This window comes from Streptomyces goshikiensis (genome assembly GCF_014650555.1).
Lineage (GTDB): Bacteria > Actinomycetota > Actinomycetes > Streptomycetales > Streptomycetaceae > Streptomyces > Streptomyces goshikiensis.
The window spans coordinates 56,236-110,059 of the sequence record NZ_BMVE01000020.1; the positions used below are offsets into that span (position 1 = coordinate 56,236).

The following is a 53,824-nucleotide window of genomic DNA, read 5'->3' on the forward strand; positions in this document are numbered from 1 at the left end:
TCACTTCGGTCTCGACCCGCTGGGGCTGCGGCCGGAAGCGATGGCGGCCCGAGTGGTCTCCTGGTGGACAGCCGCTGGCAGGGCCGGTGGCCCTGGCCACGTTGAGGAGTTGTCCGACGGGCCCTGAAATCGGGCGGCTCGTGGTCGGCGCCGGATGATCCGATAGCCGTCTACAACGAGAGCGGACCAGTGCACGAGCCGCCTCTGTCGGAGATGGAGAAGTCCTGGCTCAGCCGCCGTGCCGACCGGGTAGGTTGCGCGCTCGGTACCAGTCAGGGCACTTCGGGCGCCTGATCTGCACGGAGGCCGCCCGCGGCGTCGGCCGCCGGGCTGTCGTGCCAGTTCGTGGTGTTCAAGCTTGCGGAGTCCGCCCAGGAAGGTTGGAGGGCGGTCACCGTCAGCACGATCTCCGACCGCCCGGCCCAAGTCCTCGGCACGGTCGGACCCGCGGTGACGGTGGAGACCGTCTGTTCAGTCGGCCGGCCCTTTCCCGGCCTCGTGCCGCGCCGGGCCGCCGACGGGGCGCGTGCGGCGCGCTTCGGCGCGCGGGGCCAGAGGCGTGCTTCGAACGGCGCGTATGTCGCGCATGCGGCATACGGGATCGGTGTACTAGCTTCCACGTACCTGGTTGATGATCGCGTGGGGGTTGTGGTGGCCGTCGACAGCGAATCCGCGACAAGCGCAGCCGGCGGTGGCGGCGGGCCCGGCATGACGAGCACACCCGCATCCGCGCCGCACCGTCCGCCCGCCGTGAGCCTGCCGAAGGGCGGCGGGGCGATCAAGGGCATCGGCGAGAAGTTCGCGGCCAATCCGGTGACCGGCGCCGGCGCCATGACCGTGCCGGTCGCGGCCACCCCCGGCCGGTCGGGCTTCGGCCCGGACCCGGCGCTCGGTTACGACTCGGGCGCGGGCAACGGCCCCTTCGGGCTCGGCTGGAGCCTCGGGCTGCCCGCGATCACCCGCAGGACCGACAAGGGCGTGCCCCGGTACGACGACGCGGCCGATTCCGACGTGTTCATCCTCTCCGGCGCCGAGGACCTCGTACCCGTACTGGTCCCCGAGGGCGACCGCTGGGTGCCGGAAGTGCTGCCGCCGCGCACGATCGGCGGCGCCCGCTACACCGTGCGGGGCTACCGGCCTCGTGTCGAGGGCCTCTTCGCCCGCGTCGAGCGCTGGACGAACACCGGGGACCCCGCGGACGTCTTCTGGCGCTCGATCTCCCGCGACGACATCACCACCTGGTACGGGCACACCCCGGAGTCCCGGATCACCGACCCGGCCGACGCCTCGCGCGTGTTCGGCTGGCTGATCTCCGAGAGCCACGACGACCGGGGCAATCTCGTCGCGTACGGCTACAAGCCCGAGGACGACGAGGGCGTGGACACGACCGCCGGCCACGAACGCCACCGGCAGCGCGCCGCCAACCGCTACCTCAAGCGGATCCGCTACGGCAACCACACACCCTGGATCTCCTCCTTCGACACCGCCACCGGCCGGCGGCCGCTGCCCACCGACGACCAGTGGCACTTCGAACTCGTCCTCGACTACGGAGAGCACGATCCGGCCGCTCCCACCCCGAACGCCGCGGGCGCCTGGAGCGCCCGCGCCGACCCCTTCTCGTCGTTCCGCTCCGGGTTCGAGGTTCGGACCCACCGGCTCTGCCGCCGCGTCCTGATGTTCCACCACTTCCCCGACGAGCCGGAGGTCGGTGCCGACTGTCTCGTCCGCTCGACGGACTTCCGGTACGCCCACGGGGTGCACGCGACCCTGACAGCGGTCACCCACCAGGGCTATCAGCGCGACAGCGGGGGTTTTCGCGCCCGCTCCCTGCCCCCGGTCGAGTTCACCTACTCCGAGGCGGTCGTCGACCACACCCTCCGCGAGCTCGACGAGGAGAGCCTGGACGGACTGCCCGCCGGCCTGGACGGCGGAGCCCGGTACCAGTGGGTCGACCTGGACGGCGAGGGACTGCCGGGCATCCTCACCGAACAGGGCGGCGGATGGTTCTACAAACGCAACCTCAGCCCGCTCACCTCCACACGGGCCCGGTTCGGGCCGGCCGAGACCATCTCGTCCCGCCCCTCGCTAGCCCTGGCCACCGGGGCCCAGTTCCTCGACCTCGCGGGGGACGGGCGCGTAGACCTCGTCCGCTTCACCGGGCTCGACCCCGGATTCCAGGAACACGCCTCCGACGGGACGTGGGAGCCGTACACCCCCTTCCTCTCGCTGCCCGACCGCGACTGGGCGGATCCGAACCTGCGGTTCGTCGACCTCGACGGCGACGGACTCGCCGACGTCCTCGTCACCGAGGACGATGCCCTGGTCTGGCACCCCTCGCTCGGCGAGGCGGGCTTCGGACCCGAGCGGCGCGAGACCCGCGCCCGTGACGAGGAACGCGGGCCGGTGCTCGTCTTCGCCGACACCGACCAGTCGGTGCACCTGGCGGACATGAGCGGGGACGGTCTCACCGATCTCGTCCGCATCCGCAACGGCGAGCTCTGCTACTGGCCGAACCTGGGCCACGGCCGCTTCGGCTCGAAGGTCGTGATGACCGGGGCCCCCTCCGACCACCCCGACCGCTTCGACCAGCGGCGCATCCTTCTCGCCGATGTCGACGGCTCCGGTACCACCGACGTGCTCCACCTGCGCGCCGACGGCACACGGATCCACTTCAACCGGTCCGGCAACGACTTCGCGCCGCCCGTACCGCTGCCGTCACTGCCCCCGGCGGACGACCTCACCCACGTCCACGCCGTCGACCTGCTCGGCAACGGCACGGCCTGTCTGGTGTGGTCCTCACCCCTGCCGGCGGACGCCCGCCGCCCCCTGCGCTACCTCGACCTGATGGGCGCAGTGAAGCCCCATCTGCTCACCCGGGTGCGCAACAACCTCGGCGCGGAGACCGAGATCGCGTACGCGCCGTCCACCGCCTTCTCCCTGAGCGACCGGCGGGCCGGTACGCCCTGGGAGACGAAGCTGGCCTTCCCCGTCCATGTGGTCGAGCGGACGACCGCCCGCGACAAGTGGCGCGGCACGGCCTTCACGAGCCGCTACAGCTACCACCACGGCTGCTTCGACGGGGCCGAGCGCGAGTTCCGCGGCTTCGCGCGCGTGGAGCGGACCGACGTCGAGGACTACGGCACGTTCGCGGCGGCCAACGCGGACAGTCCCTATGTCACCGCCGACCACCGGCTCTACCAGCCGCCCGTACGAACGGTCACCTGGCGGCACACCGGGGTGCCCGTCGAGGGCCGGGACCCGCTGCACCCCTTCCGGCACGAATACTTCCGCGCGTCCGAGGAGTACGCGCCGCCGGGCCAGGACCTCGGTACCCTGCCGCTCGGTCCCGGCGAACGACGCGAAGCCGTAAGGGCGTTCAAAGGCGCCCTCCTGCGCGAGGAGACGTACGAACTCGACCTCACCGCCGCGACGGGCGGCGAACGGCCGCCGGTTGCGGTCCGCATCCTCGCGGCCACCTCGCACGCCCACCGCATCCGCCTCCTCCAGCCCCGCTCCGGCCAACACCACGCCGTCTTCCACACCTTCGAGAGCGAGACCGTCGCCCACCACTACGAGCTCGACCTGCGCACCACGTCCTCCGTACCCGCACCGCAGCCCGCGCCCGATCCGAGGATCCTCCACACGCTCAACATCACCGTGGACACCTACGGAACCGTCCTCCAATCCGTCGCCGTCGCATACCCGCGCACGCGGCCGGCCCCCCTCGCCGACCCGCTCCTGCCGCCCGCCACCGAGACCCTCGTCGCCGCCGTGCAGGGCGAGCTCCACGTCGTCTACACCGAGAGCCGCACCACCGATCCGCTCCCGCCCGACCCCGACCGGCACCGCCTTCCGCTGCCCTGCGAGGTGCGCACGTACGAGCTGACCGGTGTCGGACCCGACGAGGCAGGCGACGGGCGCCGGCTCACTCCGGAGGGGCTGCGCCGGTACCGGCTCGGCGAGCGGCACCAGAGCGGCGGGACACCGGTGGCCGAACTCGACCACCACCAACTGCCCGACCGGGTGACCCCCCAGAAGCGGCTCCTCCAACTGGTCCGCACGCTCTACTACGACGAGGCGCTCGACGGGCCGATGCCCCTGGCCGGCCTGACCGCCCGCGCCCTGCCCTACGGGAGGTACACCCTCGCCTGGACCGACCCGATGCTGACGGCGGTCCTGGGTGACAAGGCGACGCCCGAGGTCAGGGCCGCAGTGGCGGACCGGGCCGTCAGTGGCCACCTCGCGGGCCCGGCCGCCGTGCGGCTCCTCGGCGCGGACGCCGCCGGTCGGTACTGGCGCTGCTCGGGAGGCGCGGAGTACGACCCCGACGCGCCGCACCGGTTCTTCCTGCCCTCCGGGTGGGCCGACGCCTTCGCAAACACCACCCGCCTCGAACACGACCCGTACGGCCTCTGTCTGAAGGCGAGCACTGACCCCCTCGGCAATCGCACCGAGGTGCTCGCCCACGACTACCGCGTGATGGCACCCCGCAGGATCCGCGACATCAACGGCAACCACACCGAGGCGCGCTTCGACGCCCTCGGCCTCCCGGCCGCCACCGCGCTCAGCGCGAAGGACGGCACGGGCGACCACCTCGCCGGGTTCGACGCGGCCGCGCTCAACCCCGGAATCGCCGCCCTCACACGGTTCTTCGCCACCGACGACTACGACCCGGCGCACGCCCGGCCACTGCTCCTCGACGCGAGCCAGCGGTGGCTCTTCCACTTCGGCGAGGAACTGCGCGACGGCGAGGTCGTGTGGGCCCAGCACCCGCCCTCCACGGCCGCGCTCAGTCGTGAACGGCATGCCCACGAGCCGGCCGAAAGCCCCTTGCAGGCCGCCTTCCTCTACGCGGACGGCCTCGGCAACGCCCTGGTCAGCAAGGTCCAGGCCGAACCCGACGAGCCGGGCGGCCCCCTGCGCTGGGTCGCCAGCGGCAAGACCGTGGTCAACAACAAGGGCAATCCGGTCAAACGGTACGAGGCGTACTTCGGGCCGCCCGGCAGCGGCCACCGATTCGAGGAGCCGGGCGAGCACGGCGTCACCCCGCTGTACTTCTACGACGCGATCGGGCGGCTGATCCGCACCGACTTCCCCGACGGCAGCCACCACCGCGTCGACTTCTCGCCCTGGGACGTCACCGACCACGACCGCAACGACACGGTCCTGGAACCCGGCAACGGCTGGTACGCGCGGATGAGCACCTCGGCCCTGCCCGCCGAACGCCGTGCGGCGCGCCAGGCAGCCGCCCACGCCGGCACCCCCGGACGCGCCCTGCTCGACGGCCTCGGGCACACCGCCATGACGATCGGCCACAACAGGCTGGACGGCGTCGACGAGAAGCACGTCAGCTTCACCCGACGGGACGTGGAGGGCAATCCGCTCTGGATCCGGGACCCGCGCGGCAACCGGGTGCTCCAGCACGCCGTCCCGCCCCTGCCGCCCGGCGTCCACCCCCTCGACGACCCGCAGAACCTGTCCCCGCGCGGGTTCAGCCCCGGCTACGACCTGACCGGGCACGCGCTGTTCGAGCACAGCCCGGACTCCGGCGAGCGCTGGACCCTCCGGGACGCGGCGGACGGGCCGCTGTTCACCTGGAACGGCCGGGGATTTCGGACCCGTACGACGTACGACGCCCTGCGTCGTCCGGTCGGAACCTACGTCACCGCGACCGGCGACACGACCCCCTCCGGGGCTCCGCGCGACCCGGCGCGACCGGAGGCCCCCGAGGCGCTGGCCGAGTACCGCGTCTACGGCGAGACGCACCCCGACCCGGACCGGAACCTGCGCGGCCGGGCCTTCCGGGTCTACGACGGCGCCGGTGTGGCGACCAGCGAGCGCTACGACTTCAAGGGCAACCTGACCGAGGCCGCCCGCGGCTTCGCCCGTGACCACACCGGCACACCGGACTGGTCCCCCCTGGCCTCCCTCACCGACCCGGACCGGCTCACCGAGGCCGCCGCACCCCTGCTCGAACCGGGCCCGCCGCTGACCATCAGCACGACGTACGACGCCCTCGGCCGCCCGGTCGAGGTCACCACACCCGACGGCAGCGTCACCCGCAGGTCGTACAACGAGGCGGGCCTGCCCGAGCGCGTGGAGGTGAACCAGCGGGGCGCTGCGGCGGCCACCGCGTTCGTCACCGGTGTGGACTACGACGCCCACGGCCGGCGCACCCGCGTCGCCCACGGCAACGGCGCCCGCACCGCTTACACCTACGATCCGTTCACCTTCCGCCTGACCGGCGTGCGCACGACCCGGCCGGTCGGCCCGGACACCTCCGCCTCACCGCTGTTCGCGAACGCCTCCGTGGTACAGGACCTCCACTACACCTACGACCCGGTCGGCAACATCACCCGCATCGAGGACGCCTCGCTCGCCACGATCGCCGGGGTCGCCGCCGCGCGCGACCACAGCCATGACGCGTCCTACCGGCTCGTCGCCGCGAGCGGCCGCGAGCACGCCGGCCAGACCGGCTTCCTGCCGGACCCGCCCGACGCCGGCCGCCGGGACTACCCCTTCGCCGGTGCCCGCGTCCACCCGAACGACCTCCAAGGACTGCGCGGCTATGTGGAGCGCTACCGCTACGACGCGGTCGGCAACCTCATGCACCTCGCCCATCACGAGGGCACCGACGTCGAGGCACCCGGCCCCACCCTGTGGCGGCGCCACCACCAGTACGCCCTCGACAGCAACCGGATGCTCGCCACCAGTCTGCCCGGCGACACCGGCGGCCTGCCCGACTACGCGACGGAGGGCGGCTACGGCGCCCGGTACGGCCACGACGCGCACGGCAACATCACGCGGATGCCGCACCTGCCGCTGATGCGGTGGGACCACGGCGACCGGCTGGCCGCCACCGCACAGCAGGTGGTGAACGAGGGCACGCCCGAGACGACGTACTACGTGTACGACTCCGCCGGCGAACGGGTCCGCAAGGTGACCTTCACCGCGAGCGGGGCCCTCAAGAACGAGCGCCGCTACCTGGGCGGCTTCGAGCTCTACCGCGAGTACGGCACGGGCGGCGGGGCCCTCGAACGCGAGACCCTGCACATCGGCGACGCCGGCGAGCGCGTGGCCCTCGTCGAGACGGCGACGCTCCCCGCGGGCCGGCCCGCGATCCGCTACCGGTACGCCGACCACCAGGAGTCCGCCTGCGTCGAACTGGACGAGAACGGCGCCCTGGTGGGGTACGAGGAGTACCACCCCTACGGAACGACCGCCTTCCAGAGCGGACGCGGCGCCGCCGAGACCGGCCTCAAGCGGTACCGCTACACCGGCAAGGAGCGTGACGACGAGAGCGGGCTGTCGTACTACGGCGCCCGCTACTACGCCCCCTGGCTGGGCCGTTGGGCGAGCTGTGACCCGGCGGGCCTCGCGGACGGACCGTGCCGCTACGCGTACGCGCGGTGCGGGCCGGTACGGTTCCACGATCCGGACGGGCGACTGGTCGACGAGAGCGGGAAGTTCGCCGCCGCGGCCGCCGCTGCCGCACCCACCCTGGAGGCGGCGGGGGTGGTGGCCAGGGCCGCCCCGGGCTACTTCAAGTTGGCGGCGGTCGCCCTCGTCGTCGCCGCCGTCGCCTACGGCGCGTACGTGTACGCCACACACGAGGCGAAGCCGCAGCCGCCCGCGGTCGTCCCGCCGCCGCGCACCGACCCCGACCCCGACCCCAAGGTCGAGCGGATCGAAGGCCGCTGGGTCGACGGGAAGTTCGTTCCCGCCGTTCCGAAGGACCCTGACCCGGCGCAGCCCAAGACCTCCGCCGGGGGAGCGGGCAAGCCGCCGCAGAAGGGCGGCACGGCGACCAAGGAACACGCAGGAGCGGCGCCGCGCAAGAGCGCGCCGTCCCCGTCCAACAACTGGATCGAGGAACGTGCCCGGGCCGACGCGAAGAAGAGGGAGGCGAACAAGGCGGCCCAGAAGGAGTACTTCGACTCCGGCCGCGAGCCCACGAAGCCCGTGCTGAAACCTCAGGACCATCATCTCCTGACGGACAAGGACCCTGAATTCAAAGCGAAGTTCGAGGAGATCCTCAAGGCGGCGAGCATGCCCGGACGGGAGGACCTGACGCTGCAGAGCGACGAGAACATCGTCTCGGTCCCCGGTCACAGGGGGAAGCACGGCGAGGAGTACCACCAGCCGGTGCTTGACGCGCTGGAGAAGGCCCTGGAAGGCAAGGCTCCCCACTCTCAGGAGTACCGGGACGCCCTGACCGGCGAAATGCACAGGCTCAAGCTGGAGGTGCTGGACGAGGCCTCCGACCTCAACAAGATCGTCACCCGACGCAAATAGCGGGCCGGGGCCGCCCCGAAGCGCGGCCCCGGCCCGCCATCCGTTACGACGCCCGCGTCACCCCGTACTGCCACACCAGCAGCAGGTCCACCACCGCGTCCGGATTCAGCCCGCCGTCCCTCCGCAGCCGGGGGTCGAGGTTTTCCAGCGGCATCGTCACCACCCAGTCCTCGTCGTGCTCGGCGACCCGCCCTTCGGTGTCGAAGACCGCCCGCGGCTGTCCGTTCAGCTGAGGGTCGGCGGTGAGCGGGGCCGGGACGGTGTCCCCCGCGGGGAGTGCCAGCGTCACGGTCAGGTCGCCGGCCCCGTCCGGGTAGCAGTCCACGTACCGCTTGCTCCCGTCGGGGACGAGATCCGTGGAGAGGACGAGGACGATCTGCGGGTCGGCGAGGCTGATGTCGCCGCCGCCGAACAGGCGGGGGAACCAGCGCTTGGACACCGCGAACCGCAGCTGCGGGGTGGTTCCGCTCACGAACCGGTACCACTGGTCGCCGAGCTCGCGCCGGGCGCTGAACGTTCGCATCAGGCCCTTGCCGCCGTGCGCGTGGAGCCAGCCGTTGAGGCCGTCGCGGAGTTCGAGGGTGGCCCGGTCGGCGAAGCCGGACCCGCCGTCCCGGGCCGTGTACCTCAGGTGCATGATCGCGTCGGCGATCGACTCGTAGTCGAACTGCCGGAATTCCTGCGGCAGAGAGAGCCTCCACTCGCTGATGACGCCCGCCCCTTCGAACGGGAGGAAGCGCTCGTCGCGCAGATTCGTCTCGAACAGTCCGCTGTCGTCCTGGCCGGTGCTGGTCACGACCGACTGGACCGGCCCCGAGTAGTCCCGGAACCGGGCGTCGGGCGTCTGCCGCGCATAGCGGTTCCCGGGGAGCCGGGGGTCGGTCCGCACACTGCTGCGCATCAGGGTGGCCGTCAGGTTGACGCTGGTGTACGGGCCGCTGACGCACGGCACGGTGAAGCTCACCGTCCTGATCCGCCGCAGGTAGTGGCCGGGCGTGTCCAGGTCGAACAGAGCCTCCGGAAGCGATACGTAGCAGCTGCCGGTCTCCTTGAGCGTGAGCAGGGCGTTCGGGTCGATCTGGGCGAGAGACACCGACTTCGACAGCTCGAACTCGCGGGCGTTCGCGGCGAGGTACGCGGCGTCGAGCCGGTTCAGGTCGCTCCCTAGCCGCTCGCCCGCGAGGAGGCCCTTGCGCAGCGTGTCCCAGTGCCCGAAGCGCACGAGAGGCGGGCCGTCGGCGCCCAGCTCGTACCGCATGGCCCGCTCGGCCCGCTTGGCCGTCTCGTACGCGAGCTGGTACGCCTGGAAGTACGAGGTGGACAGCTGACCGACCATCCAGTCGTACAGCTCCTGGCCGGTGTACTTGTCGTGGAGGAAGCGGTCCGCCTCCCTGGTGTGGGCGGCCTGGAGGTCGTGGTTGGCGAGCTCCCGCCGGGCGATCTCGTGGCGCAGGACCGCGGCCTCGATCTGGGCGTCGTGGTTCGCGATCTCCGAGTCGGCCTGGCCCTTCTGGAACTCCCATTCCTCCGAGCGCCGCTCGTAGCCGGCGAGCGTGGCGGCCAGCGCGGCCCCGGAGTGGAAGGTGCCGGCGATCTGGGAGAGCGAGCCCGACAGTCCCTTGAGCGCCTCGCCGAGGTTGGTGCCGCCCCAGGTCGCGCCGATCGTCGTCGGCGAGCCGAGCTTCAGCTCGGGAAGCAGGCGCATGACGCTCACCGTCATGTCGATGGCCGCGGCGATGGACTGGGTGCCGATGCCCAGGCCGCTGAGGACCTCATGAGTCTTCTCCCCGGCGTTCATCTTCCGGCGCGTCGCGTAGTAGTCCTGCCTCTTCTTTGCCCCGGTGCGGGCCTGCCGGAGCGCTGCCACGGTGTGGGCCGCCTCCGTGACCTGGACGCTGCGCACTTCCCGTACCGCGTCGAGCAGCGCGGTCTCGTGGCTGGAGCGCAGCCGGGCCAGCGCCTCCGCGTCCCGCTTCTCCAGCGCGGCGAGCAGCAGCGCGCCGAAGGACTTGACCTCGGCGGTGTACTCCCGGGCCTTCGCGACCATGGTGGTGAACCGGTAGTGGGGGAGGGGCCCGCCGAGGTCCTGTGCCACGGATTCCAGGTCGGCCCCCGTTGCCAGGGCGCCGACGAGCAGGCCGGGGTCGATCGGGGCGCCGAACAGCTCGAACGCGCGCTGGACGCCCTCGATGTCCTGGCAGTGCCGGATCTTGTACAGCCGGTCCTCGACCGTGTCCCAGTAGCCGAGCAGCTTCTCGTTGGGCGGGATGCGGAAGTAGGCCAGCCAGCCGAGGCCGAGACCGGGCGAGATCCTCGTCGGCGGCGGCTCGGTCCCGCCGGGAGGGATCAGGTGCTCGGCCGCCGTCACCGGATCGGGCGCCGCCGCACCGCGTGCGCGCAGTTCGGCGTAGCTGAGCGGCGCGGGCTCGTTCGGCGGGGGTACGGTCACGGGCCGCGGCCCGAGGAGTTCGGCGGCGAGCACGTACATCTGTGCCGCGACGTTCGCGGATTCCAGGGTTCCCTCGCGGAAGAGCTGGTCGCCCCAGGAGATCAGATTGTCCAGATACCGCATCACCACCGCCTTCTGGTAGGCGGTCGTGCGGAACTTGGCGACCACGTCCGGCTGGAACGGATGCGCCAGCCACTCCTCGACGCGGCGCCGCTCGCCCTCGTCACCTCGTGCGAGGGCGGTGAGGATCTCTTCGATGCGCTGCCGCTGGTAGTCCTTCTGCAGGTAGAACGGCTTGGTGATCCAGTAACGCGCAGGCGACTCTCCGCCGGACCGCGAGGTCGGGTCGAAGATCTTGTGGAACCACTGCTGCGCCTCGGCGAAGCGCTGGTTGGCGCTCAGCCGCTGCGCCATGAGCAGCGGGATATGGAAGAACAGCTCCCAGTTGTAGTCGGCGTACGTGCCCCCCGGGGTGAAGTCCACCTCGGTCTCGGACGGGTAGTCCGAGGACACCAGACTCGTGGGGGCGTAGGACCGGAAGTCGAACAGGGGCCACTGCGCGCCTGGGGCGAGCTGGACGGACCGGTCGAGCAGGGCACGCGTACCGTCGCGGTTGAGCAGGCTTTGGAAGAGGTCGATGTGGGGGTGGTACATCGGGGCGAACCTCAGCACGGTCGGACCCGGCCGGAGGTCCGGAGCGACGTGGTAGGTGCGCGCCCCGTCGGTGAAGGCGACCGAGTCGTAGAGCCACCCCAGGGGTGAGGCGTAGGCCACCGGCAGCTGTAGCCGGAAACGCGCGGTGCCGAGCGGGTTCTCAAGGACCGGGACGCTGCCCTTGAACTCGAACAGCTCGGGGAGGTGGACCCGGTCGCGGTAGTCGGGCGGCAGGTTCGCGGGGTGGTTCTGGACGAACTCGTTGTTGATGTTCTGCGTGTCCGTCGGCGCGATGAACCTCTGGCCCCGGCTGTCGTGCCGGGGGTCGCCCTCGTGGACGAAGAGCGTCGGCACGGTGTCCACCGCGCCGGTGCGCGGGCCGAACCGGAAGGCCCCGGAGACGGTTCCCCTCTCGGGATCGGGGTTGACGTAACTGGCGAAGTTGTGGACGCTCCACACCGTCAGCTCCCCGCCCACGGGGTCGATCTGCGGGTAGAAGCGGTAGGGGCCCGTGGTGTGGAAGGGGTTGGCCTCGTCCTCCGCGAGACGCTGCGGCCACTTGAGCGTCGTGATCGTGTCCTGTGTGATCCGCTTCGGCTGCCAGGTGCCGTTGGCGTACTGGGTCCAGTTGAGCTGGATCTTCCAGTAGGGGTCCGGCGCGTCGATCGCCGTCTCGTTCTTGCCCTCGACGGGCAGCGTCGTGATCGCCTTGTGGTCCCCCACCTTGACGAACGTCGGCCACATCAGGAGAAGGCGCTTGTTCCACACCACGGGGACCAGCGCCGGGGTGTCGATGTCGAGCTCGATCTTCTCCCAGGGCGTCCAGGTGGTCCTGTTCTTGATCCAGCGGCGGTGGTGGAAGGTGCGCGGTACCGAATCCGTGCACGCGAACAGATGGGCCACCTCCGTGCCGGTCGACAGGTCGTGGAGGATGCCGCAGGGGTGGAGCCGGGCCACCGAGTCGAGCCGGTCGACGTAGTTGCGGTAGACCTCCTCCATGTTGTCGCCGACCACCTCCTTCTGCGTCAGCTCGTTGCGCAGGCCGGTGAAGAACGGGGAGGCGTCGGCGCGCAGATCGGGCTGGAAGTAGTTCTCCGGATACAGGAAGACCTTCTGGTTCGCCTCCCACAGCCGGTAGCGCTTCATCCACTCCCACTGCTCCCAGGTGTCGTCGTCACCGGGGCGCACCCGGACCTCCAGGCCGAGCAGCACCCGCTGGACGAACAGCTGGACCGTGTAGATCGCCTGCGCCATCCGGGTCGTGAGCCGGCAGCTGCCCATTTCGACGTCGAGCAGGAAGTGGTCGAACAGGCCGTTGACGTCGTTCCAATAGGGGAATCCGACACTGGTGGTCAGCGGGTACGCGACGAGGTAGGACACCAGCGCGGCCCGCTGCCGCTCGCGCAGCGCGTCCGCCACCGGAACGGCGGCGGTCAGCCAGTCCTCGGGCGAGAACCGCGCCCTCGCAGCCATCATCGTCGACTGCACGATGTCCATCGCCAGCACCGACGGAATCCAGGCGCCCGCACGAGCCGCCGACACCCCCAGCCTGTGCAGCAGTGCGACGCCCGCCCGCAGCTTGCCGAGGCCCCGCTCGTCCGCGAGCTCGCCCGGCACGGTGATCTCCAGCATGCCGCCCGCGCACAGCACTTCGAGGTCGTCCCGGTTCCAGCCGGTGCGCTCGCTCAGCGCGTCGAACACCCGGTACCCGGACGCTCCCGGGCCGCGTCCCGCGGCGAGTACGGCCCCGAGCGTGGCCGAGCCGCCGGGTAGGGCGTCGCGCAGGGCGAGCAGATCGAGCAGCCGGACGAACGGCCGGTACAGCGGGGGGGCGCCCTCGACCCGCGACGGGGGCAGCGCCGCCAGATCCAGCCAGCCGGCGCCCGCCGCGTGTCCGATCACCCAGGCCAGCTCCTCTCCCGTGACCCGCAGCCGCGACAGGGCCAGCGCGACCCGGTGCAGCAGCGCCAGGGCCGTGAACTGGACCGGGAAGCCGGTGCGGGTGACGGACACCGCCTCGTCGCTGCCGACGTACCAGGGCGCGAGGAAGTCGAGGACGAGCGGTCCCGTTCCGGACAGGGACCGCAGCCACGTTCCGAGCAGGGCGTCCGCCGCGATGGCGTCGAGACCGGCCGCCTGGCCGAGCTGGAGCTTCACGGTCGTCTCGCTGAGCCGTCGGCGCAGCTCCGGCAGAAGGACCGACAGGACGAGGGGGAAGCGGTCGGAGGGGGCCAGCGGGTGGTCGAACAGGGCGCCGGCGTGCGACTCGTCCAGGAACCGGTTCTCCTGCTCGACCGGTTCGCTCTGTGCACCCTGCAGCAGGCGCGCCGCCCGCTGGAAGTCCTCCTCGCCGGACGCGGCGGCCAGCGCCTCGATCTCGTCCTGGCTGCGGTGGCCACGGGAGCACAGCGTCAGGGCCGAGGGGTCGTGGAACACCTTGCCGACCAGCCCCGGCGGCAGGACGAGATCAGCGGGCATGGCCGTGAGAGGGGTGCGGTATACCGGGATCCGGAAGGCATTCATCTGCGTGGCCACGAACTGCCGGGGGGCCGAGAACAGCGTCCGTACGGTGATCCCCCACAACTCGCCGGAGCCCAGGGCGTACATCCGCTCCTTCTGGTCGAGCGTCATCGGCCCGGTGAACCGGAGCGTACCCTGCCCGTCCGGACCGGGCTCGAAGCGCACCGGAAGACCCGGGGGATACGGGCGGGAACCCACGTCGTTGGCGACCGGGGCGCAGTACACGGCGGTGCCGAGCAAGGTGGCGACCGCCTCCTCCACCCGGGCTGGCTCCCAGCCCAGCAGGGAGAGGTGCCGGCCCGTCAGCGCACCCTTGTCGTCTGCGGTCTGCGCGGTCTGCTCGTACACGGCCCGCAGGGCCGAGCGCAGTGCGCTGAGCACCGAGCCCAGGGTGGCATCGGACGGTACGAGCGAGCCCTCGGGGCCGGTCGTCGCGGTCAGTACCGCGTCGGCCTCGGCGACGGTCAGGCCGCCGGCCAGGATCGACTCCACCTCGTCGGCGAACCGGGCCGTCTCCGCGAGCGAGGCGCGCACCGACGCCGCGGGGTCCCCGGCCGCCGGCGGCTCGCCCACGGCACCCCCGGCGCCCACCGACGACTCCTTGCGCCCGGGGTCCCCGACCGGTGACGGGCTCAGCCGTACGGGCCGGCCGGCGGGCAGTTCCGTCTCGCCGCTGCCGCGCGCCGTCCCGTCGCCGTCCGCCGGCTGTCCGCCGGGCCGCAGCGGACTGCCGCCGCGCAGCTCGAACAGTCGCAGCAGGTCGGCGACCGGCAGCCGGACGGCGCGGGCCAGCGTCACCGTACGCACGAGCGAGGAGAGGTTGGCGCGGGTCAGGCGCGTGTCCGCGACGACGGCCCTCGGCCCTGAGACGAGGGCGTTCAGTTCGGTGTCCGTGACCTCCAGGCTCCCGAGCAGGGCGGCCGATACGGGATAGGACCGCAGATCGCCCGCGGCCTCGACCTCGGTGCGCAACGCGTTCAGCGTGAACGGGTTGCGGCCGTCCGGCAAAGCGGCGATCACGGTGTCGTCGAGGAACAGGCGGTCGTACAGCGGAAGGTCGTCGCCCGTGCGGTACCGATGGGTGTCCAGCGGGCCGTACAGGCACAGCAGCCGCTCCACCGGCAGGCCGAGCCGGTCGGAGAGGCGCCGGACGGCGACCACGCAGGACAGCGTGGCGGCCGTCAGCTCGCCCGGTGTACAGGTGGCGATGACCCGGTCGAGCCGGCGCGCCGGCCAGCCGAGCACCCTGCGCAGGCGCTCGAACCGGTGCAGCCGGTCGAGGGTGTCCGCGGTCAGCCCGTTGATCCGCAGCAGGCGTGTGTCGCAGGGGTGGTCGGGGTCGGTCGGCTCGATCACCAGGGTGCGGTCCGGGTCGACGAAGCGGGTGTCGAGCACCGACTCAAGCTCCGGGTAGTCGAGTTGAGCGGTGTCGAGCATGGCCCGCACCGTCGACACCGACTCCAGGAGCTGGGCCGGGGGCATACCGGAGGGCTTGCCGTAGAAGGAGGCCAGGGTGTAATAAGGCCCGGTGGTCTCGCGCGTGATCATCCGCAGGCCGGCCATGGTGATGCCCAGGCTCTCCGCGACCACCTCGACGGATTCGGCGCCGGCCGGGTGCAGCGTGGCCATGAGCTCCGCGCGCGGCACCCCGAGCAGCCCGAGGTAGGTTCGGGCGCGGTCGGCCCAGAGGTCGTACGGCAGCGTCCACGGGTACGAGGCGCTGGCCAGTCGGTTGTAGGCGATGTGATTGGTCCACTGCGGCTGGATCCGCAGGTGGGCGGAGTCGCCGCTGCTCTGCCGCAGCGCGTCCCCGGTGGCGGGGTCCGGGAAGATGGCGTTCTCGAGTACCTCATTGACGAGGTCGACGTACGGGAGCATGAGGTTGGTGTTGTCGCAGCTGAGTTTCAGGTGCCACAGGTCCGGCCGCCGGGAGTACAGCGTGTCCGCCATCGGGCTCTCGCCCAGCTCGCCCATCGTGCCCGAGCTGGGAGCCCGCTTGAGGAAGTACAGCAGGTCCACCAGGTAGGCGGGCTGGCTGTAGAGCGTGCGGCACTCCTGGCACGCGCACTGGTCGGCGGAGCCGAACAGCTCGACCCAGTCCGGGACCAGATCGGTCCGCTCCTCCACCCGGGGCAGCCACGGCACCTCGAACTGTCCGGCGGTCCGCAGGTCCGCCACCAGGTTGACGGCGGCGGCGTGCACCCGCAGCGCCCGCGTGTGCACCGCGTGCGCCTCTCCCTCATCGAGGTGCTCGGCCATCCGCGCGGTGAAGGTGTCCCGGGCCAGCCCCGCGATGACGGCGGCGGAGGAGAACCCCTGGTCGCGCAGCGCCCGCATCGCCTCGAAGCGCGGGGCCACCCGGTACACCCGCTGGATGGCGGCCAGTTCGGGCCGCGCCTCCTCATCGGGCACACTGCGGGCGTCGACCGGGGTGCTCACCAGGTCGAAGTCCGGGTTCACGGCGAGGAAACGGGCGGCGGCGTTGTCCGGCTCCGGGGCGGTGGCGAGCCGGTGGGCCACGTACGCGGTCGGGTGGATCCGCTCGACCCGGGAGCGCAGTTCGTCGGCGTACTCCGCGGGTGAGAAGGCCGCCGGACTGGCGTGGGGCGGGCCGCCGGCCTCCGCCACGAGGCCCTCCCAATGCCCGTCGAGCCGTACGAGCTCGCGCGGATGGGAGAGCTCTCCGCTGTCGAAGCGGTCCAGGAGCGCGCCCACCAGCTCGGGATGCCCGTCGGCCACCCGGCTCAACTCAAGTGCCAGGCACATGCGTTCGGTCGCCACGGTCGGCGCGTCGACGGCGAGGAGGGCCTGGTGGGCGGTGTCCTCGGGGCCGTCGTGGTCGAGGTGGGCGGAGAACAGCCGCTGCCGTACCTCCGGATCCGTGATCGTGATCGAGAAGAGGCGGGCCAGGGCGGGTGGCGGCGCCTCGCCGCCGAAGCCGTCGGCGCCCTCGAAGCCGTCGGCGCCGAGATGGCGGGCGCGTAGGGCGGCGACCAGCGCCTCGGCCCCCTCCACCGCATCGATGAGGCGGGCCTCGACGGCCGCCGCGAGCGCGTCCCGTACGGCACTGGTACGCCGCAGGGCGAGCTCACCGAGATCCTCCGGCAGGCCCCGGCGCAGCAGACCGTAGAACAGCTGGGGCGACCGGCCGGTGGCGGCGGCGAGCCGGGCGGCCGAGGCGAGGTGGCGGACGTACTCCGGATCGGTGCCGGCGGCGTGGCCGAGGAACCCCGCCTCCTCGGAGGTGAGTTCGGCAGGATCGGCGCCGTCGAGCAGCGGCGTCACCGCTGCGAGGAGCCGGGCGTACTCGCTGCGCGGGTCGGCGGGCAGGACGGCGTCCAGGACCTCCTCGGCGCGGGGCGCCGGGCAGGAGACCTCGGCCGACCTGCCGCAGGGGGACGAGATCCGCACCACCAGTCCGGCGGGTTCGGCCGGCGGCTCGTACTCCAGCCGATAGCGGCCGTCGCTGCCCGTCCGGGTCTCCCCGAGCCGGTTCGTGGACCGCACCCGCCGGGAGACGAGCTCGACCCGGGTCCCGGCGGTGGCCGGCCGCCCCTCGTCGGTGACGGTGCCGGTGACCAGGCGCCGCACCGGTGGCGGGGCGGAATCGGGCGGGCCGGCGGTCGCTTCGGTCATGGCGGAACTCCTCCGTGCGGTGGGGACGGTGACGAACTACGGGGTGAACAGCTCGCTGGTGCGGGTGAGCTGGAAGTAGCCGCCCGAGGCCGTGGCGGGTCCGGTCCGCTCGGCCCCGCCCGCGACCAGGACCCGGCCGTCGGCGAGGACGGCCGCGGCGAAACTGAGCCGCCCCACCGCCAGCCCCGGCTCCTCGGACCAGGTCCCGAAGCGCGGGTCGTAGCGCGCGGCGCTGCGGTAACCGGCCTCCCCGAGCACGTCGTTGGTGCCGCCCATGACCAGCACGTCGCCGGCCGGCAGGCGCACGGCCTGGTGCAGTGCACGGCCGCAGGGCATGTCTGCCTCCCGGCTCCACGCCCCGGTCGCGGGGTCGTAGCGCTCGGTGGTCGCGCGGCTGTACGGGTCCAATCGGCCCTGGGAGCCGGCGTCCGGGTCGCCCCCGCCGGTGGCGAGTACCGTTCCGTCGGCCAGGACCGTCAGCCGGTGTCCCGCGCGTGCCGCAAAGAAGCCGCCCGTCGGGGTCCAGCGGCCGCTCGTGGGGTCGTACCGTTCGCAGTACGCGAGTCCGGCGCCGCCCCGCCAGTCGCGGCGCGTCGCCGCCCAGCCGCCCGCGACGAGCACACCGCCGCCGGGCAGTGCGACCGCCGGGTGGAGCGAGCGGGCGTCGAGCATCGGGCCGGTCGGCGTCCAGTGCCCCGACACCGGGTCGAAGACCTCGGCCGAGGTGAGGGAGCGCTCGCTGTCGCGGGAACGGGCCGCGGTGCCGCCTGCCACCAGCACCCGGCCGTCCGGTAACCGGGTCGAGGAATGTCCGCACCGCGCCTGCCCCATCCGCCCCGCGTCGGACCAGCTCCTCCGGACCGGGTCGTACACCTCGGCGCTGTCCAGCGCCCGGGCCGGGAAGCTGACCGGACCCCCGCAGCCGCCGGCGACCAGCACGCGCCCGTCGGCGAGCACCGTGGTCGTGTGCATCTGCCGGGTCTCCCGCAGCGGCGCGGCCCCGGTCCACACGCCGTCGCGCGGGTCGAAGAGCGCGGTCCCGTCCTGGGCGGCGAGCCGGCCGTCGGCCCCGCCTGCGATCAGGACGCGGCCGTCCGCGAGCCGTACGGCGGGGCTCACCGCGCCGAACAGGTTCCGCTCCCAGGGCAGTTCGCCGGCCGGGGCCCATTGTCCCCGGCTCATGGCGTGAACACCTCCGCCGTGCGGGCCGGGACGTCCTCGTCGGTTCTGGGAGCGGCCGCGCCCGCTCGGGAGACGCCGCCCGCCGCGAGGACCCGTCCGTCGCCGAGCACGGTCGCCCCGAACGCCCAGCGGCCGGTGACCAGGGGAGCGGCGGGCGCCCAGTGTCGGGCACCGTCCGCACAGAGCAGCGTGCTCGCGAACCCGACGTCCAGACAGGCGCTGTCGGTTCCGCCGAAAACCAGCACCCCGTCCGCGGTCGGCACCGCCCGATGAAGGGCACGCCCCCAGGGCAGGGGCGGACCCGGGCGCCACACGCCGGTCGTGACGCTGTAGATCTCCGTGCTCGCCAGACTGTAAGGGTGGAGGCGGGCATCGTCCGCGGCACGGCCGGGTTCGCCCCCGATCGCGAGCACGGAGCCGTCCGGGAGGGGCACGGCCTGGTGCACGGCGCGGGCGGCACGGAGCGAGCCGGTCGGCTCCCAGGTCCCGCTCGCCGGGTCGTAGACCTCACACAGGCCGAGCGCCGCGCCGGCGCCGTACCGCGTGGTGCTGACCAGCCCGCCCACGACGAGGACGCGGCCGCCGGGGAGCGGGACCGCGACGTGGTCCCACCGGGCCGCGGTCATGGAGCCCGTCGCCGACCAGGTCTCGTGGACCGGGTCGAAGACCTCGGCAGTGGCGAGGGTGAGCATGCCCTGGCGGGAACGCGGGCGCTGACCGCCCGCCACGAGCACCCGTCCGTCACCGAGCACCGTCGCCGAGTGCCCGCCCCGTGCCTCGGTCATCCGCGTCGTGGCCCGCCAGGTCCCGCTGGCGGGGTCGAGCAACTCGGCGTGGTCGATCGTCGGCTGGGGAAAGGCCTGCCGCCCGGGAACGCCCCCGGCGGCCAGCGCGCGGCCGTCGCGAAGGGCGGTGAGGGAGTGCAGGCGCCGGCCCTGGAGCAGGCGGCCCGTCGCCGTCCACGTGCCAGGGCCGGGGTCGTATGCGACGGAATCGTCCAGGGAGAGGAGCAGGGTCCCCGCGCCACCCGCGGCGAGGGCCCGGCCGTCCTTGAGCGTGACCGGCCCCTCGTACTGGCCGTGCCAGTAGACCAGGCGCACCGGCAGTTCCCCGGCGGCCGTCCAGCCGCCCGCGGCGGCCCGTACGGCGAGGGCACGCCGTGCCGGATCCCTCGTAGTGCCTGCTCCGCCGGCCAGCAGGTCGCGCAATTCGGCTCCTCTCGCAGCGTGCGTCGGCCGTGGCGGCCGGTCAGGGCGTGTACGTCTCGGTGGTGGCGGTGATCCGGTCCTCGCCCGGCACCGGCGCCGCCGCGCCGGAGTGGGTGAGACCGCCCATGACCAGGACCCGCCCGTCGGCCAGGGAGACCGCGGCCGGAGCCCAGCGCCCCTCGACCATCGGGAACTCGGCCGACCAGGCACGGGCGCCCGGGTCGTACAGCACGGCGTTCTGGAAGCCGACGGCGAGCGAGGAGTCGTCCGTGCCGCCGAGCACGAGCACGGCGCCGGACTTCAGCCGCACCGCCCGGTGGTGGCTGCGTCCCCACGGCATGTGGGCGTCGGCGCTCCAGGTGCCCGCGGCCGGGTCGTAGCGCTCGGTGGTCCACTGGCTGTACGGGTCGTAAGCCCAGTCCTCGTCCCGGAAACCCTGCATGTCGCCGCCCGTGACGAGCACGCCGCCGTCCAGGAGCAGGGTGGCCTGGTGACCCTTGCGAGCCGTGGCCAGAGTGCCGGTGGGCGTCCAGGTCGCGTCGGAGGGGTGGAACAGCTCGCAGTGCCCGAGCGCCGTGTAGCTTCCCTGCCCCACGGCGAGCGCCCCGCCGACCAGGAGCACCCGGTCGTCCGCGAGCCGCACTGCCGGGTGCCCGAACCGGGCGTCCGTCATCGGCGCGCGCACCTGCGTCCACCGCCGGCTGTCGGGGTCGTACAACTCGGCGGAACGCAGGGTGCGCAGGGAGTGGTCGTCGCGGGCCGTACAGCCGCCCGCGACGAGAACGCGGCCGTCCGTCAGGGCCGTCGCCGAGTGCGAGAACCTCCCCTCGCCGAGTCCGCCGACGGGGGTCCAGCCACCACTTCCGGGGTCGTACAGCTCGGCCGAGGCAAGCCCCGCCGGCGGCGCTCCGGGGCCCGCGCCGAGCCCGCCGACCACCAGCACCTGGCCGTTCACGAGACGCGTCACGGTGTGCAGCCGGCGGGCCTGTCCGAGCGGCGGCGTGGACGTCCAGACTCCGGTCGACGGGGTGAGGAGCGCGCTCCTGTCGGTCGGCAGCCGCCGCCCGTCCTCGCCGCCCGCGATCAGCACGTCGTCGTTGCCGAGTACGGCCGCCGCATCGGCCGGCTGCGCCCAGAACCCCGCGTACGGCAGGTCCGAGGCCGGCTGCCACACGCCGGGGGCCGCCCCTGCCGCGGCGCGTGCAGCCCGCTCCCGGACGCCGCGGACCCGCGGCGGGCGCATCCGTTCCCACACGATGCCGCACCTCATCTCGTCGGCCCGTTACTCCCCGGGGGTCCGGGCGTGGACACATGACGTCATCCGTGCGGAGTAGGAAGAAACGATCAGCCCGGCCGCCGGCTCCCCGAACCCATAGGCATTGACAGTGCTACCGCTCGCCGACGGCACTCCGGCGACGGGGGCCGTGAGCGGACCCGGGCGCGGTGCCGGAAGCGAGCCACCCCACCCCACCCCACCGACGCCACTGTCTGCGCTCAGGATGTGGTTCTGGTGTTGTCGAGCCGTTCGACGCGTGCCACGTTCTCCCGGTCCTCGGCGTCCGCGCTCGCCTCGGCGGCGAACCACGCGTCGAGGATCTCCTTGAGCAGGGGCTCCGAGGTCAGGCGCAGGCTGAGCGCAAGCACGTTGGCGTCATTCCAGCGGCGCGCACCGTCCGCCGTGTAGGCGTCCGTGCACAGGGCCGCGCGTACCCCGGGGACCTTGTTCGCCGCGATCGACGCGCCCGTACCGGTCCAGCAGCACACGACGGCCTGGTCGGCGTTTCCGGCGGCGACCTCGCGGGCCGCCGCCTCCGAGCAGGCCGCCCACTGCGGATCGTCGCCGGGGCTCAGCGCCCCGTACGCCACCACGTCGTGTCCGCGGTCGCGCAGCTGCCCGAGGAGCGCGCGAGCCACGGGTTCGTCCATGTCCGAGGAAACGGAGATCCGCATACCCCGAGACTAACCGGCCGCGGAACGTACGGGCGCCGAAGCGGCCCGGACCGCTCAGTCCTCCCAGTCCTCGTCGTTGCCGCCGCGCATGGTGCGCCATCCCTCCAGGTCTTCCAGCGCCGTCCGCGCCAACTGGGCGTACTGCACCGGGCACTCCCACAGCTCGCGGGCCGCGAGTTCGGCGGGCACGGGGGTGTCGGGGTGGTCCTGCGGCGCGTACAGGTGGACCACCGCGCGGTAGCGGGACTGCACGGTGGATTCGGCGGTGGACCAGGGGTGCTGCGGATGGCCGCAGGAGACGTCCAGGTCGATGGTGGCGAGCGCTGTGGCCAAGTCGCGGGTGTACGAGGGCGGCAGACCCTCGTACGTCTGGGCGATGCCCATCCACAGGCACAGGAACAGGCCGATCCGCTCCTCGTCCCGCAGCTGTCCGGTGAGCCAGCGCCGGGCGGACCACAGGGCGACCGGGCCGGTGTTGTCCTCCCAGCTACGGCTGATCGCCTCCTGCATGGCGACGAGGTCGAGGCGGCCGTCGTCGAGGATGAACCGCGCGTCCAGATGGGAGACGTCGACGCTGCCGAAGAGCTCCTGGTGCGCCTCGCGCAAGCGGCCCAGGGCCTCGTCGGCGAGGTCCGCGAGGAAGCCCTCGCAGTCGAACACCGCCGACTCCTCCTCGTCGAGATCGCCGTCCTCGGCGAACGCGGCCCGTCCGGCCTCGGTCAGCATGCTCACCCCCGCCTCGACCTGGTACTCCGAGTCCAGCTGCGCGGGGTGGGCGTCGGCCGGGCAGGTGCAGGAGGCCCGGTCCAACTGCGCACGGAACCCGTCCAGGGCCTGTATGTACGACGCGAACAGGGACTTGCTGAAGACGCGTGCGCAGACGTACCAGCAGGTGGCATGCAGGAGGATCGTGTACCCGGTCCGCTCCCGGCGGCCCTCCGGGCCGGCGTCGCGGCCGAGGGCCGCCTCAGCCGCGTCGTCGGCGAGGAGGGAGAGGGCCGATTCGGGATCGACGTAGCGGTAGTCGCTGACGATCCCGCACAGGTCGGAGATCAGTTGGCGGTGGTCGGCAGGAAGCATGGGCGTCACTTCAGTCACGTCCGTAACCGACGATCGGGAGAGTCGGACGGTTCCCCGGCGCACCTGACAAATGGCCTGGTCGGCGCGGTGACGCCGCCATCGGCCTAGCCGTGGGCGGGGGCCGAGGAGTGGGTGTGCTGTTCGTAGAGACGGTCGGCGAGCAAAGCGTGTGCGAGTGTGCCGCCCGCGCGTACGGAGGCGGTCACGAAGGCGGCTTCGGCCAGTTCCTCGGGGGTTACGCCGTGGCGGCGGGCGGCGGCCGTGTGTACGTCCAGGCAGTAGGAGCACTGGGTGACGAGCGCGACCGCCACGGAGATCAGCTCGCGGTAGCGGCGCGGCACCGCCCCGTCCTCCCGGTCGACGGCCTTCTGGAAGGCGACCCACGCGGCGAACTCCGCCGGGGCGTTGGCGCCGACGGAGCGGGCGCGGTGGAGGTCGTCGGGGTGTGCGTACATGTGCGGGCTCCTGAAGCGTTGGGCGGGGGTCGGCGCGGCGGGCCTGTTGCCCGGCGTCCTGGCACCACTTCACCTCGGGCGCTGCGGTGCTGTCCAAGACCGGTTTCGAAGGCGCAGGTTCGTTCTCGGTATCGTGGCTGGTCATGGACTTGCGGGCATTGCACTGTTTCGTCGCCGTGGCCGAAGAGGGCAACTTCGGCCGCGCCGCCGTACGTCTGCGTCTGGCTCAGCCGCCGCTGAGCCGCCGCATACGGGAGCTGGAGGCCGACCTCGGGTGCCGGCTGTTCGAACGGATCCCCACCGGGGCGCGGCTCACCCCCGCGGGCGAGGTGCTGCTGCCGGAGGCGCGGGATCTCTTGGAGCGTGCCGAGCGCGCCCGCGAGCGGGTGCGCGGCACGGTGGCCGACCGGGTGCTCGTCCTGGGCATGGTCGCGGGCGCGGGCTTGGAGGTCGGCCCGGCAGCTCTGGCAGCTTTGCGGCGCATGCGGCCGGGGGTGCGGGTACGGCTGCGTGAGGCGGCGGTCACCGATCCGACGGCCGGCCTGCGCGAGGGCCGGGTGGACCTCGCGCTGACCCGCCTGCCCTTCGACACCGCCGGCCTGACGGTCCGGCCGCTCGGCGAGGAGCCGCTGGTCGCGGCCGTCCCCGCGGACGATCCGCTGGCGGGCCGCCCGCGCCTGCACGTCACGGAGCTGGCCGACCGCCCTCGGTTCCGCCTGCCCCCGGGAACCGATGCCCGGTGGCGGGCCTACTGGCTCGCTGCCGAGGAGGAGGCGCCAGGCCCGGTGGTGGCGTCGGTCGAGGAGTGCCTGCACGCCGTCCTGTGGGAGGGCGCGGTCGGCCTCCTCCCGGCCGGGGCCGCGCTGCGGCACGCGCGGCCCGGCATCGCTTTCGTCCCCGTCGGCGGCCATCCGCCGAGCTGTGTCGTCACCGCCCGGCTGGCAGGTGTCACCGACCCGCTCGTCGATGCGCTCGCGGACGCACTCGACGCCGCGAGGCAGGCGCAGGCACGAGAGGGGCGGCGCGACGCGCCCGCCCGGCCCCGATGAGGAGCTGCCTGGCACTGACCAGTGCGATGTGTGCGGTGCAGGCGCAGAACGCTGTGGCGGACAGGTACACCACGAGTGCTTGGTCGGTGAGGAAGAGGATGGACGTGGCCACCGCCGCGACCAGGAGGCACATCGCGCCGGGAAGGGACTGCCCGGCAGCGGAGCGGCGGCGGTAGAGCGTCGCGCTGGGCTGGATGTTGGTGCTGAGCAGCGCGAGCCAGGCCATGGAGATCCGCATGGGGTCGTCCATCACGTGCGTGAAGAGCGTAACGGCGGGCGCCGGAGCGTCCCGTACTCCCCATGGATGCTGGACCGGTCCGAGTCGGGCACGCCGTTGTGCGTGTGGTGAGCAAGGCTGTGCCACGATGCATCCGCCACGATGAAGTCGGTCGGGTGCCACGGCAGGATGCGCCCCCGCACTTCGAATCGCCCGCCCTGTCGATGCCGACCTGCGGCCCTGCGGCGGCCCTGGGGGGGAGACCCACCGAAGGGAACAAGATCACGCCCACCCGAGTCCGGCGCGTGTTCAGGAACTTACGAGTGAAGTGCCCTCGGCCGGCCGGTGCATCCACACTCGCCAAGTTCACGGCTGCCCTGTTGAAGTGAGGGGCGCGGATGCTGAAGCACAAGCCAAACCTGTTCCTTGAGGTCGGCTCGGGCCAGCGGCGACGTGCGGCAGACGGCTCGGCAACCGCCCCGAGCAAATCCGATGGCACCGACAGCTCTCGGGCGACAAGACTGTACTGGTGAACACCCTTCCGCCGTCTGACCCGCTCCTCCTGCCGGTACGGGATCCGCGCGCCCGCCACCTCGTTCTCGACTATGCGGACATGCACGCCCTGATTGCCGACCTGGTTCTGCCCAGTGACGCCTCGATGTACGTCATGAGCGCGATGGAAACCTCCCGTGAGCTCATCCGGCACTCCTACTACCGCTACGAGTTCGCCACCGTCGCCGTCACGCATTCCCTGTTCGCCCTGGAGCACGTCCTCGCCGAGCGCCTGGGTACGAACGAACCGCTCCACGTCCTCATCGAGCGAGCCACCGACGCAGGGCTCATCACGGCCGGACTCGCTGTGGAACTCGACCGCAGCCGACTGCTGCGCGACAAGCTCACACAGGGCGCCGAGTCAAGTGCCGCCCTCCGCCCGCTCCGGGCGGTCGAAATGGTGCGTGCCGTCTTCGATGCCGTCTCCCTGCTCCTTCGCCCAGCGTCCGCGGCAGAGGCAACGGCCGCCGACGTGGGCGGAGCACAGCCCGAAGGCGGACTCGCCGGGCTGTGGGAGGACCACCTGCGCGCCCTGTTCCCCGACGGCTTCCGCGGGGTGGACTTCGACGGCGTGGACCTGGTCCTCCTGGACGCCGATGTCGCCGGCCTCGTACAGAGGGAGCTGAAAGACGGACTCGACGACAGCGGTATCGCCTACCTGTGGAACTGCATCGCCGCCCTCGACAAGATCGTGCCCCTGATCAACGAGGAGTACTGCGCCTCCTACTTTGCGAGACTTCGGACGATGGCCCAGGTCGCAGCAGCGCCCTACATCCCCACCGCGATCTGACCACCGGGGCTGAAACGGACTCGGGGTTTCCCACGACCCTTGTCAGGGTCAGGTTCGGTGCCGTTCGACCAGGCTCTCTGGGCGTTTGGCGGTCTTGCCCACTTCGTAGCGGTGGCGGGCTGCTTGTTCTTCGAGCCAAGTGGCCGGCCTGGTCCAGGGCGCGACGGTCTCGGCGCACGGGCCGGACAGGGCGAGTGAACCCGGAGGTTCCCCCCCCCCGGGCCTGGGACCGTCGCCGCGTCCGGCTCACCCCAGCTCTCCGGCCTGGCGAAACGGAACTCCTTGCCGTGCTTCGGGGGACGCCCGTTCCGGGGCGGGTAGATCCACAGGCGGGGCATGGGATTGCGCATCACCGAGTCCGACCGCACCCGACCCAGCACCTCGACGGGCAGGCCGGCAAGGAGGTAGGCCGTGCGCGGGGACGCCCGAGGCGGCGCAGGGCGCGGGGTGGGTACGGCGCCGCGGGCCGCGCCGGCCGAGTCCTGGTCTGACGGCGAGGGGTCGGCATCCCGTGTGGACGTGGCCGGCGGGAGACCGTCCGGCGCTGCTCGTGCGGTCGTGCGGGACGGCGGTATCAAGCCCTTTCGGTGCCCGTGTCGCTGGCCGTCAAGTTCTCCACCGCGTAGTCCCCGCTGCGGATGGCCGACTCCAGGCGGTTGGAGAACGCCCCCAGGTTCGATCGCTGATCCGTGACGGTCTTGATCGCAACGTCGATCTTCGCGATGGACGAATTGGCGTCGATCGCCGTCATGACATTCACCGGGCCCGCCACGGCCGCCCCGCCCTGGGCACCGGCGCCGCTCTGCTGATCCGCCGGGGCGGCTGCCTCACCGGCGAAGAGGTGCTGGATATCGGCAGCGAAGATGTTCACCGCCAGCGCCTCGTTGGTGTTCGCGCCCACGTGCGTACGCAGCGTCCAGGACGCCTGGGCGTTGGCCAGCGACGCAGGAGTGTTGATCTTCGCGGGTGTCATGCCCAGCTCGTCAGCGGACTTCACGTTCGCCTCGGCAGAGGCGTCGGCGAGCAGCTTCATCTTGTTGAAGTCGGCCTGGTCGGCGATGCGGGCGATCTCATCGGTCAGCTGGTCGACCTCGATCTGGATCGCCGAGCGGTCTTCCTCGCTGTACGTGCCGTTCGCCGACTGGATCGACAGCACCCGCGCCCGCTGCAGAACGTTGGTCAGTTCATTGAGGTGGCCCTCGGTTGTCCTGATGAAATCGAGCGCGGCGGAGGGCGAACGGACATCGACCCTCTTCTCCAGGAGCGCGGTCGGCACCACGGGCGTTGTGGCTCCGGGTGCGGGAGTCAGCCCAAGGCTCGCGGCCCGTTCCGGGGACAACTGAACCTTGGCGGGGCCCTTTGAGTTGGGCCTGGTCTCGGACACGACGACTCCTCACGTGCAGGCTCGATGACTACCTGACCGGAGCCTCTCATGACACACCGTAGTCCAACAACTACACGTTTGGTTGCTGTCCGGGAAGGACGCGGCCTGGGTGATGACTTCGGCCGGCTGCGGCAGACGGGGGTTGGCCGAAGGTAGTTGACGCAGGCGATCCTCGACAGTCGGGACACGGGCGTGTCGATCAGCTACCCGGGCGCACCGCGCGTCGTAGTGGCGTCGGCTCTCCTCGCGCCCGGGTGCGCGGTCGCCGGCACGGCCATCGGCTCCGTCATCGGGTAGACCTCGGCCGCCGTGATCGCCTCGGTGGTGGTCATTCTCGTGCTGTCCATTGTCTTCACTGACAGCCGCCACTGGTCGGCTCTGCTGTGCCGTCGCCGCCGATACACCGAAGTCGTCAGGATCAGCCTGACCGAGACGCGCTCTCCGACCGCCCCGCCTTCCGGGCCTGCCGCGCGAAACTGGTACGCGACGCGGCCATCAGCGCCGTCGGCGCTTCGGCCTCCGTTACAGGCTCCGCGTCGCTGACGAACACGGCCGCCCCGGCCGTGGAGGGCCCGACCAGGATGGCGGGCAGCCGTCGAGCCACCCGGCGGGACACCGAGGTTGCTGCTGCCTGGTCGTACAGGCGGGCTGGGCGACTACATCTGGCACGCGCCGGCCCGGCTGAGGGGCACGAGTCCCGACCCGGTCGTCAGCAGTCACCGACACCCTTGCCGAGCCCGCCGGTCACACGGAGGTCGTCTGACTGCCGGGCAGTTTGGCCGCCGCGGTTTCGAACAGTTCGCGCCGGTTCTTCGGCGCCTCCTTCCGGCTGCTGCCGACGACCTGCTCAACGTGTCACGGCAGGTCATGAAGCGCGCATGGTGCGACGCGTCGCTCTCCGGCTCGCAGCAACACATGCCATATACATCGACTCTGGCCGAATGTGCCTCTGGCTCATGCGGGATGGAGACGGAAGCATCCACGCTGTCGGTTGAACGTCCACGAGACAGGAGTGACCCGTGTTTGCTCGCACGTCACGTATCGCCATGGCAGCAGCTGCCACCGTCCTCGCCCTGGGTGCGGCCGCCGTGAGCGCGAACGCAGCGCCCGTCCCGAGGAACTGCGTGCTCAACATCGATTCAGGCAGCATGCAGTGCTACGACACGTTCCAGGAGGCCGTCACCGCTTCCACCAACGGACGGATCACCGACGCACCGCTGTCGGCGAAGTACATCGACCAGAAGCTGGCCAACCGTCTCAAGGGCTCCTCGGGCACCACTCAGGCGGAGGCCGTGCAGCTCGGCGTCATCTACACGGACTCGAATTATGGCGGCTCCGCCCTGGTCTTAACCGGCGGCAGCGGCTGCCAGAGCGGCAACGGCCGGGACGCCCAGATCAACCTCGACGGGATCTGGAACAACTCCGTCAGCTCGCTGACCACGCTGTCCTGCTGGCTGGAGCTGTGGGATGCACCCAACGCCTCCGGTATCCACCAGGAGTACCAGCAGTCGACCTCGTACGTCGGGGACGCGATGAACGACCGGGCGAGTTCGATCGCCCTGCTGTAGGACACCCGCCATGCAGCGGGCGCCCCGCCCCCCGGTTCGCCGGGGCGGGGCACCCGACCTGCACTGCCTGCGGCACATTGATCCTGACCTTCTTCTCGTCCCACGGCTGGCAGTCCTGGGACATCGAGCACCGGTCCTTGATCCCCGAGGGGATGCCCGTGCTCGTCGACGACGGACCTTGCTCTTCGAGGACGGCCGGGCCGCGCCGCGCCCCTCAGCGGTGGTGGACCGCTCGTTACGTGAGCTACCGGCGAGCCGGGCACCGGCGCCGAGCTCGTGGGAGAGCTACGCGAGGGCGCTCAAAGCGTGGACGGACTTCCTGGCCGAGCACTGGGCGGGGCCGTTCGACTCACGGGAGCGGCTGAAGGCGGGCTTGAGCCGGTATGCCGAGCACCGGGCGGCCGGGCTGGCCGAGGCCCGCCCGGTTCGCGGCGACGACGTGGGCCAGCACACGAGCATCCTTGCGATGTTCGCCCCGGGGCGTCCGGCGGTGGCCCCGCTGCCGGGTGCCCACCGCACAGCCCTTCACCAGCGCAGTTGCGCTGGACGGTTGGACGAGCTCACCCGGTTCTTCCATTGGCTCGGCAAACGCGTCCAAGCCTGCAGCAGGTTGACACCCAGATCCGCGAGGCATACCTGGCCCACCGCCGCTACGTTCGCGACGAACACGGCACGGTGGTCGGCGGGAACAGCCCAGGCACCCGGCGCGCGGCCGCCCAGGTCGCCGTCGACCTGGTCAGCTACACCGAACTGTTCGGCGTCGACCGTGTTCCCGCAGATCTGCGGCCCTGGGGCGGCGCCACCGCCTCGGCGGTCGCCGAGAAGCCCAGTGGCAGGACCGAGAACAGGACCCAGCCGGTCCAGGACCAGATCTCGCAGCCGATGCTCGCCGCCGCCCTCTACCTGGTTTCCACCCTGGGCCCGCACGCCGTCGCACTGGCCGGGGAGGTGCAGCAGGCCAGCGTCGACCAGCAGCTCGAACCGACCGCAGCGCTGGCGCCCAGGACCCAGCGCAGTGACCGGGACGTGTTGAACCTGCTGACCCAACGCGCCAAGACCCCGCACATTGGCCCGGCGAAACTTCTGCTGGTCTACCGACCCCTCCCGCGCGCTCTGCCTCAAACTCGCCGGCACCCCCACCGCCGACCGGCCACTGGTCGGGATGTGGGACTCCGCCCGCTGCCCACAGGCCACCCACCACCCCTGCCACCGGCTCATCCGGGCCGAACGCGCCGAACGGACGAAGACGTTCCTCGGCGACCTGGGCAGGACCCGCAAGACCGGACACGCCCGCCTGCGAAACGACTACGACCGGGCCGTCCGTGATCCCGCCCGGCGGCAGCTGGGAAAAGGTGCTTCGTCTGGTCACCCAGGCTCCGCAACGGCTGTCGATGGACACCCTTGCCGCCCACCGCGCGGGCCGGGGAATCGCCTGCACCCACCCGGCCACCGCATAACTCTTCCAGTAAGTCACCCACGGCCAGCGGCACGACGACCAGACCCTCCATGCGGGGCATTGACCCGGGCCTCGCATACCGCAGGTTCCCCAGAGTGCTTCCCGTCAGCCGGCGGTTTCGCGTGGGACGCGGTCCGGCGTGAGGTGCACGCCAACGACCAGGCGTTCCGGCTCACGCTGAGCGCGGTGACCGCGAAGTCGAACCGGTCCAAGACCGGCTTCCACAGGCCGGCGGCTCCCACTGCGAGTACGCCGCCCAGTGGACGGAGACGAAGCCGCGCGCTGGGCCCTCGCGGTCGACGATGCCGAGCGCCAGGGCCGGGGTCGGTCTCTCAACTCCGACCCGTTCCCGCCCGCCGGGGCGAGCCCCGTGGGCGGGAACGGGCAGGCTGTGCCCGGTCTTGAAGCCCGGCTATGTGGCGTTGGCTGCGGAGCTGACGGTGAGCGGGTCGGTGCGGTACATGACGTAGACCCGCCCGTCTTGCATGGCGCAGGAGATTTCGTCCATGGGGTGGATGGTCCGGCCGCCGGGGAAGTTGCCGCCGGCCCACATGTTCTGGGACGGGAGCCAGTGCATCTGGTAGAGATCGCCCCGATTGTGGAGGAAGACCTCCAGCCCGCCGCTGTGGGAGAGCAGGGTCGGGCCGTGGGCGTAGTTGGGGTGGCTGATGCCCGCGATGCGGGTCCAGCTCACATTGTTCCCCGAGGTGGAGGCGTTGCTGGCGTGGAACCCGTTGTCCATGCCGCGTGCGACCCGCCACAGCTTCCCGCTGTTGCTGGCCATGCTCACCGGACTGTCCAGCTTCCAGCCCAGGTTGTCGAGCTTGGGTTCGATCCAGCGGTTGCCGTCATGGCAGTTGGTGTGGGGATCGCCGGCCCCGCCGATGTGGGTGAGCCACAGCCGGTCGTCGTGGACGGCCAGCGCCGGGGCGATGCGGGACCCAAAGCCGAAGATCCGCTCTCGGCGGGTCCAGGAGCTGCCGTCGAAGGTGAAGTAGCCGACCGTGTCGTCGGTGCCGGTGTGGGCACACCAGAGTTTGTCCCGCCAGACGGCGAGGGCGGGTGCGATGTCGGAGTACTCCTCGTTGATCTGTCGCGGGGTGCTCCAGACGCCGTCGGCGTGGGTGGTCCACATCAGCGCACGGTCGGCGCGGTTGAACAGGACGTGGAGCCGGTTCCGGTAGAAGGCGATGGCGGGGGGTGTGATCGACTGCCAGGGCAGAGGGATGGGGGTGGTCCAGCGGTTGCCCTGTTCCTGGACGAGGTACTGGAGGGTACCGACGGGGAAGGGGACCTTCTCGGGGCTGGCGTACTTGAGCTTCAGGACGTGGTGCCCGTCGCCGTTGAAGTGCAGGTCGACGCTGCCTCGCTCCGACAGCAGCGCGAGGTCGTGGCGGTCGAGGTAGATCGCGCGAGCGCAGGACAGGTCGTCCTCGTTGCGCAAATGGCTCATCAGGATGACGCCCAGGGTGTTGATGTCGGCCAGGATGCCGGCGATGCCGCCCCCGGGCAGGTTGGCGCCGACCTGGAACCAGGGGGTGTCGAAGATGCTCTGCGACAGCTGCCGCAGGCGTGCGTGCAGGGCGTCGTACCACTCGCTGGAGCTCTGGTCGGCTTCGAAGCAGAAGACCTGCAGGATCAGATGGCCTGCGACCTGCCCGTCGAAGATGACGCGGTTGGAACCGAAGGTGCGGGTGTCACCCTTTTTGACGCTGCCGAACTCCTCCGACCGGTAGGCGGGGCCGGCTGCTTTGTCACTGCCGGACGACGCGCACCAGTAGGTCTCGTCCTTGGTGCCGCCCTGGTCGCCTTGAGCCCGCAGTACATGGAAGCTCTCCAGCTCCAGACGCACCCGAACCGGATCGAACCCGCTCACCCCCGCCGCTGAACCCTCGGCCGCCAGAGTGCCCTCGCCATCCGGCGCGACGGCGAGCGTGTCGGGGGAGACGACAACGGCTCCGGGCATGGCCGAGGTACCGGCCCGCCAGGTACGCAGAGCATCGACGAACTCAGGACCGTCCACCCCCTCTCCTAGAGCGAACCCTTCCCGGCTGACCAACGCGGTGTTCGGCTGAGCCATCGTCTCGCGGGCCATCGCCTGCCAGTCCTGCTGGTACTGCGCCCAGTCGTAGGCCTGCCCGAGGGGCCGGCCGGTGACGGACACCGGGAACGGCAGGCCGGTGCTGTACGTGACCAGGAACAGGTACAGCTTCCCCAGGCCGATGAGGTGCGCTTGCGGCATCGCGGTGAGCATGGCCTGGACCAGGCGGTTCTCAAGGTCTCCGAGCTGATGCCCCTGCTCCGTGCGGGCAGCGGCGCGCAGCGCCACGGCGAGCATCAGGTTCGCCCGCGTCCCCTCGCGAGCCTGGGGCCGCACCAACGGGGACGGGTGCCCACCGGTCAGGATCTGCCGCAGCCTCTCCAATCGCGGATCGTCCAGGACGCTGTCCGGGTTCCCGGCCGTCGTGCTCTCGTCCAGTGCCACAGCTTCTCCTTCGCTCGCGTGGGCGGATATCGCTGTCCGCACCGCTGCGGCGACGCTATGTTCCGGCCCGACGCCTTCCGGGGAAATGAGCGTGCGCAGCTGAAAACCGTCTGAGAATGGCCAAGCCCGCCCATTCGGCCCAGGTGCCTCCCGATTACCCCGCGGGTTGCTGACGGCGTGTGAGGGCCGGGTGGCTGACCGGCGGTGGGAGCCATGGGCGGCCGCGACCAAGGCTGCAAGGCAACCGCGCCCCGGTGCTGGAAGGCGCAGCTTCGCGCGGTACGGACGCGGGCATCACCCGGCGCGAGGCGGCCGAGGGCCATCGACGACGACATGATCACCTTCTCCATCGCGCCGCGGAACAAAGGTGTCCCCGTCCCGGAGATCTTTGACCGGAGCGCGGACGCTCCGTGACGTCGGCGGACCGATGTCACGGGGCGTCTTCCTCGGACCGGCTGTCCGGACGGCTTCCGGATACCGGCTCTAGCCCTGCTTGATCGCGGAGATGTCGAACTCCAGGACGACCTTGTCGCCGACCAGGACTCCGCCGCCTTCCAGGGCGGCGTTCCAGGTCACGCCGTACTCCTTGCGGGAGATGGTCACCGATCCTTCCAGGCCGACCCGCAGGTTGCCGTAGGGGTCGACGGCATGGCCGGTGTACTCGAAGTCGATGGTGACCGGCCGGGTGGTGTCCTTGATGGTCAGGTCGCCGGTGACGCGGTACTCGGTGTCGGATTGCGCCTCGACCGAGGTGGTGCGGAAGGTGATGTCGGGGAAGTTGGGAGCGTCCAGGAAGTCGTTGGTGCGCAGATGTTGGTCGCGCTGTTCGACACCGGTGTCGATGCTCTCGGTCTTCATCACCACTTGGGCGGTGGATCGGGCCGGATCGGCTCCGTCCAGGTGGGCGGTGCCCTCGAACTGGTGGAACGCGCCGCGGACCTTGGTGACCATGGCGTGGCGGGCGATGAACCCGATCCTGGTGTGGGCGGGGTCGAGGACGTAGTCCCCGGTGAGCTCGGTGAGGGCGGGCGACGTGGTCAAGGTGCCTCCGTAGGTCCTGGGTCCCGGCGGCGGTCCGCCCGGAACGGTTCCGGAGCCACGCTAGGACGTGACCGGCTCCCGCCCGGCCAGACGCACGGGTCGCCCGCGGAGTACACCTGATCGCAGACCTGGGTGGGGGCGATGGGAGGAATGGACGGGGATGACGAGTCCCTGCATGGCCGGCTCTACGGCACGGATCACGACCCCCCGAACCCCGGCCCGCGGGCCGGCCGTGCTCCCTCGCGGGACATCCCAGGACATCGAGTCCACCTCCGAGTGGGGAAGCGAGGACGCCCTGGAGGAGCTGGTGGGCTCCAAGCAGGGCGAGAAGGTCTCCCCAGATGTATCGGCCTCGACACGACTCCGGCGCGGCGCCGTCGCGGATTTCAGGCGAGGTCTTCTGCCCAGCCGCCGGGATAAGAAGCAAGTGAGAATCGAATGCATTTCCTGGATGCGGCAGGGCACACGGTGCTTCGGAGGTTGATAACTATGGTTCCCCTGCTTCTCGTTCTTCTGCTGGTCCTTCTTCTCTTCGGCGCTGGTTTCGCGGTGAAGATTCTTTGGTGGGTGGCTATCGCAGTCCTGATCCTGTGGCTGATCGGTTTCGTCGCCCGACCCAAGGGCGGTAGCGGCCGCTGGTATCGCTGGTAGCCGTACGGCAAGACGCAGTTCTGACACTGCATGGCGGTGGCCGGTCACCCCTTCCTAGGGGGGACCGGACACCGCCATGTCGTTGTCGGCAGGCCGTCGACAGACACGGAACGGATAAAGGTGCGGATAAAGGCGCATCTCGGGGGCATCCGAAGGGCAGCCGGGGTGGTCGCCGTGACACAGCAGGGGACCTGCTCACCTCCAATGATCGACGGCCGCCCCGGCCCCGCATTTCGATCCGGGTGCGTGAAGCCGAAAAGGCGGGGCAGGTGAAGTCCAGGCGGAACGCAGCACTACCGCCGAGCACGACGTACGGAACAGGGAGGATCGGTGGAGAATTCATTCTTCCGCCGTCCCCCGTTGACCGGAGGAGTTGTTTTTCGCGTGACTGAGCATGTGTGGAGTTACCAGCCGACCGCGGGCCACCTGGCCGGTACGGACCTGACCGGCTACAAGGTCGAGGCGACCGACGGCAGCATCGGCAAGGTCGACAAGCACTCCGACGAGGTCGGTGACGCCTACCTGGTCGTGGACACCGGCGTATGGATCTTCGGCAAGGAGGTCCTGCTGCCGGCCAGCACCGTCGTCAGGATCGACCCGGAGGACAAGAAGATCTTCGTCGACCGCACCAAGGAACAGATCAAGAGCGCCCCCGAGTTCCACCGGGACAAGCACCTCGGCGACACCGGCTACCGGGAAGAGCTGGGCACCTACTACGGTGCCGGCGCCCCCTTCGGCGGCCGACCCGCCTGATCGCGTTCCCGCACGACGCCGGTCCCGACACCCTCCTGGGTGTCGGGACCGGCGTCGTGCGGGTCACCCGCCCTCGAATTCGAAGACCTCGGCCAACGCGTGCTCCTGCTCCTCCACGTCGCCGGCGCTCCCCGCAATCACCGCGTACCGCCAGGAACGGCCGTCGGGCGGCGCGTCCGCGTAGAGAACCACGCCCTCGCCGCGATCCGGGTCGAACGCGAGGCGCGATGCGCGCAGCCGGGCGAGGGCTCCGTCGAAGTCCATGGGGCTCCGCGTCCAGCCCTTCGCCACCGACCAGGCCGGGCGGGGTTCGGCCGATCCCGCGGTCAGCCGGGTGACCATGGTGTGGGGTGTGGTGGTGGCCGTACGGCGGATGTTGCTCTCACTCGCGTACGCGACGCCGTCCGCGTCGACCAGCCCGTCGAGCCCGAAGGGCCCGGCGTAGCCGTGGCCGGCCAGATGCCTGCCCAGGGCCGCCCCCCACTCCTCCAGCTCTTCGGCGACGTGCGCGCAGGACGGCGGCAGCGGAGAGGCGTATCCAGTGAAGGCGCCCTGAACCGTACGCATCGCACCGCTGAAGAGCGCGTGTGTCCCGGAAGCGGCGACTTCCAGCTGGATACTGACCGACTCGGCCACGTCGAGGCGTTCCTCCACCACCCACAGGCCGTCGGGCCCACCGACCGTATCGAGGGGCATGCTCGCCCCGCCCCTCAGATCGTCGCGGGACACGAAGCGCATCCCGTGCCCTCCGGCCGAACGGTCAGGCTTCACCACGACGCACTCGTGGTCCCGCAGGAGCTCGCGGGCCACGCCTTCGGTCTCCGGGCGTCGGCACATCCGCCCCGCAGGCAGCCGCATGCCCAACTGCTCGGCCGTCTCGCGGAACCCGGTCTTCGTGTTGAGCAGCATGGTCATCCGCAGCGCGGCCTCGGCAGCCTCGACCGTGGGGTACGGATGGACGGCGACACCGATGTCCCGGGCGAACGCGATCGCCGACGCGTCCAGCGCCGTCGGCAGCAGCGCCGCACCCCGGTCACCGGCGAGAGCCCGGACGTGCTCGACGAGGCCGGCCTCGCGCACCGCCCGAGCCAGCGGCACGGAGCCGGCGGGAGGCACCTCGATGACAGCCACCGACTCCGGGGGCACCCCGGTCAGGTCGTACACGTACCGCAGGAACTCCCGGCTCAGTGGCACGGGAGTGACGAACATGTCCCCGGGCCGGAGCAGCCACGCCTTTCGCGGCGCCTGCTGGGCCCACTGCGTCAGGATCTGCCCTTCGTTGAGATCCACCGCCAAGTCCGAGAGGAAGTTCGCGAACACGACGATCGGGCCCGTCTCCGTCACCGCTCTGCTCCTCCGGTCGCCCGTACGGCTGCCCCGCTCCCGCCAGGGGCCCTCTGAACGTAGCCTCTGGCGCACCCTGCGCATTGGCGCCCCTTCGCGTCCGAAGGGGTGAACTCCACCAGGCAGCGGTCGACCCGGGTACCACCCACGGCCGGTTCAAGCCATTCCGTCCGCCTTCAGGCTCGAGCACGCTCACGAACCACACCCTTGGGTCCTTCCTCTGCCTGCGTGGTATCGCCCCGGGCGGCTGAACCGATCAGGCACGCGTGGTTGACGTCTGCCCGAGGCGGACGGTGGGCTTCGGCGCCGACTTGGTCGGTAGGGTGACCGCTTGCCGATGGGGGAGTCGAGGGGATGCGCATGACCGCAGAGGGACAGGTCGACATGGCACGCAGTCAGGTGTTCGGCGAGGTGGCCGAGCTCTACGACGCAGCCCGCCCCGGGTACTCGAACGAGCTGGTCGCGGACGTGCTGGCGTACGCGGCTCTGGGGGACCGCGCGGCGGTGGAGATCGGCGCGGGTACCGGGAAGGCCACGGTGCCGTTCGCCGAGCTGGGCACTCCACTCGTGTGCCTTGAGCCCGACCCGCGCATGGCCGAGGTTCTGCGCCGCAATACGGAGCGCTATTCCGGGGTCCAGGTCGAGGTCGACGGCTTCGAGAGCTGGCAGCCGGGCGGGCGACGCTTCGGGCTCCTCCTCGCCGCCTCGTCCTGGCACTGGGTGGCCCCGGACCGGCGCTGGGACCTGGTCCACGACGCCCTCGCGCCCGGAGGTGCGGTGGCACTGTTCTGGAACCCGCACGGGGTTCTTGACGCAGAGCTGCAGACCGCGCTGGCGGAGGTCGACGGCCGTCATGGGATGACCAACACGCCGCACAGCGAGTTGGCGTCCTCCTACGGCGACGTGGCCGGAAGCTCGCTCGGGCCGGACGGCTGGCCGGAGGCTGAGTGCCGCCGCGACGGTCGGTTCACCGACCTGCGTGCCGTCCGGTACCGGCAGGACCAGTACTACGACACCGACCGCTACCTGGGGTTGCTTGCCTCGCTGTCGGCATATCGCGTCCTGCCCGCCGACCGGCGCGAGCGGGTCCTGACAGAAACGGCCCAGGTCCTGGACGCACACGGCGGCGGCATCGACATGGACCACCTCAGCGACCTCTTCCTCGCCCGGGTGCAGTGAGCTGGGCACCCTTCGATGTAGTGGTGACCCCAGCCGACAACACGAGCAGCCGCCGCGTGATCATCAGGAGCTGCGTGGCCCCGGCGTCTGATCCGCCGGCGACGTCGGGCCCTGCGCCACATGCTTACGGGCGGTCATCGCGAGCGCGAGGATCAGATCGCGGCTGAGCTGCGGGGCCGCCATCCTGTCGGCCACACCGGCGCTGAGCTGTACAAAGTGCTCTCCGCTCGCCTCGCGCCACATGGCTGAGCCCCGACCCAGGGGGACGAGGTCGGGGCTCAGCAGGGAGGACGCGAACGCGTCCGAACGCCTAGTGGCGGAAGGTGTCCTTGATGTCTTCCTTGGCGTGGCGGGCGTTGCCCTTGGCCTGGTCGGCGCGGCCCTCGGCGGTCATCCGCTCGTTGCCGGCCATGCGGCCCATGGCCTCCTTGGCCTTGCCCTTGGCCTGCTCGATGTGCGCCTTGCTCTTCTCCGTGCCCGACATCGGGACCTCCTCGTGTTGTACCGGATTGGTCGTGACCGCTCGTCTGCTCTCCATCTCTGCTCGTAAACCTGCAACTGCCTGCCGGACCCGGCGGGCGCGGGCGCGGTGTCCGTAAAGCCGGAAGCGGGTCGCTGCCCCACGCCGCCGGCAGCCGAGCGCCCCCGGCCCGGCATGGAACCAGGCTGCACCTTTCCGTCACCCGGAGGCGCCCCGCCTGCACGTTGTTCGTGGCGATCCGGGGGTAGCGTCCTCGACATGGACTTTCGCACCACAGTTGAGCGCGCTCAACGCCTCAAGCAGCTGCACGCCGAGTACAAGCCGCTCGTGCTGCCGACCGTCTGGGACGTCTGGTCCGCGCGGACGGCAGCCGACGCCGGGTTCCCCGCGCTGACGATCGGCAGTCATCCGCTCGCCGACTCCCGCGGGGCCGAGGACCACGAGGGCCAGACCTTCGAGGAGGTACTCGCCGCCGTCCGGCCGATCATCGCGGCGGTCGACGTCCCCGTGTCCGTGGACCTGGAGGCCGGGTACGGGCAGCAGCCCGCGGATCTCATCGCCGGACTCACCGAGGTCGGCGGCGTCGGTCTCAACATCGAGGACACCGTCCACTCGGATGGCGGACGCGTGCGCAGCACGCAGGAGCACGCGGCCTACATCGCCGGCCTGCGCGCGGCGGCGGACAACGCCGGCATCCCGGTCTGGGTCAACGGGCGCACCGACCTCTTCCTGCATGCGGAGGACGCCGCCGGTGTCCTCGACGAGGCGATCGAGCGACTGCGAGCCCTGGAACAGGCCGGCGCCGACAGCCTCTACCCGGTGGGCATTCAGGACAACGACGCCCTGCTCACGAAGGTGATCGCCGCCGTCGCCATTCCCGTGAACTCCACGGCTCATCCCGTCAAGCACGATCTTGAGCGCTTCCGCCGCCTCGGCGTCGGCAGGATCACCTACGGCCCGCTGCTGCAGTTCGCGATGACGGACACGATGAAGGACATGCTCGTGCCATGGGCGCCCTGACGGGTTGATCGGGCGAGGGACGGGGCGCCTTCGGGGAAGGGCGCCCCAGGACGTGCATCCGGTTTCGGCGGCGACGAGCGCGGCGGCGGCGTGGTCGTACGAGGCGGGGCACAGATCCTGCCCGGTCGAAGAAGCTCTCCACGCTGTCGCCGAGCCCGGAGGGTCCGTGCGCTACCGGGACATCGGACGCGCGCCGGCGGACAACTCCTGCGCACACGACGGACCTACGGTGACGACCACCTGCGCCGGAGTGCTCTGCACGCGGCCGGGGGAGGCCGCCATCACGGTGGCCGTCCGCACCCCGCACCCCGCGCGCGGCCCCGCATACCGCCTGAGACCGAGGAGACAGCACAGACATGACCACGTCCGCTCCCACTTCCACCGCCACTCCCACGGTGCTTCTCGTCCACGGCGCGTTCGCCGACGCGACCAGCTGGTCCGGGGTCATCGCGGAGCTGCAGGGTCACGGCATCCCCGTGATCGCCCCGCCCAACCCGCTCCGTGGCCTGGCGACCGACGCCGCGTACGTCGCCTCCGTGGCCGCCCAGATCGACGGTCCGGTCGTGCTGGTCGGCCACTCGTACGGCGGTGCGCTGATCACCGTGGCCGGTGCCACGGAGAACGTCGTCGGGCTCGTCTACGTGGCCGCCTACGTCCTGGAGGAGGGGGAGAGCCTCGGCGAGCTGCAGGGCCGCTTCCCCGCGTCCCCGCTGGTGAGCAACCTCAAGCAGTGGACGTACCCCGTCACGGGCGGTGACCCCGCCGTCGAGGTCACCATCGCAGAGGGCGCCTTCCCGTCGGTCTTCGCCGCCGACGTGCCCGCGGAGGTCACGAAGGTCCTCGCCGCGGCGCAGCGACCGCTGGCCGCCGCGGCCTTCGAGGAGAGGGCCACCGCCGCCGCGTGGAAGACCAAGCCGTCCTGGGCTCTGGTGGCCGGCGCGGACAACGCGATCAACCCGGAGGTGGAGCGCTTCGCCGCGAAGCGGGCGGGGGCGACCGTCGTCGAGGCCGAGGGCGCGTCGCACGCGGTCGCCGTCTCCCGGCCGAAGGAGGTTGCCGACCTGATCCGCGAAGCGGTACGCGCGACGAGCTGACCGTTGGTACGGCCGGCCGCGCGGCCGGACTCCCCGCCCCATGTCCGCGCGGCCCCGCCGAATGCCCGCCTCCCGATCCGCCTCCCGATCCGAGTCCGGTCGCCCGGCGAACCCTGTGACGGAGATGCTCGCCGGATTCGCCCTGGCTACTCGACGTTGTCAGGCTCTGTCTGTCCGCCCTCGACGGGCGTGTCTCACGAGGTGGCAGGACCCAGGTTGCCCACTCTGTGGACAGACCTCCGCGGCGCGCGCCCGCGGTGCTAACGTCGCCCCCATGCAGCACACCGCCACGCTCGCCATGATGCGAATGATGCCCCGAACCCCGGAGGCCCTTCGCTAGCGAAGCCGTGTGCGCACAGGATGCGACGGACCCTCCGATCTCGGAGGGTCCTTTTTTTGTCCCTCGGCACCGCCCGGCACCGCCCACCACCGGGCCCAGCCGCGCCCGGCAGTCCCGAGTCCCGATCGTCAGCAGACCCCGACAGAAGGCCAAGATCCCGCCATGACCCCCCTACCGGTTGTTTCCCTCACCGACTGCGCGGACCCCAACGCGCTCGCCCGGCAGTCCGCACGGATCGCCACTCTCTTCGGCGCCACACCCACCGTCGTGCCGCTGTCCGGGCCGGACCCGGAGGGTGCCGCTGCCCTCACCCTTCTCGACCTGCTTCGCTCCACGGACCTGATCGGCGGCCCGACGCAGCCCTTGCTGGTGCTGGTCAACATCGCTCCGCGGGACGGGCACTGGCCCAACGGCGTGCCGTTCTGCTACTTCCGCCACGGGGAGCACCTGGTCGTCAGCACGGTCAACCCCCGGGTCCTCGCCCCGCTGGCGAGCTACCTGGGCCTGGCGGAGGTTCAGGTCACCGATGTCCGCGAGGTGCTGGAGGCGGCTGCCGCCGGATGGGCCGACCTGACGCCGGCCCAGGTCGAGGAAGTGGTGCGGACCCAGTTCCGCAGCCTCTGGTACGTGCCCCTGCTGGCCCGCTGGCTGACGGACGGCCGCCCGGTCCCCGCGCAGCCGATGGCGGTACATCCTCCCGCCGCGCAGCACGTACGGGTTGCTGTGGTGGACAACTTCGGCAACTGCAAACTGGATCGGCCCGCCGTCGACCTGCCCGGGTACGACAGCGCGCGGAGTCTGGCCGTCCACAACCGGCGTGAGGGCCGCCGCGTCCGGGTCCGTTGTTACGACAGGCTCCCGGACGTCCCGCTGGGCGAGCCCGGAATCACGGTCGGAAGTTCCGGGATCGGCTTCGCCGAACTGGTGGTCCGTGGTGGCTCCGCAGCCGAACTGTTCGGCCTGCGCCAGGGTGACCAGGTACTTCATCTCACCAGCTGACATGTTATCAACGCGTTACCCCACGGCGGCTGTCGGGATTGACACCGGTCTCCACGACGCGGAATGCTGAACTCATGTTCGGGATTCTCCTGCTGGTACGCCGCCGACACGTGGACAACGTGCGCTGCGCCGCCGATCTGTGTTGCTGAACGCACAGCGTCGGCCTGTTTTCGTACCCCTTTCCCGGATTCTCTTTCGAAGGACCCTTTGATGTCCCGCACCCGCATAGCCATCGCGGTCTCCGCCGCCGCCGTGCTGATCACAGCCGCCGCCTGCGCACCCCAGCCGGAGAACACCGCCGGCAGCGCCGACTCCGGCAGCCCCGACTGCGCAGCCAACAGCCCCGCCCTCCATCGGCGCGGAGAGCTGACGGTCGCGACCGACTCACCGGCCTATGCGCCGTGGTTCGAAGACAACAATCCGTCCAACGGAAAGGGCTTCGAGAGCGCGGTTGCCTATGCGGTGGCCGGCAAGCTGGGCTTCGGCCGGGACCAGGTGAAGTGGGTCGTCGAACCATTCGCCCATTCCTACGCGCCCGGCGCGAAGAACTTCGACTTCGATGTCAATCAGATATCCATCACCCCGCAGCGCGCGCAGGCCGTCGATTTCTCCACCAGCTATTACAAGGCCAACCAGGCCATCCTGACTCTGGACAACTCGAAATTCGCGAACGCGGCGTCACTGGAGGCCTTCAAGGGCGCCAGGATCGGCGTACAGGTCGCCACCACCAGCTACCAGGCCGTGCTCGACCAGCTCAAGCCCGCACAGCGGCCGAGCGTCTTCAACACCACCAACGACGAGGTCAACGCCCTGAAGAACGGCCAGATCGACGCGATCGTCACCGACCTGCCGACCGTGTTCTACCTGGCCGGCTCGGAGATCAACGAGGCAAAGATCGTGGGGCAGTTCGGCTACGCGGGAGGTACTCCCGAGGAGTTCGGACTGCTCCTGCCGAAGGGCAGCGGCTACACCTCCTGCGTCAACAAGGCCCTGGACGCCCTCAAGGCCGACGGCACACTGGCCGAGCTCACCTCGAAGTGGCTGTCCGCGTCGGCGAACGTCCCCGAGCTGAAGCAGTAGAGGGCCGGCCGTGGACCTAGGGAAGACGACGGCGGACACCGCGAAGGCGACGATGGACACCGCGAAGGCGGCCATGCCGCCCCCACCGACGCACACATCGCCGGACGACACCTACCATTCCAGCGACCATGAACAGGCGCGCAAACGGTTCCGCCGCGCCCGCAAACGCCGCCACACCTGGATCTCCTCCCTGTGCACCCTGCTCGGCCTGGTGGCGCTCGGCACGGCCGCAGTCGCCTCGCCGGGCTGGGAGCGCGTGGACAGCCTGTTCCTGGACGGCGCCGAGTTCCGGGCGGCGCTCCCCGACCTCCTGCGCGGCTTCTGGCTCAACATCCAGATGTTCCTGATCGCCGAAGTACTGATCCTCGTCCTGGGGTTGCTGATCGCCCTGATCCGCGTGACCCGCGCGCCCGGCCTGCAGCCGCTGCGGCTGGCCGCGACCGTCTACGTGGACGTCTTCCGCGGCGTGCCGACTCTGCTCCTGGTCTTCCTCGTCGGATTCGGGCTGCCGGCCCTGCGACTGCAAGGCACCCCGTCCCAGCCCTGGGTGCTCGGAGTCATCGCTCTGGTCCTCTCCTACGCCGCCTACGTCGGCGAGGTGCTGCGCGCGGGACTGAACTCCGTACATCCGGCGCAGCGCAACGCCGCACGGGCGCTGGGACTCGGCGAACGGCAGACCCTGCGCTACGTGGTGCTGCCACAAGCCGTACGCAACGTCCTGCCCCCTCTGCTCAACGACTTCATCGCACTTCAGAAGGACACGGCGCTCGTGGCCGTTCTCGGCCCGCTGGAGGCGCTGCGAGCCGCGCAGATCAAGGCGGACTACGACTTCAACTACACCCCCTACCTGGGAGCCGCTCTCTTGTTCATCGCCGTGACCATCCCGTTGACCCGCTTCGCCGACCGGCTCCAGCGGCGGGCGGCGCAGCGCACCTGGGCGGAGACGGGCCGATGAACCAGCCCCTGCTGCGCATCCGCGGCGTCCGCAAACAGTACGGCTCGCGCCTGGTCCTGCGCTCGATCGACCTCGATGTCGCCGAGCACCAGGTCGTGTGCCTCATCGGCGGTTCCGGCTCCGGCAAGTCCACCCTGCTGCGCTGCGTGGACCTGCTGGAGGTCGTCGACGACGGCACCATCCACCTGGGCGACAGCGAACTGACCGACCCCCGCCTGGACCCCGACACCGCCCGCAGGCGGATCGGCATCGTCTTCCAGGCCTACAACCTGTTCCCACACCTGAGCGTTCTGGACAACATCACCCTCGCGCCGCGCCGGGCCCACGGTGTTCCACGCAAACGGGCCGAGGAGGAGGCCCGGGAACTGCTGTCCCGGTTCGGGCTCGCCGACAAGGCGAAGGAACACCCCGACCGGCTGTCCGGCGGACAACAGCAGCGGGCCGCGATCGCCCGCGCGCTGGCCACCCGACCGGAACTGCTGCTCTTCGACGAGATCACCTCTGCCCTCGACCCCGAACTGGTGGGCGAGGTACTGGACGTCGTCGAGGACCTCAAGCAGGGCGGCCTGACCATTCTGATGGCCACCCACGAGATGGGCTTCGCCCGGCACGTCGCGGACCAGGTCTGCTTCCTGGAGAACGGCGTGATCGTGGAACAGGGAAGCGCGCAGGACGTGCTCACCGCGCCACGGGAACAGGCCACCCAGCGCTTCCTCGCACGGGTACTGGAGCGCTCCTAGCCACGAGGTCCTCCCTGGCCAGGTCCGGTCCGGCCCGTCAGGCGTTCAGGGGCTGTGCGGGCGCTCGGGGAAGGTCGGCTCGGGGAGCTCCTCGCCGGTGAGGGCGGCGTCGACGCGGGCGCGGATGTAGGCACCGGTGACGGGGCAGTTGAGCGGGTGGTCGGCCGGACACCGCAGCATGTGCCGCAACACGGCGGCGGCGCGCGTGAGCCTGTCGATCCGCTCCTGCATGGCGTCGTGCTGGGCGGTGATGAGGGCGTGGCGTTCGGGCGCGTGCGCGGTGGTCATCACGGCGGCGGTGTCGGCGAGGGGCATCAGGCCGTCGTGATGCCACAGCTGGGCATAGGCGAGCCGTTCCAGGGCAGCGCGGTCGTACTGGCGCACCCGACCACGCCGCGCGACGGGCTGGAACAGCCCGCATTCCTCGTAGTAGCGCAGCGTCGCCACCGTCACCCCGAAGGCGCGGGCGACCTCGCTGATCGAGTACAGCCGTTCCATCGGGTCCTCCATGCGCGGGCACTTGCGCTCAAGTGGACTTGAGCGCGCAGGGTTGAGGCCAGCCTAACCATCGAGTTCCCTGGAGGGTCCTTCCATGGCCGCATCCCCGGCTTCACCGACGGCGACTGCCGCCGTCCCCGGTCACCGCGGCGTGCCACCTGCCGCCGGAGCGGGCGCGCTGCTCGTCGTCGGCTTCGTGCTGATGAGCCTGAACACCCGCGTCGCCTTCGGCCAGATCGGGCCGCTGGCTCCGGTCGCGGGCTTCAGCCCCGCCACGGTCTCCCTGCTGGGGCTGCTGCCGCCGCTGTGCATGGGCGCCTTCGCCCCGCTGGCAGCCGTGGTGCGGCGCCGACTCGGCGAGGAGCGCGGGCTGTGGTGGGCGAGCCTGGTCCTGGTGGCCGGCGCGGTGCTGCGCATGCTGAGCATGCCCGGCCTGTTCGCGGGCACCGTCGTCGTCAGTGCGGCCACCGCCGTGGTCAACGTGCTCATCCCGGTCCTGGTCCGCAAGCGGTTCCCGCGTGAGCGCGTCGGCGCGATGATGGGTCTCTACGCCCTGTCGATGGGCGCCGGCTCGGCGCTCGTCGCGGCCATGGTCGTCCCCGTCGCCCAGGCCGCAGGGTCCTGGCAGCCGGCCATCGGCCTGGCCATCGTCCCCGCCGTCCTCGCGGCCGCCGGCCTGACCCCGCAGCTACGACACCGCCCCGCGCGCCCCGCCCCGGTGGCGGCCGGCACCGAGCGTTCGGGACGCCCGCACGTGGCCCGTACCGGACTCGCCTGGAGCCTGACCGCCTTCTTCGGAGTCCAGACCCTCGCCTTCTACACCACGCTCGCCTGGCTGCCCTCGATCCTCGTCCAAGCCGGTCTGGACCGTGGCGCCGCCGGTACCGGCCAGGCCCTGCTCATCTGCGGCGTCGCCGCCGGCGGCTTCGCAGCCCCGGTCCTCGCCGCCAAACGAACCGACCAGCGCCCGCACATCCTGGCCACCATCCTGATCTGCGCAGCCGGCTTCACCGGGCTCCTGCTCGCCCCGACCGGCACCGCGATGCTCTGGGTCGTCGTCCTCGGCATCGGACTCGGCGCCGGACAAGCCCTGCCCGGCGTGCTCTACGCCCACCGGGGGAGCAACCACGACCACGTGACCGCCCTGTCCACCATGGCCCAGACCGGCGGCTTCCTCCTCGCCGCCACCGGCCCCGTCCTCGCCTCAGCCCTGCACAGCGCGACCGGCGCCTGGACGGCTCCGCTGGCCGCCCTGACCGCGACGCTACTCATCTGCACCGCAACCAGCATGCGGGCCGGCCACGACCCCAAGTGACCACCTGCATGTCTGGTGAACAAAGCCACGCCACCGATGTCCGCAAGGGCAGCGCTCGGTGACGGCTGTCGCGCTGCCCGCGATGCCGGTGCGGGCTACGCCTCCTCGCCGAGGGTGAGGCGCTGCAACAGTGCGAGGAGGGTGGTGCGCTCGGCCGCGGACAGTGGCGAGAAGCATGAGGTCAGCACCCCAGTGGCGACGAGGTGCCCTTCGCTCAGGATGCGCTCGCCATCGGGTGTGAGGTGGTGCTCGATGCGACGGCCGCGCCCGGGCCGACGCTCGACGAGGCCCTGCGCGACCAGGCGGGAGGCGAGCGTACCGAACGCCTGCTCGCTCTGGAACGTGGCGGCTGCCAGCTCACGAGCAGAGGCCCCGGTCGCGTTGCTGATCGCCCGCAGGGCGTCCCACTGGGCGAGCGTGGTGCCGATCGCCGTCAACCCGCTTTCCAGGGCGCGGTGCTGACGGTACTGGGCCTGTTTGACCGCCCTGCCGAGGGTCTGCAGTTCGCTGTACATGGATCCAGCCTACCTCGATAACCAAGCTAGTTTATATCAACATGTTTAGTTATGCTGTCCGGCATGACAACCACACGCACCATCTCCTTGCAGCCCGACCTGCCGCTCACCCTGACCGAGGCGGGCGTCGACCACGGCAGGCCTGTCCTGGTCCTCCACGGCGGCGGAGGGCCGGCCACCGTCGCCGGGCTCGTCGGACACTTCGCACGGAGCGCCCGGGTCATCGCGCCCGTACACCCCGGCTGGCAAGGCACCCCGCGTCCCGCTTGGTTCACCGGCGTTGACGACCTCGCACTCACCTACCTCCACCTCCTTCACGATCACGGGCTGCGCGACGTAGTGGTCGTCGGCACCTCCCTCGGCGGCTGGGTCGCCGCGGAGATGGCCGTGCGGGATACGGCAGGCCTCATCTCCGGCCTCGTCCTGATCGACGCGGTGGGCGTGCACGTCGAAGGCGAACCGATCCGCGACTTCTTCGCCCTCGGCGCCCGCGGCGTCGCCGACCATGCCTGGCACGACTCGGACCGGTACTTCGTCGACCCCGCAACGCTGACCGCCACGCAACTCGCCGCCCAGCAATCCAACATGGCTGCCCTGCGCGCCCTCGCGGGCGACCCCTACATGCACGACCCCAAACTGCGGGGTCGCCTCGGGCGCGTACGCACCCCGGCCCTGCTGCTGTGGGGAGCCGGCGATCGGATCGTGACCCCGGCCTACGGCGCCGCCTACGCAGCCGCCTTCGACAATGCCCGCCTCCACGTCATTCCCGAAGCCGGGCACCTACCGCACATCGAGCAGCCCGAAGCCGTCTTCGCCCTGGTCGATGAATACCTGCGCAGCATCGACAGCCCTTCCCCTGTTGCCAGTTGACCAGCGCGTCGACTGCAAAGGAAGGACTCCGCGGACAGAAGGGACCGGCAGGGGGTACGCCCCCTGCCGGTCCCGTACTACGTGCTTCAGCCCCGCCAGGCTTCCTCCACCGCCGCGCTGAGCCGGCGGCGCGTCATCCGGGGGCTCAGCTGCGTCAGGCGGCCGACCGCCCGGGTCAGCCCGTCGGGGTCGCCGAGCCGGGGTGTTTCGTCCGCGGCGACGATCTGCGACAGCAACTCCTCCAGGAGGAAGGTGTCGAGGAGCGGGTAGGGGCGCGCATGCCGGTCGAAGGTCAGCTTGCGGTCCTCGTAGGGGTGGCGGAGCGTCATGTCGAGGTGCCCACCACCACGGCCCCGGAAGGGGCCGGGCAGGTTGCCGAGCATCCCCGCCAGCGTGTACTGCCCTGTACGCGGGTGCCCGCGCCCGATGTAGACGCCGATCCCGAGCATGATCCGGGACCACGGGATCAACTCGCCGTCCCCGTCGGACGCCCGCCGGTACAACCCCTCCGCACGGAATTCGAGCCACGATCCGTCGGAACGGCCGGAGTCTCCGACCACCCAGATGTCTCCGGCCCGTTCGAGTGGCCCCAAGGCCGTACGCGTATCCGTCATGGGCTCATCCGATCACATGGCCAGGGCCGGCGGCGCAACGGCCTCCGGCCCTGGCGGCGGTGTCTGCCTCTACTCCTTTAGAAGAGGCTCAGGAGGCTGGTGACCGGCGAGATGAGGTCGTGGCCGAACTGTGTGATCTTCGTGGCCACGGGAGCCACCACCTTGCCGCCGACCTTGCCGAGCGCGCCGATCCACTGGGACTGGCCGAAGGTGATGAGGCCCAGGGCGGTGCCCCCGAGGGACGCCTGGAACTCGCTGCTCGTCCATCCGTAGGCGAATCCGTTGAGTACGGTGCTGATGGCGGACATCCCCACCGAGGCGATGCCGAACCCGAGGGCGACGGCCTCCAGGGGTGGGAAGAAGATGCCCGCGATGCCCAGACCGGCGGAGATGAATCCATAGCCGATGCTGACGTAGTTGGTGGCGTTCGCCCACCACTTGACGTCCTTGTACCAGGGAACGTCGGTCTTGACGGTGTCGTTGTCGGCCGTGTCGGCCGGGCTCTTCCCGAGCCCCTTGGCGGTGCGCGCCTCCTCTGCCGCTTGCTTCGCCGCCGCCGTGATCTCAGCCGTCCGCTTGTCCTGGGCGATCTGGTGCGCCTGGCTCGCGGCGGCCGACGCCTCCCTCGCGTTCTTGCCGGCCTGAAGGGCGGAGGCGTGGGCGGAAGCGGCCGACGACTGGGCGGAGTTGGCGGAGGCGACCGCGCTGCGCGCGGAGTCCAGGGCACGGCTGGCGGAGTAGTTCGCCGAGCGCGCGGCGGTGCGCGCGGCGGCGGCCGCCTGCTTGGCCCGGTCTGCCGAGGCCTGCGCGGACGCCGCCGACTTCTCGGCGTCGTTCGCGAACGTGTTCGCCTGCTGGCGGGAGGTCTCGGCCTGCCTCGCCGACTCGATCGCCTTGTCCGCCCACCGCTGTGCATCGGTGGCGGCGTCACGGGCGTTCGCGGCGGCCTGCTGGGCGCGGTGGGCGTTCTCCTCCGCCTGGTACGCGATCTTCGCGGCGGCCGCGATCGCGCCCTGCATGGCGGCGATGTGGGTGGCGGAGTCGAAGTCGAGCAGAGCGGTCTTGTACTGGACCGAGGCGATGAAGTTGCGGCGAATCCACGCCGGGCCCTCCAGCGCGGCCTGGGCGTGAGCCTTGGTGTACCGGCCACCCGTGGCGATGAGGGCCGCGGTGGCGACGGAGTCGTCCTCCCGCTGCGCCGCCTCGTGCTTGATGTTGATGAACTCGTACAGGGCCTGAGGGGTTCCGGCGTTCAGTGCCTCGGTCGCCGCCTGCTTCACCGCCTTGCCGGGGTTGCCGGCCAGGACGCGGCCGACCTGGACGCGGTTGTCCGTAGCGGCTGCCTGGATCGCGCCGGTGACGAGGAACTTCGTGGCGGCTTCCGGGTCGCTGCTGGCCACTGCCTTGGCTGCGGCATCGGCGATGTCCGGGGCGCAGGTCCGGGCGAGGTAGAGGCTGGTCTCCCGGTCGTCCTGCCGCTGGGCGATCTGCCGGTCGGTGTCGATCCAGACGTGGATGTCGGAGTCCGTGCCGGCCAGGGCGAACCGTGCGGCCTCCAGGGACCAGGTGCCCTTGGAGCGCATCGAGGTGACGGCCGCCTTGCGTCCGAGCGCGGCGGCGAGGTTCGTGTCACCTGCTCGGAGCGCCGACTCGGCCCGGACTATGAGGTCCTTGTGGGCCTGCTCGTCCTGCGCGGCCTGGGTGCGCTTCTCGGCGAGCTCGGCCCGCTCCCGATCCTCGATCTGCTTGAGGAGGCGGGTCTCCGCGACCGACTGCTGGGCGTCCTGGTCGAGGCGCTGCCACTCGGCCTCGCGCGCGGCCTTCTCCACCTCGACCGCCTTGCCGACGGCTTCGGTGGCGGTCTTCGCGGCCTTGCTGGCCTCGTTGGCGAACTCGGTCGACTTGGTCGCGTACTCCAGCGCCTGGCCCGCGTACTGGACGGCCCAGTCGGCGGCCGCGGCGGCCCTGTCGGCGTGGTCGGCCGCGTCGTTCGCCGCGTCGCGTGCTGTGCGGGCGGCGGCCGCCGCCGTGTTCGCGAGGGTCTGTGCCATTCCGGCGGCGTTGGTGGCGATCGTGGCGTTGGTGCTGGCGATCTGCGCCTCGCGCCGGGCTTCCGCGGCGTCCGCCTGGGCGATGCCCGCAGCCTCGGCCGCCACGGCCGAGGAGTTGGCGGCGCTGGCGGCGTTGCGTGCGGCCGACGCGGCGGATGCTCCGGCGCCCGCGGCGTGTGACGCGGCATCGGCGGCGAAGTTGGCGGCGGTCGCCGCATTACGGGCCTTGGCCGCGGCGTTGCGGGCGGCGACGGCGGCGTCCTTGGCGGCGGCCGACTGGGAGGCGTCCTTGGACGCCGCGATGGCGGCGCCGTACGCCCGAGCCGCGGCGGAGCCGGCGGTGGCCGCAGCCTGGCTCGCGCCGGCGGCGGCGTACGCGGCGCGGCGGGAAGCCTGAACGGCGGCATGGGAAGCATTGGTCGCGACACGCGCGGCGTCGGCCGCACCCCTCGCAGCCTCGGCGGCGCTGCGGGCCGCCTTGCCCGACCTAGCCACGTCGTTCTGGGCCTGCTGGGCCTCGTACGCGGCCTTCTCCGCCGCGTCCTTGGCCTTCTGGGCGGCGTCGATGGCGCGGGCGGAGGCCTCCTCCGCCTGCTTCGTCATCGAGTCGGCCTTCTTGCCCTCGCGCTCGACGACCGCGACGAGTTCCTCGATCTTGGTGGCCTCCTGGTCGCGGGCTCGCGCGATGTGCTGGCCCGTCTCCAGGAACCACTCGATGTCCGAGGCGGTACCGGACATGGCACGGGAGGCGTACTTCTTCACCTCCGGACCGGCCTGGAAGGAGAGCTTGCCGACCTCGACGCGCATGTCCTCCAGGCGGGCGGTGTACTGCCCGTCGGTGAGGAACGTCTCCAGCGCGGCCTGGGTGCCGGCGTTCAGGGCCTCGTTCCCGGCGCGGTTCACGCCCTTTCCGCCGTTGGCCATCACGATGCCGGTGGCCACCCGCAGGTCCTCCGTGATGGCGGCCTTGAAGCCGCCCGCGAGGTAGGCGGTGATGGCGGCGTCGCCGCCGTTCATCGCGGCGCTGGCCTCACGCCGGATGCCCTTGCCGCCCCGCGCCATGGAGGTGGCGACGGCGACGCGGTTGTCCACCGCGGTCTCCGCGGGGAGCGTGACGGTCAGGAAGGTCTGGATGTCGGCGTCGGAACCTGTCAGCGCTGCTTCCGCGGCGGCGCGGACACCCTTGCCGCCCAGCAGCCACGCCTTGACGACCTTGGCGCGGGGGGTGTTGGGCAGCCCGAACGGGTCGCTGCCGTCGCCTTCCGGCGGCGGGGTGTCGGCCCATGCGGCGGCGGGGTTGAGAACGAGGCTGGAGGTGGTGACGACAGCCGTGGTGGCAGCGACGGCGGCGAGAACACGCCGCCGGCTCCAATAGGTGGTGTCCAAAACGGTCCTTCGGGATAGCGCCTGGCGATCGACGCACAGACGGTGGCGTTTCGCCATGCAGAGAATTGTTTTGGCCGCGCCCATGTGCCCCGGCACGTAAGGAAATCGGGCGGGGATACGACGGATGTTCATCGCGACCTTATGCGGCGATCAGCGTATTGAAAACCCGCGACGCGCACGAGAGCGAATGATCTGAAGCACAGTCAAATCTGGAATCTCGCGCTCCAGTCAGGGAATTCGGAAGTGGAACTTCCACTTCTTGACGAAAAACATACGGCGTGGCGAAAATTCCCCACAGCCCTTGCGTGGTTTATCCCGATTTGCACTCCGAATATCGTTGGACAGACACCGAGGTGGAGTGTTTCCATACGGGAGCCGCGGGGTGCGTGCTCACCCTGTCGTTCCCTCACACCCCTGTCTCCGGCCTGGGTTTACGGAACTCTGGGCGAGCAGTTACGATCCGGCTGGGAGTGGGGGGCTTCCAGTGGGGGACGGACTCGTGGACGAGTCGTTTCCCGTTGGTCAAATGACGTCCTTCAATCCAGCGTTGACTCATGTTTCGGGACTTCCTCGAAACCGACGACTAGGACAGCGATGAAGGCACGTAAGGCAATTGTGCGAACTGTTGGCGCGGCCATGGGCGCGGGCGCCTTGGCATGGTTCGCGATTGCGGGCGGCGCGACGGGCGCACCCGTCGCGGACACCGCCTCCATGAAGGCGATCGCCGACGAAGGCCCTGGCTACGCCGTCGAGGACTTCGCCTACCCGAACGCCGACAAGATCCTGGCGGAGCAGCACATCACGCTGAAGCGCGGCGATGGCCACATCCTCCTCGCCGACTGCGCGAGCGCGACCGACCTGCTTGAGGTCTATGGCCGCAAGAACGAGAAGACCTGCTTCAAGGTGACCGGCAACAGCGGCTACCTGGCCCTGGAGATTCCGGCGGTCTACTTCATCAAGGGGAACAGCTACGCCGCCAAGGTGGACATGTCGGCTGGTTCCCTGCAGAAGTCGTTCGACATCACGAAGAACGACTGGACTCCGGTCGGTGAGACCGCGGACGAGCAGGGTCGTGATTTCATGCTCATGGAAATCAGGACCGCCAAGTAACACCCTTTATGGCCAGCGCTCCTTTCCCGGTGCGGAGTCATCAACTCTGAATCCCAGATGTCTTGCAAACGGATTCGCTGAGCCGGATCCGGTCTGTTCGCCTCCCCTGAGGCGCCGGACCGCCCCGGGAGGAGAAATCGCGGCAGCGCCCTCGTTCGCTTTTCGGCACACTTGTTCAACTGAAGGAAGAAGCATGCTTGCACACCGTCCGCGTTCGGCGCGGATGACGGGTCTCCTGGTTTCGGCTACCGCGGTTTCGGCGGGTCTGATTCTGCCTGCTCCCGCCGTGGCGGTGACTGGTCCGGAGGCTGCTGCGGGTCAGTTCGCGTCGGTGGTGAAGCTGAGTGTCGGTGATGAGGCCAACTCGCGTGGCTGCACTGCCGTTCTGGTTGACGAATCGTGGGTTGCGACGGCGGGGAGCTGTTTCGCGGCGACGCCGGGTCAGCAGGTTCCGGCCGGGAAGCCGGCTCTGAAGAGCGTCGTGACCTTCGGTGACGGGAAGACGGTCGAGGTGGTGGACCTGGCGCCCCGCACCGACCGTGACCTGGTCCTTGCCCGTCTTGCTGAGCCTGCCAAGGGTGTCGCGGGTGTCAAGCGTGCGGCCGCTGCTCCGGCTGCCGGTGCCGCTCTTACGGCGGTGGGGTTCGGGCGTACGAAGACGGAGTGGGTTCCGGAGAAGCCCCACGTCGGTGCGTTCACGGTCGACTCCTCGGCCGCGACGTCGCTTGCGATCACGGGCAAGGGCACTGACGCGATCTGCAAGGGTGACACCGGTGGCCCGCTCCTGAACGCGGCCGGTGAGCTGGTGGGCGTCAACAGCCGCTCCTGGCAGGGAGGATGCCTCGGCATCCCGACGAC

General features: G+C 71.0%; 36 protein-coding genes and 1 pseudogene (1 of these 37 cut by a window edge). 18 read left to right on the top strand and 19 right to left on the bottom strand.

What is annotated here, in order from left to right:
* Window positions 1-127, top strand: the end of a protein-coding gene (locus IE248_RS34830) for a hypothetical protein (protein ID WP_190032826.1). Its footprint begins 185 nt before the window's first position; 127 of the gene's 312 nt are visible here — the last part of the coding sequence; its start codon lies off the left edge, out of view; it ends in the stop codon at window positions 125-127.
* A gap of 623 nt (window positions 128-750) precedes the next feature.
* Complete coding sequence (locus IE248_RS34835; RefSeq protein ID WP_190032827.1) at window positions 751-8,295, top strand: SpvB/TcaC N-terminal domain-containing protein; 7,545 nt, start codon at window positions 751-753, stop codon at window positions 8,293-8,295.
* A 43-nt stretch (window positions 8,296-8,338) separates the two neighbouring features.
* Here the strand turns inward: IE248_RS34835 and IE248_RS34840 are convergent, their stop codons facing one another.
* From IE248_RS34840 to IE248_RS34870, 7 genes are all read right to left on the bottom strand, one after another.
* A complete protein-coding gene (locus IE248_RS34840) occupies window positions 8,339-17,554 on the bottom strand; it encodes a Tc toxin subunit A-related protein (protein ID WP_190032828.1) in 9,216 nt (3,071 codons plus the stop codon).
* Window positions 17,555-17,590: 36 nt separating this feature from the next.
* Window positions 17,591-18,736, bottom strand: a complete 1,146-nt coding sequence (locus IE248_RS34845) for a Kelch repeat-containing protein (RefSeq protein WP_190032829.1) — start codon at window positions 18,734-18,736, stop codon at window positions 17,591-17,593.
* Window positions 18,733-19,944 (bottom strand): Kelch repeat-containing protein, encoded by a 1,212-nt coding sequence (locus IE248_RS34850; protein ID WP_190032830.1) that lies wholly within the window; start codon window positions 19,942-19,944, stop codon window positions 18,733-18,735. The genes IE248_RS34845 and IE248_RS34850 overlap by 4 nt, the downstream gene beginning before the upstream one ends.
* A gap of 40 nt (window positions 19,945-19,984) precedes the next feature.
* A complete protein-coding gene (locus IE248_RS34855) occupies window positions 19,985-21,118 on the bottom strand; it encodes a Kelch repeat-containing protein (protein ID WP_190032831.1) in 1,134 nt (377 codons plus the stop codon).
* A gap of 320 nt (window positions 21,119-21,438) precedes the next feature.
* On the bottom strand, window positions 21,439-21,894 hold the full coding sequence (locus IE248_RS34860) for an RpiB/LacA/LacB family sugar-phosphate isomerase (RefSeq protein WP_190032832.1): 456 nt from the start codon (window positions 21,892-21,894) through the stop codon (window positions 21,439-21,441).
* Between the two features lie 54 nt (window positions 21,895-21,948).
* Window positions 21,949-22,974 carry a hypothetical protein gene (locus IE248_RS34865; RefSeq protein ID WP_229895751.1) on the bottom strand — a complete coding sequence of 342 codons (1,026 nt, stop codon included), beginning with the start codon at window positions 22,972-22,974 and terminating at the stop codon, window positions 21,949-21,951.
* A 104-nt stretch (window positions 22,975-23,078) separates the two neighbouring features.
* Entirely contained in the window at window positions 23,079-23,429 is a 351-nt protein-coding gene (locus tag IE248_RS34870) for a carboxymuconolactone decarboxylase family protein (RefSeq protein ID WP_008736700.1), read from the bottom strand.
* Window positions 23,430-23,572: 143 nt separating this feature from the next.
* Here IE248_RS34870 and IE248_RS34875 point away from each other — a divergent pair, with 143 nt between their 5' ends.
* A complete protein-coding gene (locus IE248_RS34875) occupies window positions 23,573-24,478 on the top strand; it encodes a LysR family transcriptional regulator (protein ID WP_190032834.1) in 906 nt (301 codons plus the stop codon).
* 746 nt (window positions 24,479-25,224) lie between these two features.
* A complete protein-coding gene (locus IE248_RS34880; RefSeq protein ID WP_229895752.1) occupies window positions 25,225-26,037 on the top strand; it encodes a hypothetical protein in 813 nt (270 codons plus the stop codon).
* 48 nt (window positions 26,038-26,085) lie between these two features.
* Here the strand turns inward: IE248_RS34880 and IE248_RS34885 are convergent.
* The 3 genes and pseudogenes from IE248_RS34885 to IE248_RS38345 form a co-directional block, all read right to left on the bottom strand.
* Window positions 26,086-26,459 (bottom strand): annotated as a pseudogene (locus IE248_RS34885) (transposase); the annotation flags it as partial.
* 152 nt (window positions 26,460-26,611) lie between these two features.
* Window positions 26,612-27,421: a flagellin N-terminal helical domain-containing protein gene (locus tag IE248_RS34890; RefSeq protein ID WP_190032835.1), complete on the bottom strand. Its 810-nt coding sequence runs from the start codon at window positions 27,419-27,421 to the stop codon at window positions 26,612-26,614.
* Window positions 27,422-27,624: 203 nt separating this feature from the next.
* On the bottom strand, window positions 27,625-27,753 hold the full coding sequence (locus IE248_RS38345; RefSeq protein ID WP_268254121.1) for a hypothetical protein: 129 nt from the start codon (window positions 27,751-27,753) through the stop codon (window positions 27,625-27,627).
* Between the two features lie 714 nt (window positions 27,754-28,467).
* Here IE248_RS38345 and IE248_RS34895 point away from each other — a divergent pair.
* Window positions 28,468-28,989 carry a hypothetical protein gene (locus IE248_RS34895; RefSeq protein WP_190032836.1) on the top strand — a complete coding sequence of 174 codons (522 nt, stop codon included), beginning with the start codon at window positions 28,468-28,470 and terminating at the stop codon, window positions 28,987-28,989.
* A gap of 525 nt (window positions 28,990-29,514) precedes the next feature.
* Here IE248_RS34895 and IE248_RS34900 read toward each other — a convergent pair.
* The 3 genes from IE248_RS34900 to IE248_RS34910 all read right to left on the bottom strand — a co-directional run bounded on the left by IE248_RS34900 (window position 29,515) and on the right by IE248_RS34910 (window position 33,971).
* Window positions 29,515-30,111: a hypothetical protein gene (locus tag IE248_RS34900; protein WP_190032837.1), complete on the bottom strand. Its 597-nt coding sequence runs from the start codon at window positions 30,109-30,111 to the stop codon at window positions 29,515-29,517.
* A gap of 746 nt (window positions 30,112-30,857) precedes the next feature.
* On the bottom strand, window positions 30,858-32,930 hold the full coding sequence (locus IE248_RS34905) for a hypothetical protein (protein WP_190032838.1): 2,073 nt from the start codon (window positions 32,928-32,930) through the stop codon (window positions 30,858-30,860).
* 483 nt (window positions 32,931-33,413) lie between these two features.
* The gene (locus tag IE248_RS34910; RefSeq protein ID WP_190032839.1) at window positions 33,414-33,971 is read right to left on the bottom strand and encodes a YceI family protein; all 558 of its coding nucleotides are present in this window, start codon (window positions 33,969-33,971) and stop codon (window positions 33,414-33,416) included.
* Between the two features lie 489 nt (window positions 33,972-34,460).
* Between IE248_RS34910 and IE248_RS34915 the strand changes: the two genes are divergently transcribed.
* Window positions 34,461-34,622: a hypothetical protein gene (locus IE248_RS34915; protein ID WP_037789996.1), complete on the top strand. Its 162-nt coding sequence runs from the start codon at window positions 34,461-34,463 to the stop codon at window positions 34,620-34,622.
* 384 nt (window positions 34,623-35,006) lie between these two features.
* The gene (locus IE248_RS34920) at window positions 35,007-35,375 is read left to right on the top strand and encodes a PRC-barrel domain-containing protein (RefSeq protein ID WP_100580598.1); all 369 of its coding nucleotides are present in this window, start codon (window positions 35,007-35,009) and stop codon (window positions 35,373-35,375) included.
* A gap of 63 nt (window positions 35,376-35,438) precedes the next feature.
* Here IE248_RS34920 and IE248_RS34925 read toward each other — a convergent pair whose 3' ends face one another.
* On the bottom strand, window positions 35,439-36,719 hold the full coding sequence (locus IE248_RS34925) for a preATP grasp domain-containing protein (RefSeq protein ID WP_190032840.1): 1,281 nt from the start codon (window positions 36,717-36,719) through the stop codon (window positions 35,439-35,441).
* Between the two features lie 360 nt (window positions 36,720-37,079).
* Here IE248_RS34925 and IE248_RS34930 point away from each other — a divergent pair, with 360 nt between their 5' ends.
* On the top strand, window positions 37,080-37,898 hold the full coding sequence (locus IE248_RS34930) for a class I SAM-dependent methyltransferase (RefSeq protein ID WP_190032841.1): 819 nt from the start codon (window positions 37,080-37,082) through the stop codon (window positions 37,896-37,898).
* Between the two features lie 310 nt (window positions 37,899-38,208).
* Here IE248_RS34930 and IE248_RS34935 read toward each other — a convergent pair whose 3' ends face one another.
* Window positions 38,209-38,382 carry a CsbD family protein gene (locus tag IE248_RS34935; protein ID WP_008736678.1) on the bottom strand — a complete coding sequence of 58 codons (174 nt, stop codon included), beginning with the start codon at window positions 38,380-38,382 and terminating at the stop codon, window positions 38,209-38,211.
* 255 nt (window positions 38,383-38,637) lie between these two features.
* Between IE248_RS34935 and IE248_RS34940 the strand changes: the two genes are divergently transcribed.
* The 6 genes from IE248_RS34940 to IE248_RS34965 all read left to right on the top strand — a co-directional run bounded on the left by IE248_RS34940 (window position 38,638) and on the right by IE248_RS34965 (window position 44,607).
* Window positions 38,638-39,399 carry an isocitrate lyase/PEP mutase family protein gene (locus IE248_RS34940; RefSeq protein WP_190032842.1) on the top strand — a complete coding sequence of 254 codons (762 nt, stop codon included), beginning with the start codon at window positions 38,638-38,640 and terminating at the stop codon, window positions 39,397-39,399.
* A gap of 356 nt (window positions 39,400-39,755) precedes the next feature.
* Window positions 39,756-40,493 carry an alpha/beta fold hydrolase gene (locus tag IE248_RS34945; protein WP_190032843.1) on the top strand — a complete coding sequence of 246 codons (738 nt, stop codon included), beginning with the start codon at window positions 39,756-39,758 and terminating at the stop codon, window positions 40,491-40,493.
* A 502-nt stretch (window positions 40,494-40,995) separates the two neighbouring features.
* Window positions 40,996-41,832, top strand: coding sequence for an SAM hydroxide adenosyltransferase (locus tag IE248_RS34950; protein WP_073799137.1), 837 nt, complete (start codon window positions 40,996-40,998; stop codon window positions 41,830-41,832).
* Window positions 41,833-42,042: 210 nt separating this feature from the next.
* Window positions 42,043-42,912, top strand: a complete 870-nt coding sequence (locus IE248_RS34955; RefSeq protein ID WP_190032844.1) for an ABC transporter substrate-binding protein — start codon at window positions 42,043-42,045, stop codon at window positions 42,910-42,912.
* Window positions 42,913-42,922: 10 nt separating this feature from the next.
* Window positions 42,923-43,867: an amino acid ABC transporter permease gene (locus IE248_RS34960; RefSeq protein WP_190032845.1), complete on the top strand. Its 945-nt coding sequence runs from the start codon at window positions 42,923-42,925 to the stop codon at window positions 43,865-43,867.
* The gene (locus IE248_RS34965; RefSeq protein WP_037790763.1) at window positions 43,864-44,607 is read left to right on the top strand and encodes an amino acid ABC transporter ATP-binding protein; all 744 of its coding nucleotides are present in this window, start codon (window positions 43,864-43,866) and stop codon (window positions 44,605-44,607) included. The genes IE248_RS34960 and IE248_RS34965 overlap by 4 nt, the downstream gene beginning before the upstream one ends.
* Before the next feature lie 45 nt (window positions 44,608-44,652).
* Here IE248_RS34965 and IE248_RS34970 read toward each other — a convergent pair whose 3' ends face one another.
* Window positions 44,653-45,105, bottom strand: coding sequence for a MerR family transcriptional regulator (locus IE248_RS34970; RefSeq protein ID WP_229895753.1), 453 nt, complete (start codon window positions 45,103-45,105; stop codon window positions 44,653-44,655).
* Window positions 45,106-45,199: 94 nt separating this feature from the next.
* Here IE248_RS34970 and IE248_RS34975 point away from each other — a divergent pair, with 94 nt between their 5' ends.
* Window positions 45,200-46,420, top strand: coding sequence for an MFS transporter (locus tag IE248_RS34975; RefSeq protein WP_190032847.1), 1,221 nt, complete (start codon window positions 45,200-45,202; stop codon window positions 46,418-46,420).
* Between the two features lie 95 nt (window positions 46,421-46,515).
* Here the strand turns inward: IE248_RS34975 and IE248_RS34980 are convergent, their stop codons facing one another.
* Complete coding sequence (locus tag IE248_RS34980; RefSeq protein WP_190032848.1) at window positions 46,516-46,935, bottom strand: MarR family winged helix-turn-helix transcriptional regulator; 420 nt, start codon at window positions 46,933-46,935, stop codon at window positions 46,516-46,518.
* A 63-nt stretch (window positions 46,936-46,998) separates the two neighbouring features.
* On the opposite strand from IE248_RS34980, the gene IE248_RS34985 reads away from it, so the two are divergent.
* Window positions 46,999-47,805 carry an alpha/beta fold hydrolase gene (locus IE248_RS34985; protein ID WP_190032849.1) on the top strand — a complete coding sequence of 269 codons (807 nt, stop codon included), beginning with the start codon at window positions 46,999-47,001 and terminating at the stop codon, window positions 47,803-47,805.
* Between the two features lie 86 nt (window positions 47,806-47,891).
* Here IE248_RS34985 and IE248_RS34990 read toward each other — a convergent pair whose 3' ends face one another.
* On the bottom strand, window positions 47,892-48,419 hold the full coding sequence (locus IE248_RS34990; RefSeq protein WP_073799143.1) for a hypothetical protein: 528 nt from the start codon (window positions 48,417-48,419) through the stop codon (window positions 47,892-47,894).
* A 77-nt stretch (window positions 48,420-48,496) separates the two neighbouring features.
* A complete protein-coding gene (locus tag IE248_RS34995; protein WP_190032850.1) occupies window positions 48,497-51,856 on the bottom strand; it encodes an ALF repeat-containing protein in 3,360 nt (1,119 codons plus the stop codon).
* Window positions 51,857-52,450: 594 nt separating this feature from the next.
* Here IE248_RS34995 and IE248_RS35000 point away from each other — a divergent pair.
* Together IE248_RS35000 and IE248_RS35005 are read left to right on the top strand one after the other, a co-directional pair.
* Window positions 52,451-52,966 (top strand): hypothetical protein, encoded by a 516-nt coding sequence (locus IE248_RS35000; protein WP_008736649.1) that lies wholly within the window; start codon window positions 52,451-52,453, stop codon window positions 52,964-52,966.
* 193 nt (window positions 52,967-53,159) lie between these two features.
* A partial coding sequence (locus IE248_RS35005; protein ID WP_190032851.1) for a S1 family peptidase occupies window positions 53,160-53,824 on the top strand: 665 nt, incomplete at its 3' end.

What these genes read in the sequence shown, in the direction of transcription:
- IE248_RS34915 (WP_037789996.1), top strand. Translation starts at nt 34,461, where the DNA reads ATGGTTCCCCTGCTTCTCGTTCTTCTGCTGGTCCTTCTTCTCTTCGGC.
- IE248_RS34845 (WP_190032829.1), bottom strand. Translation starts at nt 18,736, where the DNA reads ATGAGCCGGGGACAATGGGCCCCGGCCGGCGAACTGCCCTGGGAGCGG.
- IE248_RS35000 (WP_008736649.1), top strand. Translation starts at nt 52,451, where the DNA reads ATGAAGGCACGTAAGGCAATTGTGCGAACTGTTGGCGCGGCCATGGGC.
- IE248_RS34870 (WP_008736700.1), bottom strand. Translation starts at nt 23,429, where the DNA reads ATGTACGCACACCCCGACGACCTCCACCGCGCCCGCTCCGTCGGCGCC.
- IE248_RS34950 (WP_073799137.1), top strand. Translation starts at nt 40,996, where the DNA reads ATGACCCCCCTACCGGTTGTTTCCCTCACCGACTGCGCGGACCCCAAC.
- IE248_RS34965 (WP_037790763.1), top strand. Translation starts at nt 43,864, where the DNA reads ATGAACCAGCCCCTGCTGCGCATCCGCGGCGTCCGCAAACAGTACGGC.
- IE248_RS34875 (WP_190032834.1), top strand. Translation starts at nt 23,573, where the DNA reads ATGGACTTGCGGGCATTGCACTGTTTCGTCGCCGTGGCCGAAGAGGGC.
- IE248_RS34895 (WP_190032836.1), top strand. Translation starts at nt 28,468, where the DNA reads ATGGCAGCAGCTGCCACCGTCCTCGCCCTGGGTGCGGCCGCCGTGAGC.
- IE248_RS34970 (WP_229895753.1), bottom strand. Translation starts at nt 45,105, where the DNA reads ATGGAACGGCTGTACTCGATCAGCGAGGTCGCCCGCGCCTTCGGGGTG.
- IE248_RS34930 (WP_190032841.1), top strand. Translation starts at nt 37,080, where the DNA reads ATGACCGCAGAGGGACAGGTCGACATGGCACGCAGTCAGGTGTTCGGC.
- IE248_RS34975 (WP_190032847.1), top strand. Translation starts at nt 45,200, where the DNA reads ATGGCCGCATCCCCGGCTTCACCGACGGCGACTGCCGCCGTCCCCGGT.
- IE248_RS34935 (WP_008736678.1), bottom strand. Translation starts at nt 38,382, where the DNA reads ATGTCGGGCACGGAGAAGAGCAAGGCGCACATCGAGCAGGCCAAGGGC.
- IE248_RS34990 (WP_073799143.1), bottom strand. Translation starts at nt 48,419, where the DNA reads ATGACGGATACGCGTACGGCCTTGGGGCCACTCGAACGGGCCGGAGAC.
- IE248_RS34840 (WP_190032828.1), bottom strand. Translation starts at nt 17,554, where the DNA reads ATGACCGAAGCGACCGCCGGCCCGCCCGATTCCGCCCCGCCACCGGTG.
- IE248_RS34985 (WP_190032849.1), top strand. Translation starts at nt 46,999, where the DNA reads ATGACAACCACACGCACCATCTCCTTGCAGCCCGACCTGCCGCTCACC.
- IE248_RS34980 (WP_190032848.1), bottom strand. Translation starts at nt 46,935, where the DNA reads ATGTACAGCGAACTGCAGACCCTCGGCAGGGCGGTCAAACAGGCCCAG.
- IE248_RS34865 (WP_229895751.1), bottom strand. Translation starts at nt 22,974, where the DNA reads ATGCTTCCTGCCGACCACCGCCAACTGATCTCCGACCTGTGCGGGATC.
- IE248_RS38345 (WP_268254121.1), bottom strand. Translation starts at nt 27,753, where the DNA reads ATGACCACCACCGAGGCGATCACGGCGGCCGAGGTCTACCCGATGACG.
- IE248_RS34860 (WP_190032832.1), bottom strand. Translation starts at nt 21,894, where the DNA reads ATGCGGATCTCCGTTTCCTCGGACATGGACGAACCCGTGGCTCGCGCG.
- IE248_RS34955 (WP_190032844.1), top strand. Translation starts at nt 42,043, where the DNA reads ATGTCCCGCACCCGCATAGCCATCGCGGTCTCCGCCGCCGCCGTGCTG.
- IE248_RS34945 (WP_190032843.1), top strand. Translation starts at nt 39,756, where the DNA reads ATGACCACGTCCGCTCCCACTTCCACCGCCACTCCCACGGTGCTTCTC.
- IE248_RS34940 (WP_190032842.1), top strand. Translation starts at nt 38,638, where the DNA reads ATGGACTTTCGCACCACAGTTGAGCGCGCTCAACGCCTCAAGCAGCTG.